General features: G+C 72.2%; 40 protein-coding genes and 1 pseudogene. 13 read left to right on the forward strand and 28 right to left on the reverse strand.

Features of this window, described 5'->3' with window-relative positions; translation table 11 throughout:
* From ACGFYQ_RS10305 to ACGFYQ_RS10320, 4 genes and pseudogenes are all read right to left on the reverse strand, one after another.
* Positions 1-1,322, reverse strand: a pseudogene (locus tag ACGFYQ_RS10305) (hypothetical protein); the annotation flags it as partial.
* A gap of 99 nt (positions 1,323-1,421) precedes the next feature.
* Positions 1,422-1,802 (reverse strand): PPOX class F420-dependent oxidoreductase, encoded by a 381-nt coding sequence (locus ACGFYQ_RS10310; RefSeq protein ID WP_393741975.1) that lies wholly within the window; start codon positions 1,800-1,802, stop codon positions 1,422-1,424.
* A 9-nt stretch (positions 1,803-1,811) separates the two neighbouring features.
* Complete coding sequence (locus ACGFYQ_RS10315; protein ID WP_393741977.1) at positions 1,812-2,033, reverse strand: hypothetical protein; 222 nt, start codon at positions 2,031-2,033, stop codon at positions 1,812-1,814.
* 68 nt (positions 2,034-2,101) lie between these two features.
* Entirely contained in the window at positions 2,102-2,353 is a 252-nt protein-coding gene (locus ACGFYQ_RS10320; protein ID WP_328928552.1) for a helix-turn-helix transcriptional regulator, read from the reverse strand.
* A 64-nt stretch (positions 2,354-2,417) separates the two neighbouring features.
* Between ACGFYQ_RS10320 and map the strand changes: the two genes are divergently transcribed.
* The gene (map, locus tag ACGFYQ_RS10325) at positions 2,418-3,185 is read left to right on the forward strand and encodes a type I methionyl aminopeptidase (protein ID WP_393741980.1); all 768 of its coding nucleotides are present in this window, start codon (positions 2,418-2,420) and stop codon (positions 3,183-3,185) included.
* Between the two features lie 3 nt (positions 3,186-3,188).
* Here the strand turns inward: map and ggt are convergent, their stop codons facing one another.
* Positions 3,189-4,997 carry a gamma-glutamyltransferase gene (gene ggt / locus ACGFYQ_RS10330; protein ID WP_393741982.1) on the reverse strand — a complete coding sequence of 603 codons (1,809 nt, stop codon included), beginning with the start codon at positions 4,995-4,997 and terminating at the stop codon, positions 3,189-3,191.
* Between the two features lie 101 nt (positions 4,998-5,098).
* Here ggt and ACGFYQ_RS10335 point away from each other — a divergent pair, with 101 nt between their 5' ends.
* On the forward strand, positions 5,099-5,827 hold the full coding sequence (locus tag ACGFYQ_RS10335) for a hypothetical protein (protein ID WP_393741984.1): 729 nt from the start codon (positions 5,099-5,101) through the stop codon (positions 5,825-5,827).
* Here ACGFYQ_RS10335 and ACGFYQ_RS10340 read toward each other — a convergent pair.
* The 6 genes from ACGFYQ_RS10340 to ACGFYQ_RS10365 form a co-directional block, all read right to left on the reverse strand.
* Positions 5,787-7,058: a cytochrome P450 gene (locus ACGFYQ_RS10340; protein WP_393741986.1), complete on the reverse strand. Its 1,272-nt coding sequence runs from the start codon at positions 7,056-7,058 to the stop codon at positions 5,787-5,789. The genes ACGFYQ_RS10335 and ACGFYQ_RS10340 overlap by 41 nt on opposite strands.
* 69 nt (positions 7,059-7,127) lie before the next feature.
* On the reverse strand, positions 7,128-7,661 hold the full coding sequence (locus ACGFYQ_RS10345; RefSeq protein ID WP_393741988.1) for a hypothetical protein: 534 nt from the start codon (positions 7,659-7,661) through the stop codon (positions 7,128-7,130).
* Entirely contained in the window at positions 7,658-9,145 is a 1,488-nt protein-coding gene (locus ACGFYQ_RS10350; RefSeq protein ID WP_393741990.1) for an ATP-binding protein, read from the reverse strand. Before ACGFYQ_RS10350 ends, ACGFYQ_RS10345 begins: the two co-directional genes overlap by 4 nt.
* Positions 9,114-9,797 (reverse strand): response regulator, encoded by a 684-nt coding sequence (locus ACGFYQ_RS10355; RefSeq protein ID WP_393741992.1) that lies wholly within the window; start codon positions 9,795-9,797, stop codon positions 9,114-9,116. Before ACGFYQ_RS10355 ends, ACGFYQ_RS10350 begins: the two co-directional genes overlap by 32 nt.
* 39 nt (positions 9,798-9,836) lie before the next feature.
* Entirely contained in the window at positions 9,837-11,507 is a 1,671-nt protein-coding gene (gene murJ, locus ACGFYQ_RS10360; RefSeq protein ID WP_393741994.1) for a murein biosynthesis integral membrane protein MurJ, read from the reverse strand.
* Positions 11,504-12,670, reverse strand: coding sequence for a lipid II:glycine glycyltransferase FemX (locus tag ACGFYQ_RS10365; protein WP_393741996.1), 1,167 nt, complete (start codon positions 12,668-12,670; stop codon positions 11,504-11,506). Before ACGFYQ_RS10365 ends, murJ begins: the two co-directional genes overlap by 4 nt.
* Positions 12,671-12,900: 230 nt before the next feature.
* On the opposite strand from ACGFYQ_RS10365, the gene ACGFYQ_RS10370 reads away from it, so the two are divergent.
* Both ACGFYQ_RS10370 and ACGFYQ_RS10375 read left to right on the forward strand, forming a co-directional pair.
* Positions 12,901-14,094: an Ig-like domain-containing protein gene (locus ACGFYQ_RS10370; protein WP_393741998.1), complete on the forward strand. Its 1,194-nt coding sequence runs from the start codon at positions 12,901-12,903 to the stop codon at positions 14,092-14,094.
* A gap of 131 nt (positions 14,095-14,225) precedes the next feature.
* Positions 14,226-15,812 carry a CocE/NonD family hydrolase gene (locus ACGFYQ_RS10375; protein WP_393742000.1) on the forward strand — a complete coding sequence of 529 codons (1,587 nt, stop codon included), beginning with the start codon at positions 14,226-14,228 and terminating at the stop codon, positions 15,810-15,812.
* A 54-nt stretch (positions 15,813-15,866) separates the two neighbouring features.
* Here ACGFYQ_RS10375 and ACGFYQ_RS10380 read toward each other — a convergent pair whose 3' ends face one another.
* The 9 genes from ACGFYQ_RS10380 to ACGFYQ_RS10420 all read right to left on the reverse strand — a co-directional run bounded on the left by ACGFYQ_RS10380 (position 15,867) and on the right by ACGFYQ_RS10420 (position 23,416).
* On the reverse strand, positions 15,867-16,610 hold the full coding sequence (locus ACGFYQ_RS10380) for an amino acid ABC transporter ATP-binding protein (protein WP_393742003.1): 744 nt from the start codon (positions 16,608-16,610) through the stop codon (positions 15,867-15,869).
* Positions 16,611-16,717: 107 nt separating this feature from the next.
* A complete protein-coding gene (locus tag ACGFYQ_RS10385; protein ID WP_393742005.1) occupies positions 16,718-17,158 on the reverse strand; it encodes a DUF6278 family protein in 441 nt (146 codons plus the stop codon).
* A 135-nt stretch (positions 17,159-17,293) separates the two neighbouring features.
* A complete protein-coding gene (locus ACGFYQ_RS10390; RefSeq protein WP_393742007.1) occupies positions 17,294-18,079 on the reverse strand; it encodes an exodeoxyribonuclease III in 786 nt (261 codons plus the stop codon).
* Positions 18,080-18,109: 30 nt separating this feature from the next.
* The gene (locus ACGFYQ_RS10395) at positions 18,110-18,742 is read right to left on the reverse strand and encodes an MBL fold metallo-hydrolase (protein WP_393742009.1); all 633 of its coding nucleotides are present in this window, start codon (positions 18,740-18,742) and stop codon (positions 18,110-18,112) included.
* A gap of 28 nt (positions 18,743-18,770) precedes the next feature.
* The gene (locus tag ACGFYQ_RS10400) at positions 18,771-19,361 is read right to left on the reverse strand and encodes a hypothetical protein (protein ID WP_393742011.1); all 591 of its coding nucleotides are present in this window, start codon (positions 19,359-19,361) and stop codon (positions 18,771-18,773) included.
* Positions 19,358-20,536, reverse strand: a complete 1,179-nt coding sequence (locus ACGFYQ_RS10405) for an ROK family glucokinase (RefSeq protein WP_393742013.1) — start codon at positions 20,534-20,536, stop codon at positions 19,358-19,360. Before ACGFYQ_RS10405 ends, ACGFYQ_RS10400 begins: the two co-directional genes overlap by 4 nt.
* Positions 20,533-21,435 (reverse strand): ATP-binding cassette domain-containing protein, encoded by a 903-nt coding sequence (locus tag ACGFYQ_RS10410; RefSeq protein ID WP_393742015.1) that lies wholly within the window; start codon positions 21,433-21,435, stop codon positions 20,533-20,535. Before ACGFYQ_RS10410 ends, ACGFYQ_RS10405 begins: the two co-directional genes overlap by 4 nt.
* Positions 21,402-22,439 carry an ABC transporter permease gene (locus tag ACGFYQ_RS10415; RefSeq protein WP_393742017.1) on the reverse strand — a complete coding sequence of 346 codons (1,038 nt, stop codon included), beginning with the start codon at positions 22,437-22,439 and terminating at the stop codon, positions 21,402-21,404. The genes ACGFYQ_RS10410 and ACGFYQ_RS10415 overlap by 34 nt, the downstream gene beginning before the upstream one ends.
* On the reverse strand, positions 22,436-23,416 hold the full coding sequence (locus ACGFYQ_RS10420; protein ID WP_393742019.1) for a sugar ABC transporter substrate-binding protein: 981 nt from the start codon (positions 23,414-23,416) through the stop codon (positions 22,436-22,438). The genes ACGFYQ_RS10415 and ACGFYQ_RS10420 overlap by 4 nt, the downstream gene beginning before the upstream one ends.
* 181 nt (positions 23,417-23,597) lie before the next feature.
* Here ACGFYQ_RS10420 and ACGFYQ_RS10425 point away from each other — a divergent pair, with 181 nt between their 5' ends.
* Positions 23,598-24,602: a Gfo/Idh/MocA family oxidoreductase gene (locus ACGFYQ_RS10425; protein ID WP_393742021.1), complete on the forward strand. Its 1,005-nt coding sequence runs from the start codon at positions 23,598-23,600 to the stop codon at positions 24,600-24,602.
* Positions 24,603-24,662: 60 nt separating this feature from the next.
* Here ACGFYQ_RS10425 and ACGFYQ_RS10430 read toward each other — a convergent pair whose 3' ends face one another.
* The 5 genes from ACGFYQ_RS10430 to allB form a co-directional block, all read right to left on the reverse strand.
* On the reverse strand, positions 24,663-25,850 hold the full coding sequence (locus tag ACGFYQ_RS10430) for a cytochrome P450 (RefSeq protein WP_393742023.1): 1,188 nt from the start codon (positions 25,848-25,850) through the stop codon (positions 24,663-24,665).
* 56 nt (positions 25,851-25,906) lie between these two features.
* On the reverse strand, positions 25,907-26,818 hold the full coding sequence (locus tag ACGFYQ_RS10435; protein ID WP_393742025.1) for a DMT family transporter: 912 nt from the start codon (positions 26,816-26,818) through the stop codon (positions 25,907-25,909).
* Between the two features lie 121 nt (positions 26,819-26,939).
* A complete protein-coding gene (locus ACGFYQ_RS10440; RefSeq protein WP_393742027.1) occupies positions 26,940-27,560 on the reverse strand; it encodes a dihydrofolate reductase family protein in 621 nt (206 codons plus the stop codon).
* 368 nt (positions 27,561-27,928) lie between these two features.
* Positions 27,929-29,047 carry an allantoicase gene (alc, locus tag ACGFYQ_RS10445; RefSeq protein ID WP_393742029.1) on the reverse strand — a complete coding sequence of 373 codons (1,119 nt, stop codon included), beginning with the start codon at positions 29,045-29,047 and terminating at the stop codon, positions 27,929-27,931.
* 2 nt (positions 29,048-29,049) lie between these two features.
* Positions 29,050-30,384: an allantoinase AllB gene (allB, locus tag ACGFYQ_RS10450; protein WP_393742149.1), complete on the reverse strand. Its 1,335-nt coding sequence runs from the start codon at positions 30,382-30,384 to the stop codon at positions 29,050-29,052.
* 337 nt (positions 30,385-30,721) lie between these two features.
* Between allB and ACGFYQ_RS10455 the strand changes: the two genes are divergently transcribed.
* A complete protein-coding gene (locus ACGFYQ_RS10455) occupies positions 30,722-31,525 on the forward strand; it encodes an IclR family transcriptional regulator (RefSeq protein WP_393742031.1) in 804 nt (267 codons plus the stop codon).
* A 107-nt stretch (positions 31,526-31,632) separates the two neighbouring features.
* Here ACGFYQ_RS10455 and ACGFYQ_RS10460 read toward each other — a convergent pair whose 3' ends face one another.
* Complete coding sequence (locus tag ACGFYQ_RS10460; protein ID WP_393742033.1) at positions 31,633-32,325, reverse strand: ABC transporter ATP-binding protein; 693 nt, start codon at positions 32,323-32,325, stop codon at positions 31,633-31,635.
* Positions 32,322-33,410 carry an ABC transporter permease gene (locus tag ACGFYQ_RS10465; protein ID WP_393742035.1) on the reverse strand — a complete coding sequence of 363 codons (1,089 nt, stop codon included), beginning with the start codon at positions 33,408-33,410 and terminating at the stop codon, positions 32,322-32,324. Before ACGFYQ_RS10465 ends, ACGFYQ_RS10460 begins: the two co-directional genes overlap by 4 nt.
* A gap of 134 nt (positions 33,411-33,544) precedes the next feature.
* On the opposite strand from ACGFYQ_RS10465, the gene ACGFYQ_RS10470 reads away from it, so the two are divergent.
* The 3 genes from ACGFYQ_RS10470 to ACGFYQ_RS10480 all read left to right on the forward strand — a co-directional run bounded on the left by ACGFYQ_RS10470 (position 33,545) and on the right by ACGFYQ_RS10480 (position 35,927).
* Positions 33,545-34,744: a sensor histidine kinase gene (locus ACGFYQ_RS10470; protein ID WP_393742037.1), complete on the forward strand. Its 1,200-nt coding sequence runs from the start codon at positions 33,545-33,547 to the stop codon at positions 34,742-34,744.
* Positions 34,744-35,373, forward strand: a complete 630-nt coding sequence (locus tag ACGFYQ_RS10475; protein ID WP_393742039.1) for a response regulator — start codon at positions 34,744-34,746, stop codon at positions 35,371-35,373. The genes ACGFYQ_RS10470 and ACGFYQ_RS10475 overlap by 1 nt, the downstream gene beginning before the upstream one ends.
* 104 nt (positions 35,374-35,477) lie before the next feature.
* Entirely contained in the window at positions 35,478-35,927 is a 450-nt protein-coding gene (locus tag ACGFYQ_RS10480) for a hypothetical protein (protein ID WP_393742041.1), read from the forward strand.
* A gap of 8 nt (positions 35,928-35,935) precedes the next feature.
* Here ACGFYQ_RS10480 and ACGFYQ_RS10485 read toward each other — a convergent pair whose 3' ends face one another.
* Positions 35,936-37,423 carry a PLP-dependent aminotransferase family protein gene (locus tag ACGFYQ_RS10485; RefSeq protein ID WP_393742043.1) on the reverse strand — a complete coding sequence of 496 codons (1,488 nt, stop codon included), beginning with the start codon at positions 37,421-37,423 and terminating at the stop codon, positions 35,936-35,938.
* A gap of 243 nt (positions 37,424-37,666) precedes the next feature.
* Here ACGFYQ_RS10485 and ACGFYQ_RS10490 point away from each other — a divergent pair, with 243 nt between their 5' ends.
* From ACGFYQ_RS10490 to ACGFYQ_RS10505, 4 genes are all read left to right on the forward strand, one after another.
* Positions 37,667-38,302, forward strand: coding sequence for an NTP transferase domain-containing protein (locus ACGFYQ_RS10490; RefSeq protein WP_393742045.1), 636 nt, complete (start codon positions 37,667-37,669; stop codon positions 38,300-38,302).
* A 251-nt stretch (positions 38,303-38,553) separates the two neighbouring features.
* On the forward strand, positions 38,554-40,173 hold the full coding sequence (gene aceB, locus ACGFYQ_RS10495; protein ID WP_393742047.1) for a malate synthase A: 1,620 nt from the start codon (positions 38,554-38,556) through the stop codon (positions 40,171-40,173).
* A 266-nt stretch (positions 40,174-40,439) separates the two neighbouring features.
* On the forward strand, positions 40,440-41,630 hold the full coding sequence (locus ACGFYQ_RS10500; protein ID WP_393742049.1) for a GDSL-type esterase/lipase family protein: 1,191 nt from the start codon (positions 40,440-40,442) through the stop codon (positions 41,628-41,630).
* Positions 41,631-41,680: 50 nt separating this feature from the next.
* The gene (locus ACGFYQ_RS10505) at positions 41,681-42,268 is read left to right on the forward strand and encodes a 3'-5' exoribonuclease domain-containing protein (RefSeq protein ID WP_393742051.1); all 588 of its coding nucleotides are present in this window, start codon (positions 41,681-41,683) and stop codon (positions 42,266-42,268) included.
* The last annotated feature ends 145 nt before the right edge of the window (positions 42,269-42,413 follow it).

Genomic DNA, 42,413 nt, shown 5'->3' on the forward strand with positions numbered 1-42,413 from the left:
TCCGGGCCCGACCCGCCGTACCCAGGCGCGGCGAACTCACCACCCCCGGAAGACACCTCCCCCGACACAGGGCCGACTGCCGAGTGAGCCCAGGGCTCCGGGCCCGACCCGCCGTACCCAGGCGCGGCGAACTCACCACCCCCGGAAGACACCTCCCCCGACACAGGGCCGACTGCCGAGTGAGCCCAGGGCTCGGGGCCGGGCTCGCCTTGCCCTGCCTGTGGCATCGCCGCGTCGCCCTGCTCGCCAGGGCGGGCCAGGGCGGCGGACCGGCGGCGGGCGCCCCGCGGGGCGCGGTGCCCGGGCTGCGGGGCCGGTTCGCCGCGCCCTGCCGGGGGCGCCGCCGCATCGCCCTGCTCGTGGGTACCGCCGGGTGCCGGTTCGGGGTGGTGGCCCGGTCCGCGAGCGGCCGGGGTGTCCGCCGGCGGCGCGCCCGCCGGGCGGCCGAATCGGGCGCCCCGGGGGGCCGGGAGTTCGGGCTCGGGGCGGCCGAAGCGCGCCCCGCGCGGGGCGGGTCCGCCGCCGAGGTCGGTGTCACCGTCCGGGTGGCCCGGCGGTGGGGTGAAAGCCGGGGCTTCGGGGGCCGCCGAGCCCGCGTACCGGGCGCCCCCGGCCCGCCGCGTGCCGCGCAGCCACCGCCCCTCGGCCCGCCCGACCGGCGCCTCGGCCTGGACCACCGGCGCCCCCGACCGACCGACCGGCGCCTCGGACTCGGCCACCGGCGCCGTCGGCCGCGCGACCGGCGCCTCGGCCCCGGCTAACGGCGGGTCCGGCGGGCCGGTCGGCGGGGCGAGGTGGGCCGGGCGTTGCCGGGGGACGGCGGGGAGGGGCTGCGTGGTGTCCGGGCCGGCCGGCCATACCGAGTCGCCGGGGCCGGCCCGCAGGGCTGCCAGGCGGGCCGAGATGTCCTCGTGGCGGGCCGTGGCGCGGGCCGCGTCGTCCTGGGTCCAGGAGAGCTCCCGGGCCAGGGCGTCCGCCTCCGCCGGGTCGGTGGCGGAGCCGAGCCGGGCCGTCAGGCTCCGCAGGGCCGCCCGCGCGTCGGCCCGCTGCGCGGCCGCCGCCGCGTACTGGGTCCGCAGCTCCTCCATCCCGCCCGGGAGCCTGTCCCAGGCGGTGACCGCCGCCGCCCGCAGCCGGGCTGCGTATACGGTCTCCCGCGCCGCGGTCTGCTCGCCCCGCGCCGCCGTCAGGTCCCGCAGGAGCGACTCCACCACGTCCCACGGGGGTATCGCGGCCCCGTCGAGACAGGCCCGCAGCCCGTCCGGATCCCGGCGCAGGAACTCCCCGTACCAGCCTGCCCCGGGATCCAGCCTCTGGGTCAACCCACGTAGATATTCGGCGAGTCGACCGATCGCCGGTGAAGTCGCGGTCTCCATGACCGCATTGGATCCCACCTGTGTTACGGGCGGGCTACGGGCACCTCAAAGCTTGACGGCGATCGCGGTGTGCGGCCGCCGCCCGCGCCGCACCACCATGGCGGGCACGTCCACCGCCCAGAACTGCCACGTGTACTTGCGCGACATGAGCCCCCGCACCCGCCGCAGCCCCGCCTCGTCGAGCAGCCGTGCCTCGCCCTCCCGCACCGGCGCGCCCTCCTCCATGCGCCCGCGCACGTCACAGGCGGCGACGGTGACCCGGCCGTCGTTGCGGATTCGCTTGACCTTCCACGAGTCGCTGCGCGTCCACACGTACAGCTCTCCGCCGTCGGCCACCGCCCACACCGGCGTCGCCACGGGCGTGCCGTCCTTGCGGAAGGTGGTGAGACTGACGTACTTCGCCCTGCCCAGCTCTTCGGCATCCATACGGCGACCCTAAGGGCTGTCCGGACGATCTTCGCGGGCCCCGTGGCCTTCCGGGCCGCGAACGGCCCGCCCGTCCCCGCCGGGCGCGTCTTCGCGGAAGACCGCGTCTCCCGGGTCCTCGGCACGGGCCCCGCCGTCGGGGGCGGCGCAGGCGGCGAGGAGCAGGCCGCCCGCGAGGAGCGCGCCGAGGAGTCCGAAACCGAGTCGCTGGGGTGCGTTCGTGGCTGACACGCCTTCACGCTTGCCCCGCGCTCCGGCGGTTCCATCGCGGATTGGGCCGGACGGCCGCCGGTAGGACCTCAGACGGGCACGAGGGAGCAGCGCCGCATCACGTCGTCCAGGGAGAGGCCGAGGACTTCGGCGAGGGCGGCCACGGTGAAGAAGGCGGGGGTGGGCGCCCGGCCGGTCTCGATCTTGCGGAGGGTCTCGGCCGAGAGCCCGGCTCCGGCCGCGATCTCGACCATGCTGCGCGCGCCGCGCGCCTCGCGCAGCAGCGCGCCCAGGCGCTCGCCGCGCTCGCGCTCTTCCGGAGTCAGGGGGGTACGGACCATGCCCCCATCCTACCCCGCACGCCAATAACTATCCCGTTAAAGTTATACCGGTATAGTTATTGGCATGGTGGAACTGAAGACGGAACAGTCGATCGACGAGATGCGCGCCGCCGGCCGCGTCGTCGCGCACGCCCTGGCGGCCGTAAGGGAGGCCGCGCGGGTCGGTATCTCCCTGCTGGACCTGGACCGGGTGGCCCGCGGCGTGCTCCGCGAGGCGGGCGCGGCCTCGCCCTTCCTGGGGTACCGGCCGGAGTTCGCGCCGGTGCCCTTCCCGGCCGTGATCTGCACGTCGGTCAACGACGCGATCGTGCACGGCATCCCCGGCGCGTACCGGCTGCGCGACGGCGACCTGGTCAGCGTCGACTGCGGGGCCGGGCTCGGCGGCTGGGTCGGGGACGCGGCGGTCAGCTTCACCGTCGGCCGGCCCCGCCCCGCCGACCTGCGGCTCATCGCGACGGCCGAGGCGGCCCTCGCCGCGGGCATCGCGGCAGCCGTGCCCGGCAACAGGATCGGCGACATCGCCCACGCGGTCGGTACGGTCTGCCGCGCCGCCGGATACGGCATCCCCGACGGCTTCGGCGGCCACGGCGTGGGCCGCCACATGCACGAGGACCCGGGCGTACCCAACGAGGGTCCGCCGGGGCGCGGCATGAAGCTGCGCCCCGGCATGGTCCTCGCGATCGAGCCGATGCTGACCGCGGGCGGTACGGACGACTACACCTGCGACGGGGACGGCTGGACCCTGCGCACCGCCGACGGCAGCCGCGCCGCGCACGCGGAGCACACGGTCGCGATCACCTCCGACGGCCCCAGGATCCTCACCGCCGTGTGAGCGTCACGGCTTCCCGTGCGGGTGGACGACCATGGCCGAGCCGCCGCCGCGGCGGCTCGTCTCGGCCGCCGCCAGCCAGCGCCCGTCCGGCAGGCGCTGCACGCCCGTCGCCGCGCCGATCTCCGGGTTCTGCCGGAAGCCCTGACCGATCGCCTCCAGTTCGGCGCGCAGCGGGCTGTTCCACAGGCCCGGCTCCAGCTCGGTGGTGGCCTGGTTGCGCTGGCTGGCCCGCGGCGCGGCGATCGCGTCGACCAGCGGCAGGCCCCGGTCCAGGTGGCCGATCAGGGTCTGCAGGACGGTGGTGATGATGGTGGCGCCGCCCGGGGAACCCACCGCGAGCACCGGCCGCCCGTGCTCCAGCACGATGGTCGGCGACATGGACGAGCGCGGCCGCTTGCCGGGGCCGGGCAGGTTCGGGTCGGGGACACCCGGCGCGGCCGGGGCGAAGGAGAAGTCGGTCAGCTCGTTGTTGAGCAGGAAACCGCGGCCCGGGACGGTGATCGCGCTGCCGCCGGTGGACTCGATGGTCAGGGTGTAGGAAACCACGTTGCCCCAGCGGTCGGCGACCGTCAGGTGGGTGGTGTTCTCCCCCTCGTACGTGGTCGGTGCCGTCTGGCCGGTGGTGGCGCAGGGCACGGGGTCGCGCGGGTCTCCGGGGGCCAGCGGGCTGGTCAGCGCCTGGTCCGGCTTGATCAGGCAGGCGCGCGAGTCGGCGTACCGCTGGGAGAGCAGCTCCCGCGTCGGCACGTTCTCGGCGGCCGGGTCGCCGACCCAGCGGCCGCGGTCGGCGAAGGAGATCCGCGAGGCCTCGATGAAGCGGTGCAGGTACTGCGCCTCGGACAGCTTCGAGAGGTCGGTGCGCTCCAGGATGTTCAGCGCCTCGCCGACGGTGGTGCCGCCGGAGGACGAGGGGGCGATGCCGTAGACGTCCAGGCCCCGGTAGCTCACCTGGGTCGGGGCCTGCCGCTTGGTCCCGTACGCGGTCAGGTCGCCGGCGGTCAGGTCGCCGGGCCGGACGTTGCGGGTGGCCGCGGGGTCCACCGGGGGCTTGCGGACGGCCTGGACGATGTCCTCGGCGATCGGGCCCCGGTAGAGCGCGCCGGTCCCCTTGCGGGCGAGTTCCGCGTACGTGGCGGCCAGGTCCGGGTTCTTGAAGGTGGAGCCGACCACCGGCAGGGCGCCGCCCGGCAGGAAGAGCTTCGCGGTGTCCGGGAAGTCCTTGAACCGGTCCTGGTTGAGCTCGGTCTGGGCGCGGAAGGTGGCGTCCACGGTGAAGCCGTCGCGGGCCAGTTTCTCGGCGGGCTTCAGCAGCTGTCCGAGCGGGCGGCTGCCCCAGGAGTCGAGGGCGCTCTTCCAGGTGGCGGGGGTGCCGGGGACACCGACCCCGCGGCCGCTGGTCTGGCCCTCGGCGAAGGGAATGGGGAAGCCGTTCTCCTGGAACAGCGTGGCGGTGGCCGTCGCGGGGGCGGTCTCGCGGCCGTCGATGGAGTGCACGCGGCGGGATCGGGCGTCGTAGTAGACGAAGTAGCCGCCTCCGCCGATGCCGGACGAGTAGGGCTCGGTGACGCCGAGCGCGGCGGCGGTGGCCACGGCCGCGTCCACGGCGTTGCCGCCGGAGCGCAGTACGGCGATACCGGCCGCGGAGGCGTCTGCGTCGACGCTGGCGACGGCCCCGCCGTAGCCGACGGCGACGGGCACCTTGGCCGGGGTGGTCGCGGCGTCGGCGGTGGAGGGCGGAGCGGCGGCCCCGGTGGACACCAACGCCCCGGCGAGGGCGACGAGCGCTAACTGACGTGCGGCGGGACCACGCATCCGGTACCTCCAGTCGACGGCCTGTCAGACCATGTCGCCGCAGCCTAACTTCACGGCACCCCCCGCGTCATGAAGGCATGGTGACGGCTACCATCCGCCGCATGAACGACGACGTGCGCAACATCGTGCTCGGGGTGATAGCCACCGCGCTCAGCGGCGGGTTCGGCTGGTTCTCCCGGACCTACCTCTGGCGCCGCGCGCTCCGCCGCAAGCAGGCCTTCTTCGGCCTGCCGACCGGATCCGACTGCCTGTTCGTGGTCAACCGGCAGATGGGCGGCACGGATTCGTCGCTGCACCGCAACGACGCTTTCGCGCTGCTGGAGATATCCGCCCTGATCAAGGACTGCGGGGCGAACGTCCAGATCGTCACCCACGACGGCGCCCGCCAGGGCTTCGGCGAACGGGCCGAGTTCTGCGTCGGCGGGCCCGCCTCAAACACCCGTACGACGGCGCACCTGACCTCCATGCTCCCGGGTGTGCAGGTCGACGTCGGCCTCGCCTCGGGTCATCCGGACCGCGGGGCGATCCGCGTCGGCGAGGAGAGGTACCGCTGGGAGAAGGGGATGGTCGAGTACGTGCTGCTGGCGCGGCTGACGACCCGGCACGGCTCCCGGCCCGTCTTCCTGCTCTCCGGGCAGACCGCCAACAGCAACCAGGCCGCCGCCCGCTACCTGGCGAAGCACCATGTGCGGCTGGCCCGCAGGTACGGCCGCGAGTCCTTCTGCCTCCTGCTGAAGGTCATCAACTCCGACGCCTACGGTCCGGATGTGACGGAGCTGGTGGCGGACGTCACCGGGCCGGCCCTGGCACCCGCAGCGGCAGCCGGGTGATCCCGTTGATGAAGTTGGAGACCAGCCGCCGGGGCGGGCCCGCGAGTTCGGGCGGGGGCATGGCCGCGCACCACTCCTCGTAGAAGGTGCGCAGCTGGAGCCGGGCGAAGTGGGCGCCGAGGCAGACGTGCGGGCCGTCCCCGAAGGACACGTGCGGGTTGGGCGTCCGGCCGAGGTCCAGGCGTCCGGGGTCGGTGAAGACGCGCTCGTCGTGGTTGGCGGAGGCGTGGAAGACCACCACCTTGTCCCCGGCCCGGACGCGCCGCCCGGCCAGCTCGGTGTCGACGGCCGCGGTCCGGCGGAAGCTGAGCACCGGCGGGTGCACGCGCAGGAGTTCGTCGACGGCCCGGTCCATCGGGGCCCGGCCCTCGGCGAGCAGGCGGTAGGCCCCCGGGTCGCGGGCCAGCGCGAGCAGGCCGCCGGGCGCCGCGCTGCGCACGGTGTCGTTGCCCGCGACGGTGAGCAGGAAGAAGAACATCTCCAGCTCGGCCGCCTCCAGTCCGGCCTGGGCGAGGGCCGTCATCACGTCGTCGCCGGGGTGCGCGCGCTTGTGGGCGGCCAGTTCGCGGGCGTACGCGAACATCTCGCCGAGCAGCGCCGGGGAACGCGGGTTCAGCGGCTTGCCGTCCGGACCGAGCAGGGGCGCGGGCGCGTCCTCGGGATCCTGGTAGCCGATGATCCGTACGGTCCACTCCAGCAGCAGGGCGCGGTCGGCGGCCGGGACGCCGAGCAGATCGGTGAGGTTCAGCAGCGCGTACTCGTCGGTGACGGTGTGCACGAGGTCGGCGGCGCCCTCCTCGGCCTTGTCCCGCGCGGCGGCGAGCAGCGTCCGGGCGCGGTCCCGTACCCGTCCGGCGAAGGCGTCGACGCGGGCGGGGGTGAAGGCGCGGGAGACGAGCCGCCGCAGCCGGCCGTGGTCGCCGGCGGCCTTGCCCGGGTCCTGGTTGAGCATGGCGCGGCGCAGGAACGGCAGGTCGGCCGGGTCGGGGTCGCGGATCTGGGTGGCGCCCAGCCAGGAGGAGTACGTGCGGTGGTCGCGCAGGACACGAACGACATCGGCGTGCCGGGTGACCGCCCAGAAGCCGGGGCCCGCGGGCCAGCCCTGGATCTCCGGCTCCGCCTGCCAGGCCACGGGGTGGCGGTCGCGCAGGATCCGGTAGCGCTCGTGGGGGATGCCCTCGGCGTAGATGCGGGGGTCGAAGACGTCGGGGACGTCCGCGGCGTGATCCATGGGGCCACGGTGACGGGTGCGCGGCCCCGCCCGCAAGGGGCGCGGCCGGCCACGGGCCGTCCGCACACATCAGCGCCGCGAGTCGCACTCGGCGGACGGGAGGGTGGTGTGGGTGTCCCGCAGGGTAACCGGGCTGAGGACGTCCGGCACGGCGGAGACGCCGACGGTGCACACCAGCTGGTTGCGGGCCAGTTCCGACAGTCCCCCCACGGCGAACGGCAGATGGACCGTGATCCCCGCGCTCTCCGAGTACTCGCTCACCGCCAGCGCCGACTCCTGTCCGGCGGCCAGCCGGGGCAGCGCCGTGGTGAGTCCGGCCTCCTGAGCCGGACCCATGGGGCCGTTCAGCAGCAGCAACACGAGCGCCCTGGGCGCGATGGTGTAGTCGTCGGACATGAACGGGATCGGGACGAGCCGGTCGCCCTCCTTGGAGAGGAAGTAGAGGACGACCCCTTTTTTGCCGCCGGCGATCTTGACGGTAGCGGCATGGCCGCTACCGATCACCCCAGTGCGTTTGATCCCGCATCCGGCGAGCAGCAGGGCGCAGCACGCCAGCGCCGCCGTGGCCGCCGTGGCCCGGGACCTCGCCTTCCGCCCTGTCATACGCGGGCCTCCAGCGGCATGTCGAGGGTGAAGAGGGCTCCCCCGGACGGCCTGTTGCCCGCCCGGAGGGTACCGCCGTGCAGGCGGACGTTCTCCAGGGTGATGGCGAGTCCGAGGCCGCTGCCGGCGGAACGGGTGCGGGCCGCGTCGGCCTTGAAGAAGCGGTCGAAGATGTGCGGCAGCACCTCGGGGGCGATGCCGGGCCCGCTGTCGGCGACGTCGATGAGCAGCCGTTCGCCGTCCTCGCCCGGTGCCGTCCGTACGGTGACGTGTACGGGGGCGCCGCCGTGCCGCAGGGCGTTGCCGACGAGATTGGCGAGGACCACGTCGAAGCGGCGCGGGTCGAGTCGGGCGCGTACCCCGTACGGCAGTTCGGTGACGACGCGCTCATCGTCCCAGTGGCGTCGTTCGAGGGTCTTGCGCACGGCTTCGGCGATGTCCACGTCGTCGAGGTTGAGCTCGGCGGCCCGGGCGTCGAAACGGGAGATCTCCATCAGGTCCTCGACGAGGACGGCGAGTTTGCCGGTCTCGGCGCTCACCAGGCGCAGGGCCTTGGCCGTGTCGGCGTCGAGGTGCGCGGCGTCCTCGTCGAGGACCTCGGTGACGGCGAGCATCCCGGCGAGGGGGGTGCGCAGTTCGTGGGAGACGTCGGAGGCGAAGCGGCGGGCGCGGGTCTCCGCGTCCCGCAGCTCGCTCACCGACTGCTCCAGGGCGCGGGCGGTCTCGTTGAAGGTGCGGGCGAGTCCGGCGAGTTCGTCGGCGCCCCTGACCTCGATGCGGGTGTCGAGGCGGCCGCGGCCCAGCCGCTGGGCGGCCCGGCGCATGTCGCGGACCGGCCGCAGCACGCTGCGGGCGGCCAGCAGCGCGGGGACGATGGCGATGGCCAGCCCCGGGACCGCGCCCTGCTGGGCGGCTTCGACCATGGCCTCGACGGTCTGCTTCTCGGTGGCGAGCGGAACGCAGGCGAAGAAGACGAGCCCGGTGGGTTCGGTGTAGCCGTTGTGCTCGAAGACGGCGGGGACGCCGACCGTGAGGTACGGATTGCCGCGCTGGTCCTCGACGCGCTGGAAGGCGGTGTACTGGCCGCTGAGGACCTTCTCGCGCAGGCCGGCGGTGACCACGGTGGAGGTGGGCGAGGCGGGGTTGGTGGAGGCGCGCAGGCTGCCGTACTCGGCGAAGAGGATCCACGGGTGCGGTTTGCCGCGCTTGCCGAGGTCGATGACGATGCGCTGGAGTTCCTGCTGGCTCAGGGGAAGGCGGATCTCCTGCTGCTCGATCTGGTCCCGCAGGCTGCTGATCGCCGTGTCCTGGGTCTGCTTGAGGATGGCGTTGCGCGCCTGCTGGTAGGTGAGGGCGGCCGTGCTCACCGCGCTGATCGCGGCGACCAGCAGGAAGGCCGCTATCAGCCGGGTACGCAGCCCGAGCGGGGCTATTCGTCGCACCTCGCGCCCCCTACAGGGGACCAAAGCGATAGCCGAAGCCACGCACGGTCTGGATGTAGCGGGGGCTTCCGTCGGGGTCTTCTATCTTGTGGCGCAGCCGGCGGACGCAGGCGTCCACCAGCCGGGCGTCGGCGTGGTAGCTGTGGTCCCAGACGTACTCGAGGAGTTGCTGGCGGGAGAAGACCTGCTCGGGAGAGGCCGACAGGTGCAGCAGGAGCTTGAGCTCGCTGGGGGCGAGGGGGACGCGCTCGCCGTTCTTGGCGACGGTCAGCCCGGAGCGGTCGACGGCCAGCTCGCCGTGCTGCTCGACCTCGGGGCGGCTGCCCGCCGGGGCGCTGAGCCGGCGCAGTACGGCCTTCACCCGGGCCTCTATGACCTCGGTGCGGGCGGGTTTGACGATGTAGTCGTCGGCGCCGGCCTCCAGGCCGATGACTATGTCGAAGTCGTCGCCGCGCGCGGTGAGCATGATGATCGGCACCTCGCTGGTCTCGCGTATCCGGCGGCAGACCTGTACGCCGTTGATCCCCGGCAGCATCAGGTCGAGCAGCACCAGCTCGGGGCGGAAGCTCGCCATCAGGTCGAGTCCCGCCTCGCCGGTCTCGGCGGCGCTCACTTCGTGGCCGCGGCGGCGCAGCCCGAGGCCCACTCCTTCCCGGATGGAAGGGTCGTCCTCGATCAGCAGTACGCGTGGCATCGGGCCAGTATCCCAGGGTGGTTCAGTGCCCTCCTCCGGCTAGCGGCCTATGCGGCGCCGCAGGGAGTCGAGCTGGTCGGTGATCTCCGTCAGGCGCAGCGGCCCGGCGAGGAGGACGACGACGAGCAGCAGGGCGACGGTTCCCGCCCCGACCGCGGCGAAATCCCCGAACCGCTCGGCGGCGCGGGCGGCCGCGTACCCGGCGGCGGCCGCCGGCGCGCAGGCGGCCAGCAGCCGCAGGTGGGTGCGTACGGCGGTGGCGCGGCGTTCGGTACGGGTGCCGTCGCGCGGGCCGAGGCGCCTGGCGAGGGTGCGCGCGGTCACGGCGGCGCCCGCGAGGAAGGCGACGGAGGAGGCGGCGGCCATGCCGGTGACCGCCCAGCGCGGGGACAGCAGGAAGTAGGCGGCGGCCGACAGCCCGGCGTTGAGCGCGGCGATGGTGAGGTTGAGGAAGAAGGGGGTCCGGGTGTCGGAGAGGGCGTAGAAGCCGCGCGAGAGGACGTACTGCGCGGAGAAGGCGATCAGGCCGGGCGCGAAGGCCACCAGCATGCCCGCCATGACCTCGACGTCGGCGGCGTCGGTGAGGCCGTAGCCGAAGACTGCGCCGATCACCCAGGGGGCGAGGGCGGCGAAGAGCGCGGCGGCGGGGACGACGAGGGCGGCGCTGGAGCGCAGCGCGTAGGAGATGTCCTTGCGGACCTCTGTGAGGTCGCCGTCGGAGGCGGCCGAGCTCATCCGGGGCATCAGGGCGGTCACGAGGGAGACGGTGATGATGCCCTGCGGGACGATCCACAGCTGGTAGGCGTTGCTGTAGGCGGTGTAGCCGGCGCCGCCCGCGAGCCCGGCGTCGACGGCGTGCTGTCCGGTGGCGGTGGAGAGCCGGGTGACGACCCAGTAGGCGATCTGGTTGGTCAGGACGAGCATGACCGTCCAGCCCGCGTTGCGCAGCGGGCGGCCGAGGCCGCTGCCGCGCCAGTCGAAGCGGGGGCGCCAGCGGAAGCGGGCGGCGCGCAGCGACGGGACGAGGGCGAGGGCCTGGATGACGATGCCGGCGGTGGTGCCGAGGCCCAGCAGCCGGGTCTCGGCGGCCGTGAGGCCGTTCGTCGCGTCGTGGGAGACGTAGAGGAAGAGCCCGAAGACGCCGATGATCACGACGTTGTTGAGGACCGGGGTCCACATCATCGCGCCGAACCGGCCGCGCGCGTTGAGCACCTGGCCGAGCAGGGTGAAGAGGCCGTAGAAGAGGATCTGCGGCAGGCAGTAGCGGGCCAGGGCCACGGTGGTGCTCGCCTGGGCGCCGCTGTAGTCGGTGTACGCCGTGACGATCAGCGGGGCGGCGAGGACGGCCACCGCGGTCAGCGTGACGAGCGCGAGGGTGCAGGCGGTCAGCAGCCGGTCGGTGTAGGCGGCTCCGCCGTCCCGGTGTTCCTTGGCCGCGCGGACCAGCTCGGGTACGAAGACGGCGTTGAGCGCGCCGCCGATGAGCAGCATGTAGATGATGTTCGGGACCGTGTTGGCGACGGCGTAGCTGTCGCCGAGCAGTTCGGTGCCCAAGGCCGCGACGACGACGGCGGAGCGGACGAAGCCGGTGGCGCGGGAGACGACCGAGCCGACCGCCATGAGCGCACCACTGCGCAGCACCGAGGTCTTCACCGGTGCCGCGCCGCTGCCGGTGTGCTCGGCGGCCTGTCTGGTGTCGGTGGCCGTCACCGGCGGGCCAGGTATGCCTGGAACGCCTTGTAGAGCGCCGTGTTGGCGACTCCGTCCATCGGTATCTCCCACTCTCCGAGCGTCTCGACGACCTGTCCGCCGGTGCCGAGCTTCCAGCGCAGCAGCCCGAAGGAACGTTCGTCGGGGTCGAGGGTGGAGGGTACCCCGCGCATGTCGTACTCGTCGGCCCCGAGGGCATGGGCGTCGCACATCATGCGCCACTGCAGGGCGTTGCTGGGGCGGACGTCGCGCCGGTGGTCGGCGGAGGCACCGGTCTGGTACCAGACGCGCTTTCCGGCGACGATCATCGTGTGGGCGGCGAGTATCTCGCCCTGGTGGATGCCCAGGTAGAGCCGCATCCGGCCGGGTTCCTCGGCGTTGAGGACCTGGTACTGCTGCTCGTAGTACGCGAGGGAGCGGCCGAGCCGGAAGCCGTCGCGTTCCTCGGTGATCCGCAGCAGCCGGTAGAACTCGGGCAGGTCGGCGGCCCCGCCGATGACCGTCTCCACACCGGCCTTGGTGGCCTTGCGCACATTGCGGCGCCACTCCTGGTTCAGGCCCGACCACAGCTCGTCGAGGGTGCGGCCGGCCAGCGGCACCCGGAAGACGTGGCGGGGCTGGGCGTCTCCGTCGTCCTCGCCGCCGCAGCGCTTCCAGCCGCGGGTGCGCAGCCGGTCGGCGAGGGCGGCACCGACCGGGTCCACCTCGGTGGCGAGGACGTCGGATATCTGCCGGCCGGGCCCCGTGGCGGACTTGGCGGTGGCCGCGTCCCAGCGCCGGTAGGCAGGGGTGGGGCCGATGCGGACGGCGAAGGCTCCGGCTGCCCTGAGGTGACGCATGAGCGGGGTGAGCCAGCGGTCGACGTGCGGGTCGGACCAGTCGGCTACGGGGCCCTCGGGGAGGTAGGCGAAATATTTGCGGGTGCCGGGGAATTGGCGGTAGAGAACGAGTCCAGCACCTTCGATCTCACCGCCGGGGTAGTGCCATCCGACCCTTTCCGCGCGCCAAAGGTCCTTTACCGAGGCCCAGGACGGGTACTGGAGAAAGCTGGCCCGGCCGTGCCGGGAAAGGAACGTCTGGTATTCCGGTACGGACAGGGTGCGCACCGTCAGCTCCCGGTCCTGGCCCTGGTGCTGGGTGGGGGTCACGAGCAGTGCACACATGGCTGATCGGCCTTCCGGTGCGTCCGGCGGGGGGACGGGGGATCGGGACGCACAGGACTCTCACAGCTGTCCATGACCGGACTGCGCGGCGATTGTGACCGGACGATGACCGTTCTGCTGCGGTCGATGTCACAACCGAAAGCACGATATTTTCCGCGGATTGCGCAACCTAGAGTCGTGTTGTTCGCATCTACGTTTGCGAACAATCATTACTTTGGGAGGGATTTTCGTTGAGCCGCATACGCCGTACCGCCCTGGCGAGCACCGCACTTCTGGCCGCCGCGCTGACCGCATGCTCGGGCGGCAGCGGGAGCGGGGGCGGTGCGACCGGCAAGGCCGAGATGAAGCCGAAGGCGGACATGGCGGTCTCGGTGAACCTCACGGGCGATCAGGTGAAGGCGGGCGGGCCGGTGACGGTGACCGTCGCCGAGGGCAAGCTGGCCCAGGTGAAGGTGACCGACGCCAAGGGCGCGGAGCTGCCGGGGAAGATAGCCGACGACGGCAGGACCTGGACCTCGGAGCGCAACGCCGCCCCCGGCGCGGAGTACAAGGTCGAGGCACAGAACACCGAGAGCCAGAGCGCCACCACGCAGTTCAAGACCAGCGCCGCCGACAAGGTGAACAAGGTCTCGATCAACGTGCCCAAGGGCAGCACGGTGGGCGTGGCGATGCCCGTGTCGCTCGTCTTCGACAACCCGGTGACGAACAAGGCCGAGGTGGAGAAGCAGCTCAAGGTCACCACCTCCGACAACACCGAGGGCTCCTGGGGCTGGATCAAGGACTACTCCGGCAACGACCGCGTGGACTGGCGGCCCAAGGAGTACTGGAAGGCCGGCACGGACGTGAAGGTCGAGATGAACCTGAACGGCGTGGACTCCGGCAAGGGCGGCGGCCTGTTCGCCCGGGACTACAACACCGAGTTCAAGATCGGCAAGGACCGCCGGATCGAGGTCAGCCTCGACAGCAAGAAGATGTCGGTGACCGAGGACGGCCAGGCACTCAAGCCGATTCCGATCTCGGCCGGCACTCCGGGCGGCAAGAAGGCTTCCTGGTCCGGAAAGATGGTGATCATGACGAAGGAGGGCACCATCCGGATGGACTCCCAGACGGTGGGCCTGGACGACGCCTACGACAAGATGGTCGACTACTCGATGCGGCTGACCTGGTCGGGCATGTACGCGCACGCCGCACCGTGGAACGCCGGCAACTTCGGCCGCGCCAACAGCAGTTCCGGCTGCGTCGGGATGAGCGACGCCGACGCGAAGGACTTCTTCGCCAGGTCCCAGATCGGCGACCCCTTCGAGGTGGTCGGATCCGGTTCCAAGGGCAACGCGGACCTCGGCAACGGCTACGGCGAGTGGAACCTGTCCTGGGACCAGTGGAAGGCCAAGAGCGCCCTGTCCGGCACCCCGCAGAACGGCTGACCGGGAAGTTTCACAGCTGACTTCCGTTCAATTGTTACCACCACGTAACTTACTCACGGGTTACCTTCGGTAAGCCCCTCCCGTTACCGTCGGGTCACTTTGACGACCCCGGCGCACGCGAGGAGCGATTGATGCAACGCACCACCACCGCCGCAGCCGTGGCATCCCTGCTGGCGGCAGCCGCCCTGGGCCTGGCCCCCCACCAGGCCCAGGCGGCTCCCGCACCCGCCGCGGCGGTCACCGCCGACGCCTCGTCGGAGCTGCGCTTCCACGACATCCCCGGATCCGGCGGCATCACCCTCAAGGGCAACGTCTTCACCCCGGCGGGCGCCGAGGCCGGCCGGAAGTACCCGCTGATCGTGCTCCCCACCAGCTGGGGCATGCCGCAGATCGAATACCTCGCCCAGGCCAAGCAGCTCGCCGACTCCGGCTACGTCGTGGTCAGCTACACCTCCCGCGGCTTCTGGCTCTCCGGCGGCCAGATCGAGGTGGCCGGCCCGCCGGACATCGCCGACGTATCGGCCGTCATCGACTGGGCCCTGGCCCACACCGCCGCCGACCCGGACCGCATCGGCCTCGGCGGGGTCTCGTACGGCGCGGGCATCAGCCTGCTGGCCTCCGCGCACGACCCGCGCGTCAAGGCCGTGGTCGCGCTCAGCGGCTGGGCGGACCTGATCGAGTCCATCTACTCCGGCCGCACCCAGCACCTCCAGGCCGCCGGGATGCTCGGCGCCGCCGGCTTCCTCACCGGCCGCCCCGGCCCCGAACTCCAGTCGATCCTCGGCGACTTCCTGGGCTCCCGACTGGACCGGGAGCAGCAGATGATCGAGTGGGGCAAGCAGCGCTCGGCCGCCGAGCAGGTGGACCGGATCAACGCCAACGGCGCCGCGATCATGCTGGGCAATGCCTGGGGCGACACCATCTTCCCGCCCAACCAGTACGCGGAGTTCTTCGAGAAGCTGACCGGCCCCAAGCGGCTGGAGTTCCGCCCGGGCGACCACGCCACCGCCGAGGCCACCGGCCTGCTGGGCCTGCCCAACGACACCTGGACCAACGCCCACCGCTGGTTCGACCGCTATCTCAAGGGCGAGCGCAACGGCGTCGACACCGAGGCCCCCGTGCAGCTGAAGTCCCGCAGCGACGGCGGGTACGAGGGCTACGCCGACTGGAAGTCGGTCGGCGCCGCCGGCACCGAGAAGCTCCCGCTCTCCGACAGCGAGCACCTCTTCGCCAATGTGGACTCCGGTGCCAACGGCGGCGTGATCTTCCTCTCCAGCATCCTCGACCAGCTCGTCAAGGCACCCCCGGCCGCCTCCATCCCGCTGCTCCCCCGCGCCTTCGCCGCCGTCTGGCAGTCCGGGCGCTACGACGAGCCGCGCCGGGTCCGCGGCACGGTCGAGGTGCACACCACCGTCACTCCCACCAAGGGCGACGGCACCTTCGTCGCGTATCTCTACGACGTCGGCCCGCTCGGCATCGGCAAACTGGTCAGCAACGCCCCGTACACCTTCCACGGCCGCACCCCCGGGCAGGCCTTCGGCGTGGACCTGGAACTGTTCTCCACCGCCTACGACGTGCCCGCGGGCCACCGGCTCGCCCTGGTCATCGACACCGTCGACCCGCTCTACATCGAGCACAACCCCACCGGCGCGCAGCTGACCTTCTCCTCGCCGCGCACCGATCCCAGTTACGTCTCGGTGCCGCTGCGCGAGCAGTGATCCGCGGCTGCTGCCGTGCGGGGTGGCCCTGCTGAGGGATCGATCGGGACCCCCTCAGTGCTTGAGGATCTTGGACAGGAAATCCTTGGCGCGGTCGCTCTCGGGGGCGGTGAAGAAGTCCTCCGGGGTCCGGTCCTCGACGATCCTGCCGTCGGCCATGAACACGACGCGGTTGGCGGCGGATCGGGCGAAGCCCATCTCGTGGGTGACCACGACCATGGTCATCCCCTCACGGGCGAGCTGCTGCATGACCTCCAGCACCTCGTTGATCATCTCCGGGTCGAGTGCGGAGGTGGGCTCGTCGAAGAGCAGCGCCTTGGGGTTCATGGCGAGGGCGCGTGCGATGGCCACGCGCTGCTGCTGGCCGCCGGAGAGCTGGGCGGGGAACTTGGGGGCCTGGTCGGCGAGGCCGACGCGCTCCAGGAGTTCCCGGGAGCGCTTGTCCGCCTCGCCCTTCTTGCGGCCGCGGACCTTGATCTGGGCGAGCGAGACGTTGGCGAGGACGGTCTTGTGCGCGAAGAGGTTGAAGGACTGGAAGACCATCCCGACCTCGGCGCGCAGCTGGGCCAGGTCTTTCCCCTCGGCGGGCAGCGGTCTCCCGTCGAGCAGGATGGTGCCGGATTCGATGGTCTCCAGCCGGTTGATCGCCCGGCACAGGGTCGACTTCCCGGAGCCGGAGGGGCCGATGACGACCACGACTTCGCCGCGGCCGACGGTGAGGTTGACGTCCTGGAGGACGTGTAACTGCCCGAAGTGTTTGTTGACGTCCCGCAGCTCGATCAACGGATCGACGACCATGTGCTGCCCTGCCCACTTGTCGGTGTGTCGAGTCCAGGCAAACTAACCAGCCCGGGAAGGGCACTTCCCCTCGACACGCCTAAAGGCGACATAAAGATCGCCTCCGGTCACCCCTCGGAGGCCTCCGCGTACGCCTGGCTGAGCTCGGGGGATCCCGTCATCGCCCAGGACACCCCCGACTCGATCACGTTCAGCTCGCGGCCCGAGGCCAGCCGGATCACCGGCTGGCCGTTGGGCCACACCTGCCAGCCGGCTCCGGGGATGGTGCGGATGATCACCGTCCCGAGGTAGAAGCCCGCGTCGTTCCCGAGCCACGGCACGGCCTCGGGATCCCGCCGCCAGCGGGGCATCAGCTGGTCGAGGGCCTCCAACGAGGCCTGGCTCTCGTCGAGTTCGAGCCCGGCCACCCTCGCCTGGGCGCGCAGCATCTCGCACTCCGAGAACAACTCGGCGACGCCCTCGGGATCATCGGCGAGCGCGGCGGCGAGACCCGCACCCCGTTCCGTTTCGTGCCGGTTCAGCCAGTTGGCCAGGAAAGGGATGTTCATACCGACCAGCGTCGCACCAGGATCCGCCGCTGGCCACAGGGCGCGCGAGGCCGTCTCTTCCGGATCACGCCCGGCCCGCGACGCCTGATCCGAAAGAAGGGGCCGGGATCCGTCGGCCCGGATCGGGACCCGTGCCTACCGGTCGAGATCCAGGTCGACGACGACCGGCGCATGGTCGGACGCGCCCTTGCCCTTGCGCTCCTCGCGGTCGACGTAGGCGTCGGTGACGGCCTTGCTGAAGGGCTCGTTCCCGTACACCAGGTCGATGCGCATGCCCCTGTTCTTGGGGAAGGCGAGCTGGCGGTAGTCCCAGTACGTGTAGGGGCGGTCGTACTTGAGGGGGCGCGGCAGCACGTCGGAGAGCCCGGCGGCCCGCAGCGCCTCCAGGGCGGCGCGCTCGGCCGGGGTGACGTGGGTGAGGCCCTCGAAGACGGCCGGGTCGTAGACGTCCTCGTCGGTCGGGGCCACGTTGAAGTCGCCGAGCACCGCGAAGGGGCGGGGGCCGGCCGCGTCCTCGGCGATGGCCGTGGTCAGGGAGCGGAACCAGTTCAGCTTGTAGCCGTAGTGGTCGTGCGCGACCTCCCGGCCGTTGGGCACGTAGACCGACCAGACGCGCACCCCGCCGCAGGTGGCGGAGATCGCGCGGGGCTCCTGGACCCCCTCGTAGTCGGGCCCGCCGGGCAGCCCCAGGACCACGTCGTCCAGGCCGACCTTGGAGATCAGGGCGACGCCGTTCCACCGGCCGGTGGCGTTGACGGCCGCCTCGTAGCCCAGCTCGCGCAGCTCCGCGTGCGGGAACTGCTCCGCGGAGCACTTGGTCTCCTGGATGCACAGGACATCGGTGCCGGAGCTCTCCAGCCAGGCCAGCAGGCGCGGAAGCCGGGCGGTGATGGAGTTGACGTTGAACGTGGCGATACGCATGCGTCCCAACCTACCGCCCGGCACCGACAGTCACAGATCGGCGGCTTCCCCGGCGGTGAGTCGGCCGTGGTCCGCGCCGCCCAGGCTGTCCAGGGCCCTGTCGTAGATCGGCCGGGCGATGTCGGACAGGTACGCGTCGTGGATGTCGATGGCCCGCCGCGGCTTGACCTCGCGGAGGTAGTCGATCACCTCGGAGACCTTGTTCCACGGGGCGTGCACCGGGAGCATCAGTGTCTCCACCGCCGCGTCGGGCACGGTCAGCGCGTCCCCGGGGTGGAACAGCGAACCGTCCACGAGGTAGCCGACGTTGGTGACCCGCGGGATGTCGGGGTGGATCACGGCGTGCAGCTCGCCGTGCACCTGGACCTCGAATCCGGCGGCGGTGAAGGTGTCGCCGTGCCCGACGGTGTGCACCCGGCCCGGATAGGCGGCGGCCAGCTGCTGCGCCACGCTGCGCAGGGTCCACAGGCCCGCCGCGGGATTGGCGTCGAGGGCGGCCCGCAGCCGGCCCTCCTCGAAGTGGTCGGGGTGCTCGTGCGTGACCAGCAGGGCGTCCGCCCCCAGGCCCGCGTCAGGTTCGCTGAAGGCGCCCGGGTCGATGACGAGCGTGCGCCCGTCCTTCTCCAGCTGGACGCAGGAATGCAGCCGCTTGGTGAGCTTCATGATCCCAGGCTAGGCCCTGTCGACACCTCTACGGAGTCGTCGTCGACACCACGTAGACCCTGGGGTGCTCGGGATCCGTGAGGTCGACCGTGACGTCCCGGGTGGGGCGCGGGTCCGGCTGCTCCAGGGTGATCTCGTACCAGGTGGAGTCCGGGCTCCAGCTCCAGCCCGCGACCTCGGAGTCGTGCGGGGAGATCGCGACCCCGGGGGTCAGCGCGTCCCGGCTGGTGCCGAGGTCGGCCAGGAAGGCGTCCAGGTCGGCGGGGGTGACCGCGAACTGCGTGAAGAGCCGGCTGGTGCGCCAGTTGTTGGTCTCCAGGAACCCGACCCGCCAGGCCTTGGGCGGGATGGGGACCTCGTAGATGCTGCGCTGCACCTTCGAGGGCCAGCCGGGACGCACCGTGGACGCGCCGACCTTGGCGGCCTTGTCGCGGCCGCTCTCGCGGCTCTGCTGGGTGGAGACGGCGAGATAACCCGCGGGTACGCCGACCAGCAGCAGGATGATGATCGCGGTGATCCAGCGGCGCTTGACGACGTGCCCGCGGTCCTCGGCGGTGGGCGGCGGCGTGCCTCCCCCGTCGGGGGCGGACGCCTGGTGGGGCAGGGTGGGCGGGGTCACTGCTCGTTCTGGTCCTTGGAGTCCGTGGGGCCGTTGGCGAGGCGCCGGCCCAGCTGCGCGTAGCGCTCGTAGCGCTCGTAGCGCTCGACGCGGCGGCGCGTGGCGCGGCGGAAGCGGCGGGCGACGAGCCGGGCGAGGTCGGCGGCTCCGACCATACCCGCCTCGGGGCCGAGCTCGGCCTTGGCGATCCGGGCCTCGGGGCGGTAGCCGCGGCCGGTGAGGTGACGCCGGAAGGCGTCCCGGGCGGGGCCGATCAGCAGGTCGTCGGCAGCGCTGACGCCGCCGCCGATGACGAAGCAGGACGGGTCGAGGGCGGCGGCGAGGTTGGCGATGCCGACGCCGAGCCACTGGCCGATGTCCTGGAGCAGCTCGACGCACATGGCGTCGCCCTCGCGGGCCAGCTCGGTGATGAGCGGCCCGGTGATCTCCGAGACGTTGCCGCCGACCCTGGCGATGATGTTGTACGCGACCGGGGAGTCGGCGGCGGCGAGCTCGCGGGCCTCGCGGACCAGTGCGTTGCCGGAGCTGTACTGCTCCCAGCAGCCGCGGTTGCCGCAGGGGCAGCGGTGGCCCCCGGGGACGACCTGCATGTGGCCGAACTCGCCGGCGACCCCGTACCGGCCCCGCTTGACCTGGCCGCCTTCGAGGATGGCCCCGCCGATGCCGGTGCCCAGGGTGATCATGACGAGGTGGTCCTCGCCGCGCCCGGCGCCGAAGCGCCATTCCGCCCACGCCGCGGTGTTGGCATCGTTGTCGACCATGACCGGGACCGCGAGCCGGGACTGGAGGGCGTCGCGCAGCGGCTCGTCTCGCCAGGCCAGGTGGGGTGCGAAGAGGACGCGGGAGCGGTCGGCGTCCACCCAGCCGGCCGCCCCGATGCCCACCGCGTGCACGTCGTGCCGGTCGGAGAGGTCCAGCACCAGCTCGACGATCGTGTCCTCGACGACCTTGGCGCTCTTGGACTTGTCCGGCGTCTCGGCGCGGATCTTCTCCAGGATGACGCCGTCGGCGTCGACGACGCCGGCCATCACCTTGGTGCCGCCGATGTCGATGCCGACGGTCGGGACGCGCGGGGCGGTCAGGTGCGACCGGCGCTCACGGGTCCCGACGGTCCGCAGGACGGTGCCTCGCGCCGACCCCCGGTGGGCGAGCGTGAAGTCCCGGTACGTGCTCATCGAGTCGTGTCGCCCCTGTCGGAGGAAGTGGAACCGGAATCCGGATCGGCTGCACCGGATGTGGCGTCTGGGCCTGATTCTGCCACTCGCTCCAGTTCGTGGCTCAGTTCGTCCAGCTCGGAGCCGCCCGCCATCTGCCGGGTGAGCTCGTCCAGGGTGATCGAGTCGCGGGTGTGGCTGCCCGCCATGGTGCCGCGCTTGAGGAGCACGAACCGGTCGCCGACCAGGTGGGCGTGGTGCGGGTTGTGGGTGATCAGCACCACGCCGAGGCCCGCGTCGCGGGCGGCGGCGACGTACTTGAGGACCACGCCGGACTGCTTGACGCCGAGGGCGGCGGTCGGCTCGTCGAGTACGAGCACCTTCGCGCCGAAGTGCACGGCGCGGGCGATGGCCACGCACTGCCGCTCGCCGCCGGACAGGGTGCCGATGGGCTGGTCGACGTCGCGCAGGTCGATGCCCATGCGCAGCAGCTCGGCGCGGGTGGTCGCGCGCATGAAGTCCACGTCGAGGCGGCGGAGCGGGCCGCGGCCCTTGGTCGGCTCGGAGCCGAGGAAGAAGTTCCGCCAGACCGGCATGAGCGGGACGACGGCGAGGTCCTGGTAGACGGTGGCGATGCCGCGGTCGAGGGCCGCACGCGGGTTGGCGAGCACGGTCTCCTCCCCCTCGATCTCGAAGGAGCCGGCGTCGTGCTGGTGCAGCCCCGCGATGATCTTGATGAGGGTGGACTTGCCGGCGCCGTTGTCGCCGAGGACACAGGTGATCTCACCCGCCGCGACCTCCAGGGAGACCCCTTGGAGGGCGCGGATGTTTCCGTAGTACTTGCTGACCTCGGTCAGCTTCACCAGGGCCGTCGTGCCTTTCGTGGTCACTTGCTCTCCTCCGCCCGCTTGCGGACCCATGCGTTGAGCAGCGTCGCGAGCAGGAGCATCGCGCCGAGGAAGAACTTGAACCAGTCCGGGTTCCACTGGGCGTAGACGATGCCGTTGCTGGTCATGCCGAAGATGAAGGCGCCGACCGCCGAACCGATGGCGGAGCCGTAGCCGCCGGTCATCAGGCAGCCGCCGATGACGGCCGCGATGATGTAGAGGAACTCGTTGCCGACGCCCTCGCCCGACTGGACCACGTCGAACGAGAAGAGGATGTGCTGGCCGGAGATCCAGGCGCACAGGGCGACGCCCATGTAGAGGCCGATACGGGTCTTCACGACGGGGACACCGGTGGCGCGGGCCGCGTCCGCCCCGCCGCCCACCGCGAAGATCCAGTTCCCGGCGCGGGTGCGCAGCAGGATCCAGGTGGCGACGGCGACCAGGGCCAGCCACCACAGGATGGTCACCTTCAGGGTGACCGAGCCGATGTTCCACTGCGAGGCGAAGAGGGCCCGCGCGGAGCTGAAGCCCTCCATGTCGGCGATGCTCTTGGTGGAGACGGACCCGCTGATCAGCTTGGTGAAGCCGAGGTTCAGGCCGGTCAGCATCAGGAAGGTGCCGAGCGTGATGATGAAGCTGGGCAGCTTGGTACGGGTCAGCATGAAGCCGTTGAAGAAGCCGATGGCCAGGGTGACCAGCAGGGACACCAGGACGCCGACCCAGACGTTGGCGGTCATCTGGTAGCTGAACATCGAGGCCACCAGCGCCGAGGTGGTGACCATGACGCCGGCGGAGAGGTCGAACTCACCGCCGATCATCAGCAGGGCCACCGGGACGGCCATGATCCCGATGGTGGAGGCCGAGTACAGCACCGTGCTGAGGCTGGAGGCCTGCAGGAAGCTGGGGGCGGCGAAGGAGAAGAAGACGAAGACGGCGGCCGCGCCGACCACGGCGCCCAGCTCCGGGCGGCCCAGCAGCCGGCGGATCACGGAGGTGTGCGCGAGCCGTTCGTCGACGGCGGGGGCGGCGGTGCTCATCGGCTGCCCCGCTTGATGTACTCCTCCAGCTCGGCCGACTCGGCGGCCGTGACGATCTGCGGTCCGGTGAGCACCGGGCGCCCGCCGCCGAGCACGTCCGCGTTGTAGCGGTAGAGCCAGAGCAGGTCGATCGCCTCGTAGCCCTGGAGGTAGGGCTGCTGGTCGACGGCGAAGCCGAGGGCGCCGGACTTCAGGTCGCGGGCGACGGATTCGTTGAGGTCGAAGGTGTCCACCTCGGCCTTGCTGCCCGCCGCGTCCTTCGCCTTGACGGCGGTGGGGGCGAAGGGCGCGCCGAGCGTGAGGATCGCGTCGACGGAGGGGTCGGCCTGGAGCTTGGCCTGGAGGGCCGCCTGGACGGAGGGCATGTTGGTGCCCTCGACGTACAGGTTCTCCATCGTGCCGCCGAAGGTCTTCTTCGCCCCGGCGCAGCGCTGCTCGTGGCCCACGTTGCCCTGCTCGTGCAGGACGCAGACGGCCTTCTTCCTGCCGCGCTTCGTCAGCTCGGTGCCGACCGCCTCGCCCGCGATCTCCTCGTCCTGGCCGATGTGGGTCAGCGCCCCGTAGGCGGCGGACTGGGCGGAGCCGGAGTTGACCGTGACCACCGGGATGCCGGCCTTGACGGCCTTGGCGATGACGTCCTTGAGGGCTTCCGGCTTGGCGAGGCTCACGATGATCCCGTCGACCTTCTGGTCGATGGCGTTCTGCACGAACTGCGCCTGCTGCTGTGCCTGGTCGTCGTGGGCGTAGACGAAGTTGATGTTGTCCTTCGCCGCGGCCTCCTTGGCGCCCTTCTGGACGATGTCCCAGAAGGTGTCGCCGTCGCCCGCGTGCGTGACCATCGCGAAGGTCCAGCGCGGGGTGGACACGGCCGGCCGGCCTGCCGCGGCGGCCTTCGCCCGCTCCTCGGCGCGCTTGCCGCCCGTGCTGCTGCAGCCCGCGAGCGAGGCTCCCAGTACCGCCGCGAGCACGGCGCCCACGACGCGTACCCCTGTCCGAACCCTAGCCACGTCGCCGCGCCCTTCCCTCGTCCGTCTCGTCCGTCATCATTCGGTCATTCCGGTTCCAGCCGCCCAGTATCCGCCACAGTGGACCATGAAGGGCCATCGGGGCATGCGCGGGCAGATTGACAGGTCCCCCGTACGGGGTCAGGTTGAGTGCATGCGCATCGGGCTCATCGGAACGGGCCGGATCGGCTCGTTCCACGCGGCGGCGCTGGCCCGCCAGGCGGACGCGGGCTCGCTCCTGCTCGCCGACGCCGACCCCGCGCGGGCGGCGCGCCTGGCCGACCGGCTGGGGGCCACCGCCGCGCCCTCCGTGGAGCAGGTCTTCACCTGGGGCGTGGACGCGGTGGTCGTGGCCTGCTCGACCGAGGGCCACGCCGAGCTGGTCGTACGGGCGGTACGCGGCGGCCTGCCGGTGTTCTGCGAGAAGCCGGTGGCCCCGGACCTGGCCCGCACCCTCGCCGCTCTGCGCGAGGTGAAAGCGGGTGGCGGCGTACTCCAGCTGGGCTTCATGCGCCGCTTCGACGCGGGCTACCGCACGGCCCGGGAGCTGGTCCGCTCGGGCGCCCTGGGGCGGCTGCACACCGTACGGACGATGACGGCCGATCCCGCTCCGCCCGCGGCCGCGTACCTGGCGACCTCGGGTGGCCTGTACCGCGACTGCCTGGTGCACGACTTCGACATGGTCCGCTGGGTGACCGGGCACGAGGTGACGGAGGTGTACGCGGCCGGGTCGGACGCGGGGCCGGCGCGGTTCCGGGAGACGGGTGACATCGACACGGCGGCGGCCGTGCTGACCCTGGACGACGGCACGCTCGTCACCTCGACCGGCAGCCGGATCAACGGCGCCGGCTACGACGTGCGGATGGAGCTGGCCGGGGAGCTGGACCAGGTGTCCGCCGGGCTGGACGACCGTACGCCGATCGCCTCCACCGAGCCGCACGGCCCGCCCCCGGCGAGCAAGCCGTGGACGGGCTTCCTGGAGCGCTTCGCCCCGGCGTACGAGGCGGAGCTGGCGGCCTTCGTACGCCTGGTGCGCGGCGAGGGCCCCAACCTCTGCGACGGCCGGGAGGCGCTCGCCGCGTTCCGGGTCGCGGAGGCGTGCGAGCTCTCGCGCCGGGAACGGCGCCGGGTCCGGCTGGAGGAGCTGCCGGATCTGTGAGCGGCTGCGGCTTCCACGGGTTCTGCGGCCTCCGCGGCTCCTGCGGCTTGTCATGTACGGCTACCAGCGCACCGGCAGCCGCTTCACTCCCCGGATCAGGGTGCCCGGGATCCACTCGCGCGGGCCGGCGTCCGGGTCCTCGGCCAGGTCGGGGAAACGTTCCAGCAGGGCACGGATCGCGATGCGCCCCTCCATGCGGGCCAGCGGGGCGCCGAGGCAGAAGTGGATGCCGTGGCCGAAAGCCATGTGGTTCTGGCCGGTGCGGCGGATATCGAAGACGTCGGGCCCGGTGAACCGGGCCGGGTCGCGGTCGGCGCCGGCCAGGGAGACCAGCACGGGCGAGCCGGCCTCGATGAGGGTGCCGCCGATCTCCAGGTCGGCGCGGGCGAAGCGGTAGGTGGCGCTCTCCAGCGGTCCGTCGTAGCGGAGCATCTCCTCCACCGCGCCGTCGATCAGCCCGTCCGGGTCGGCGCGCAGGGCCGCCAGCTGGTCGGGGTGCGCGAGCAGGGCCCGTACGCCGTTGCCGATCAGGTTCACGGTGGTCTCGTGCCCGGCGACCAGCAGCAGGAACGCCATGCCGATGAGCTCCTCCGGGGACAGCTGGTCGCCCTCCTCGTCCCGGGTCCGGATCAGCGCGCTGAGCAGGTCCTCGCCGGGGCGCTCCCGTTTGGCGTCGGTGAGCTCGGCGAGATAGCCGGACATGGCGCGCAGCGCGGCGGTCTCGGACTTGGTGCCGGTCGGCGCGACGATCTCGGTGGACCACTTCCGGAAGGAGCCGCGTTCGAGGTCGGGCACGCCGAGGAGTTCGCAGATGACGGTCATGGGCAGCGGTACGGCGAAGGACGCGATCAGATCGGCGCGGCGGCCGGGACGGGCCGCCATCGCGTCGAGCAGCTCGCCGGTGACCTGCTGGACGCGGGGGCGCAGGGCCTCGACCCGGCGCGAGGTGAACTCACGGGCCACCAGGCGGCGCAGCCGGGTGTGGTGGGGCGGGTCGGAGCGGAGCATGTTGGTGCTGAGGGTGGTGGTGGTGCGGTCGGCGTAGAGGCCGGCGGTCTGCCAGTTCTTCGACACGTCGGGGTGGGCGAGTGCCTGGCGGGCCTCGTCGTGGCCGACGATCAGCCAGACCTCCTCCCCGTCCGCCGTCTTGATGCGGTGGACGGGACCGCTCTCCCTCAACCGCGCGTAGTGCGGGTAGGGGTTCTCGTTGAAGTCGTCGGCGAGGTTGCTGATGTCCAGAACTGGCATGCAGGCCAGCGTAGGGCCGCTGTTCACCTCGGATGGGAGCGGTTTCGGACAATCGTTCAGCCGTCGGCGGCGCGGCGGCCCCACGCGGTGCCGGCGAGCACGAGGGCCGCGCCCGCGAGGCCGAGGGGGCCGAGGTGCTCGCCGCCGATGGCGATGCCGGCGGCGGCCGCCCACAGCGGCTCGGTGCCGAGCAGCAGGCTGACGCGGGAGGGCGAGGTACGGCGGACGGCCCACATCTGCACGAAGAAGGCGAACAGGGTGCAGAAGACGGAGAGGAAGACCAGCCCCGCCCACTCGGCGGCCCCGAAGCCCGCGGCCACGGCCCACGGGCTGTCCCCGGTCCCGGGCACGCCCGCGAGCAGGGCGAAGACGAGGACGGCGCCGCCGAGCTGGACGGTGGTCAGGGAGAGCGAGTCGGCGTCCTGGACGGCCTTGACGCGGGCCATCAGCAGGACGTGCAGGGTCCGGGCGAGGGCGGCGCAGAGCATGAGCAGGTCGCCGAGGCCGGGCGCGGTGAATCCCCCGCCCTGGGTCAGCAGGACCACTCCGGCGATGGAGACTCCGGCTGCGGCGAGGAAGCCGGCGGAGGGCGCCCGCCTCCTCACGGCGGCCTCGGCGAGCGGAGTGAAGATCATGGTCAGGCTGATGATCAGACCGGCGTTGGTGGCCGAGGTGTGGACGACCCCGTAGGTCTCCAGCAGGAAGATCCCGCCGAGTACGAGGCCCAGCACCCCGGCGCCGCGCAGCTGGGCGGGGGTCAGCGCGCGCAGCCGCCGCCGGCCGGCCACGGCCAGCACGGGCAGGACGAACCCGAAGCGGAGCACGAGTACGCCGATCACGGTCTGCGTGGTGGTGATGCCCTTGGCGGCGAGGTAGCTGCCGCCCCAGACGACGGCGACGGCCAGCACGGGCAGGTCGGCGAGCCAGGCCCGGCGGGGGGCGGCGAGTGCGGGCGAGATCACGGTCACGGGGGCGTCTCCAACGGCGGCGAGCGGGTGGAGACTTCGGCGGCTCGCACGGGTGCGGGCTCACCGTACCGGGACCGATCATGACCGGTCGACCCCTTTACGGGCCGGTGGCGGGCCCGGTTCACTCGTCCAGGAACGAGCCGAAGGTGGCGCGGCCCGTCGGCCGGTAGGTGTGGATGGAGATCCCGCTCGACGTCGTACGGGAGCTCGTCAGCTCGCAGGCCGTCGGCAGCCCGCCGGTCGGGAACAGCCGGCGCCCGCCGCCCAGGAACACCGGGAAGACGAGCAGGTTCAGCTCGTCCACGAGGTCCCGGGCCAGCAGCCACTGCGCGAGCTGCCCGCTGCCGTGCACCTGCAGCTCACCGTCGAGCGCGTCCTTGACCCGGACGATCTCGCTCTGCAGGTGCTCCCCGTCGAGCACGGTGGCCGGGCCCCAGGCGGGCTCCTTGAGCGTGGTCGAGGCCACGTACTTCGGCAGCCTGTTCAGGTTGCCCGCGACCGGGTCGGCGGGGTCGTCGTGCTGCGGCCAGTACGACGCGAAGATCTCGTACGTGCGCCGCCCGAGCAGGAACGCCCCGGTCCGGCCGAAGACCTCGGTGACGAACTCCCCCATGCCCTCGTCGGCGTACGGCACCACCCAGCCGCCGTACTCGAACCCGCCGCTGGTGTCCTCCTCCGGCCCGCCGGGGGCCTGCATCACGCCGTCGAGGGTCAGGAAGGTGGTGAGGGTCAGCTTGCCCATGGCTCTGCGCTCCTAGCTCGGTCGTCCGTACGCAGGTTCAGACTCCCCGGCCGCCGCGGACTCATCGGTGCGGCGCGCGAAAACTCCCTGTCCGATTCCCGCCGGCGCCATCTCACGGACTCCCATTTCATTGAACTCGCAACCATTCAGACGCGGCGGGCGCGGCATCACCGCGAACCTCGTGATACGCCGAAGGGGCGCACCGTTGACGGTGCGCCCCTTCGGGCGTGCGCCCGGGGGTGTCGGCCCCCGGGTGCGGGTTCACTCCTGGGGCTCAGCCCCGGACCCTCCCCCAGACTCCGTCCGGGGGGACCCCCACGCCTCAAGCTCCCCCGCACTCCGTGCGGGGGTCCCCAGGCGGGGCTCAATCAGCCGCCCAGTTCCTGGTGGCGGGCGGCGTGCGCGGCCGTGCCGGCCTCCGTCAGCGAGCCGTACAGGCGCAGGCGGGAGAAGCCGCCGTCCGGGAAGATGTCGATCCGGACGTGCGTGCCGACCGCCGGGGCGTCCAGCACGAAGCGGTGGTTGGTGTCGGGCTGCAGGCGGGTGCGCGGCAGGAACTCCGTCCACTCGCCCTCCTCGCCCGTCTTGACCGACAGGGAGGCCCAGCCGGCCGAGTTGCCCTTGAGGTACGCGGTGTCGATCTCGACGGCGCGGATCTCGGACTCGGCGACGAGCTGGTAGCGGATCCAGTCGTTGCCGTTGTCGCGGCGGCGGGCGGTCTCCCAGCCGTCGTCCATCTTGCGGGAGCGGCCCGGGTTGATGGTGTTGGTCGGCGGGGAGTAGAAGCGGTTGGACGCGTCCTGCACCGAGCCGCCGTTCTCCAGCGCGACGACGTCGAAGGTGCCCAGCGTGGCGAGCCACTTCGGGTCCTGTACGACCTCGCCGTACACGCGCAGGCGGGCGATGCCGCCGTCGGGGTGCTGGTTGACGCGCAGGTGCGTGAAGCGCTGCTCGGCGGTGACCTCGAAGCCGTTGGCCGCGTGGCCGCCGACCGGGGTGCGCGGGACCAGGGTGGTCCACTTGACGTCGTCGCCGAGGAGCTCCTCGGGGGTCGGCGCGAGGGCGCCTTCCCAGTTGGTGCCCTCGACGGAGACGGCCTGCGGCATGTTGCCGCGGAAGTGGGCGGTGTCGACGACGATGCCGCGGATCACGCCGGGGGCGCCGAGGCGGACCAGGGCGTAGTCGTGGTCCTCGGGGGTCGGCCAGGGCTGCGTGGCGGAGACGCCACGCCGGCGGCGGGTCTCCCAGCCGTCCATGATCTTGCCCTTGTGACCGAAGTGCTCGGGGTCGAAGTGCGCGGCCTCGGCGATGAGGAGGTTCTCGCGCTGGGCGAAGAACTCGTCGTTGGCGAAGGTGACACCGGCGCCCAGCTCACGGGCGGCGAGGTTCGCGTACTGGGTGAAGGGGAAGTCCGCGGTGCGGTAGTCCGCGTACGGGTCGCCGCCTCCGTACGGGTTCGCGTTGCCGGTGAAGGAAGGAATCGCCACTGTCAGTTCTGCCTTTCGAGGAGGAGGCCCGTAGGCTCGGTCGGGGTGCCGTGGTCGGCGATCTGCGTGCCGCGCAGCCAGGTGGACTTCACGACGCCGTGCAGGGTCTTGCCCGCGTACGCCGTGACCCGGTTGCGGTGGTGCAGTTCCGCGGGGTCCACGGTGAAGGTCTCTTCGGGTGCCAGGACGGCGAAGTCGGCGTCGCGGCCCACCTCGATCGCGCCCTTCTGCGTCAGGCCGGCGAGCGCGGCCGGGGCGGCGGACATCCAGCGGACGACGTCCTCCAGGGTGCGTCCGCGCCTGCGCGCCTCGGTCCAGATCGCCGGGAGTCCCAGCTGCAGCGAGGAGATGCCGCCCCACGCGGTGGCGAAGTCGCTGGTCTTCAGGTCCGCGGTGGAGGGCGAGTGGTCGGAGACGATGCAGTCGATGGTGCCGTCGGCGAGCGCGTCCCACAGGAGGTCCTGGTTGGCGGCCTCGCGGATGGGCGGGCAGCACTTGAACTCGCTGGCCCCGTCCGGGACTTCCTCGGCCGTGAGGGTGAGGTAGTGCGGGCAGGACTCGACGGTGATCTTGACGCCCTCGGCCTTGGCGGCGGCGATCAGCGGCAGCGCGTCGCTCGACGAGAGGTGCAGTACGTGGACCCGCGCGTTCAGCCGCTTCGCCTGGGCGATCAGATTCCCGATCGCGGTGTTCTCGGCGTCGCGCGGGCGGGAGGCGAGGAAGTCGGCGTACTTGGGGCCGGGGACGACCGGGGCCGCGTCCAGGTGGTGCGGGTCCTCGGCGTGCACGATCATCAGGCCGCCGAAGCCGGTGATCTCGGCGAGGGAGGCGGCGAGCTGCTCCTGGTCGAGCTCGGGGAACTCGTCGACGCCGGAGGGCGACAGGAAGCACTTGAAGCCGTAGACGCCGGCGTCGTGCAGCGGGCGCAGGTCCTTGACGTTGTCCGGCAGGGCGCCGCCCCAGAAGCCGATGTCCACGTGCGCCTTGGCGCGGGCGACCTCCTGCTTGACGCGCAGGTTGGCGGCCGTGGTGGTCGGCGGCAGGGAGTTCAGCGGCATGTCGAGGATCGTGGTGATGCCGCCGGCCGCGGCGGCCCGGGTGGCCGTCCAGAAGCCTTCCCACTCGGTGCGGCCCGGGTCGTTCACGTGGACGTGGGTGTCGACCAGGCCGGGGAGCAGGACGTCGTCGCCGAAGTCCTCCAGCCGGGCTCCGGCCGGTACCTCGGCCTCGTACGCCAGCACGGCCGTGATCTTCCCGGCGGCGACGGCCACCGAAGCGGCGCGCGTCCCCTCGGGGGTGATGACGCGCGTCGAGCGCAGTACCAGTTCCACAGCCACGTCGGCCACCGGAACCTCCCCATCTACTTCCACAGAGCGAAATTCAACGTTCTGTTGACGGAGTCTTCACGGCGATCCGGGGCCAGTCAAGAGCGCCCGGACGGACCACTGACACACCTGGACCGCAATTGGATGTTTCCACAGGATGGAATTAAGATTTCGCCATACAGAATGCATCTACCACCACCGGGGGTTGGGAGGGTAACTTCCCGAGGACGTCCGCCACCCGGACAAAACCGCCTCTGACCGGCGGGGACGGCATCGCCCCTGCTCTAGGGCCGACGCCGACCGACCGGTAGGCTGATTCCTTGCCTGCCAGCACCGAAAGGACCGCGCCGTGCCGACGTCCAGCGCCAGCACCACCGACGCTTCCGCCAAGCCCACCGCCGCCAGCGGTGGCGTCCAGTCCCTTGAGCGCGCCTTCGATCTGCTCGAACGCATGGCCGACGCCGGGGGCGAAGTCGGCCTCAGCGAGCTCTCCGCCGCCAGCGGTCTGCCGCTGCCGACCATCCACCGCCTCATGCGCACCCTCGTGGCATGCGGCTACGTACGCCAGCAGCCCAACCGACGTTACTCCCTCGGCCCTCGGCTGATCCGCCTCGGCGAGTCCGCGTCGCGGCTCCTGGGCACCTGGGCCCGCCCCTACCTCGCCCGCCTGGTCGAGGAGACCGGGGAGACGGCGAACATGGCCCTGCTCGACGGGGACGAGATCGTCTACGTCGCCCAGGTGCCGTCCAAGCACTCCATGCGCATGTTCACCGAGGTCGGCCGCCGGGTGCTCCCGCACTCCACCGGTGTGGGCAAGGCGCTCCTCGCCCACACCCCCGCCGACGAGGTCCGGGCCCTGCTGGCCCGCACCGGGATGCCGGCCGCGACCGAGAAGACCATCACCACGCCCGAGGGCTTCCTCGACGCGCTGGAGCAGGTCCGCAAGGTGGGCTACGCGGTCGACGACAACGAGCAGGAGATAGGAGTCCGCTGCCTCGCCGTGTCGGTGCCGAACTCGCCGACCGCCGCCGCGATCTCCATCTCGGGCCCGGCGGGCCGGGTGACCGAGGCGGTGGCCGAGTCCTTCGTACCGATCCTGCAGGGCGTCGCCGCCGAGCTGTCGGTGGCCCTCTCCAACCAGAGCCCCGCCTAGCACCAGCCCAGCCCTGGCAGGCAGCCGTACGAGGCTCCGGCGCCCCTCGCTTCGAGGGGCGCCGGAGCCGTTTCGTACACCGTTCGGGACGCTCGTCGCGACGCCGTTCAGGACGCCGGGACAGGATCCGGGCTCTGCATCAGGCGGCCGTCGGCCATCGTCGCCGTACGGTCCATCCGGTCCAGGTGGGCGTGGTCGTGGGTGACCAGCACGGTGGCCGTCGAGCGCTCGCGGGTCAGGGTGACCAGCAGGTCGAGCACGGCCGCGCCGCGCTCGTGGTCGAGGGCGCTGGTCGGCTCGTCGACCAGCAGGACGGCGGGCTCGTTCATCAGGGCGCGGGCGATGTTGATCCGCTGGCGCTGGCCCCCGGAGAGCTGGTGGGGGCGCTTGTCGGCCTTGTCCGCCAGACCCACCGCGTCCAGCAGCTCCAGCGCGCGCCGGCGCAGCGCCCGCGAGGGGCGGCCCGAGAGGTGCGCCATGACCTGGAGCTGCTCGGCGGCGGTCAGCGAGGCCAGCAGGTTCGGCTGCTGGAAGACGATGCCGATCTTCTCCCGGCGCAGGGCCGACTTCTCGGCCGCGCTCAGCGCCGCGGTGTCCTGGCCCGCGACCACGACCCGGCCGGAGTCCGGGGTGACCAGCGTGGCGGCCACCGCGAGCAGGCTGGACTTGCCGGAGCCGGAGGGGCCGATGACGGCCGTCAGGCTGCCGGCGGGCACCTCCAGGCCGACCGAGTCGAGGGCGGTGAGCCTGCTCTCGCCGTCGGGGTAGGTGAGGGTGACGTCGTGGACGAGCAGGGTCATCGGGCGCTCCCGAGGGCGGTCAGCGGGTCGACGGCGGTGATCCGCCGGATGGACAGGGCCGCGCCCAGCGCGCCGAGCACGATCATGACGGCGGCCGGGACGAGCACGGTGGCGGCGTCGAGCACGAAGGGCACGTTCCCCCCGCTGATCAGCGCGCCGAAACCGGCGGCGAGCGCCGTGCCCAGCCCGGTGCCGATCGCCAGCATGACCACGGCCTGGCCGAGGGCGTCCTTGAGCAGGTACGGGGTCGAGGCACCCAGTGCCTTGAGGACGGCGACGTCCCCGCTGCGCTGGATGGTCCACACCGTGAAGAAGGCGCCTATCACCAGGGCCGAGATGACGAAGAGGAAGCCGCGCATCAGCTGGAGCGAGCCGTTCTCGGCCTGGTAGGAGCCTATGGCGCCCAGGGCCTCGTCCACGGTCCGGGCCTCGGTGCCGGCGGCCTCGTCGCCGGCGGCGAGGCCGGCGGAGCCGGTGGTGTCGAGGGCGACGACGGTGGCGAGGGTGTCCATGGAGGTACCGGGGTTGCCGATGCGCTGCCAGTCGTTCAGGTCCATCCAGACGACCGGGGTGTGGCTGTAGGCGTCGGTGCCGGAGACCGCGGCGACGGACAGTTCGAGCGGGCCGATCGTGAGCTCGGCGCCCGCGGTGAGGCCGCCCAGCTCCTTCGCGGCCTTCTCGGTGAGGACCACCCGGCCCTGGGCGAGGCCGCCGCCGCGCGGGCCGAGCTTCCCCGAGGGCTCCACGCCGAAGACCGACACCGCCGCGGTGCGCGAACCCGAGGCGGCGTTGGTGGTGCGGATGCCGAGCGGCTCCGCCGACGTCACCCCGGGCTGCCCCCGCCAGGCCTGCCAGGCCTTCTCCCGCACCTGGGAGTTGGTGAAGGACACCTTCTGGTCACCGGCGGGCGCCGCGAAGGCCAGATGGGTGGCGGGCAGCCCGGTGACGGCCGAGATGTTCTCCCGGGCCAGGCCGGAGGTGAGCCCGGACAGCAGGCCGACCAGCAGCGTGATCAGCAGTACGACCGAGCCCATGAGGGCGAACCGGCCCTTCGCGAACCGTAGATCTCTCCATGCGACGAACATGTCCCCCACCTTGGTCGTCCGCGTGGACACAAGGCATCGCGCCACGGTAGCGATCCTCGTATCGAAGGACGCATCCGGACATCAAACTTTTGGTTGACCGGGGGCGGTCCGGGCCCACTTACGCTGGTCAGGCCATGGCTGCTCTGAATCCTCCCGTTCCTCCCGCCTCCCGCCCCCTCACCCCCGTGTCGAAAGTGCTGCGGCTGTGCCTGCACGCGCTGCTCCTCGGGCTGCTCGCGCTGGCCGCCGGACGGGCCGTCGCCGACTCCGCGCCCCGGGCAGGCTGGGTCGTCGCCGTCTGCGCGGCCCTGGCGGCCGTGTACGCGGGCGGCGTACGGGCCCCCGCCGTGCACGCGTCACCGCGCGCCGGGGCGGTGTGGCTGGCCGTGCTGGGCGCGGCCTGGGCGGCGCTGCTGGCGGTCTCCCCCGACGGGCTGTGGATCGCCTTCCCGCTGTACTTCCTGGAGCTGCACCTGCTGCGGCTGCGCTGGGGGGTCGCGGCCGTCGCGGTGACCGCCTGCGCGGCCATCGGCGGCTTCCTCGCGCACAGCAGCGCGGTGACGCCCGGGGCCTTCCTCGGGCCGCTGCTGGGCGGAGCCGTGGCGGTGGCGACCGTACTGGGCTACCAGGCGCTGTACCGCGAGAGCGAGCGCCGCCGCGAGCTGATCGAGGAGCTCATCACGACCCGCGCGGAGCTGGCCGCGGCCGAGCGCGGCGCGGGGATCCTGGCCGAACGGGAGCGGCTCGCCCGGGAGATCCACGACACCCTGGCCCAGGGTCTGTCCTCGATCCAGCTGCTGCTGCGGGCCGCCGAGCGGTCGCTTCCCGTGGGCTCGGCGGCCGCGGCGCACATAGCGCGGGCGCGGGAGGCCGCCCAGGAGAACCTCGCCGAGGCGCGTCGCTTCGTACGGGCCCTCACGCCGCCGGATCTGGAGCACGGGTCGCTCGCCGCCGCGCTGGAACGGCTGTGCTCGGGGGCGCCGGGGCCGCGCGTGCGGTTCTCGCTGAGCGGCAGGCCGCGGGTGCTGCCCACTCCGTACGAGGTGGCCCTGCTGCGGATCGCGCAGTCGGCGCTGGCCAATGTGGTGCGCCACGCGCGGGCCGGGCGGGCCGAGATCACGCTCACCTTCATGGACGCCTCGGTCACCCTCGACATCGTGGACGACGGGCAGGGCTTCGACCTCTCCTCCGCCCCGTCGGGCGAGGGCGGCTTCGGCCTGCCCGCGATGCGCTCGCGCGCCGAGACGCTGGGCGGGCTCTTCACCGTGGAGTCCGGCTACGGCCAGGGCACCGCCGTGGCCGTCACCCTGCCGCTGCCCCTGGAGGCCTCCTGATGACCGTCCGGCTGCTGCTCGCGGACGACCACCCCGTGGTCCGGGCCGGACTGCGCGCGGTCCTGGACACCGAACCGGACTTCGCTGTGGTCGCCGAGGCGGCGACCGCCGAGCGGGCGGTGGAACTGGCGGCCACCGAGCCGGTGGACGTGGTCCTGATGGACCTCCAGTTCGGGTCCGGAATGCACGGCTCCGAGGCGACGGCCCTGATCACGGCCCGGCAGGGCGCGCCCCGGGTGCTGGTGCTGACCACGTACGACACGGACGCGGACATCCTCGCGGCGGTGGAGGCGGGCGCCTCGGGCTACCTGCTGAAGGACGCCCCGCCGGAGGAACTGGCCGCGGCGGTACGGACGGCCGCGGCGGGCCAGTCGGCGCTGGCCCCGGCGGTGGCGCTGCGCCTGATGGACCGGATGCGGACCCCGGCGGAGGCACTGACGAAGCGGGAGCTGGAGGTGCTCCAGCTGGTCGCGGACGGACTGTCGAACCAGCAGATCTCCAAGCGGCTCTTCCTCAGCCAGGCCACGGTCAAGTCCCACCTGGTGCACGTCTACGCGAAGCTCGGCGTCGACTCCCGCACCTCCGCGGTCGCGGCCGCCGCCACCCGCCGCCTGATCCGCACGCCGTAGGGGGCCGGCCCCAGGGCGGATACACCGGGCCGCAGGCGGGTGCGCGGCCCGGCCCGGCGGGAGCATCGGGGTGTCGAGCACCCCGACCGCAGAGCGAGCCCCCGATGTACACCGCCGCCGTACCCCGCCAGGTCACGCCCCCCGCCGAGGTCCGTACCGCCTTCGCGCTCTGGCTCACGGCGGTGGCCGCCGGAGCGTTCGAGACCGCGCTCATGCTCGGCCGGGTCCCGGCCGACGAGATCGGCGGCGGCCTCGTGGTCCGCCTCACCGTGTTCACCGCGGCCGTCCTGGTCGCCTTCCGCATGCGCGCGGGTGCGCGCTGGGCGCGGATCACCCTGGCCGTCGGCCTCGGCGTCCTCGGTACCGCCTCGCTGGTCGTGGAGCCCCTGCGGTACCTCCTCGACGGCGGTTCGCTCGCCGGCGCCCTGTCGCACGCGGACACCCTCGACCAGGTCTTCGTCGCGAGCCGGACGGTCCACCTGGCGGCCGTCCTGACGGCGGTGGCCCTGATGTTCCGCCCGGCGGCGAACGCGTACTTCCGCCGACGGCCGTAGCGCCGGGGCTATGCCACCCAGTACGGCCGTTCCACCGCCGGGGTCAGCGGGACGCCGTCGTGGAAGGCCTGCGCCAGGAGCCGTACGCCCTCGTCCAGGCGGTCGGCGGGCAGCGTGTACGGGATCCGGAGCCGGTGTTCGAAGGTCCCCGGGTCCACCCCGAAGCGGGCGCCGCGCCCGATGTGCACACCGGCGGCCGCGGCCCGCTCCCCCAGGGCGGAGCTGACCGGCTCGCCCAGGTCGACCCAGAGCGAGAGCCCGCCGGGCGGCAGCTGCCAGGACCATTCCGGGGTGTACCGCTGGAGGGCCCGCACCAGGGCCTCCCGCTGGAGCCGCAGCTGTGCGAGGCGCGCGGGCAGGGCCCGGTCCAGGCCCTCCATCAGGGGGAGCGCGACCAGCTGGTCGAGTACCGAGCCGGTCATGTCGGCGGAGACCCGTACGGCCGTCAGCTCAGTGATCATCTTCGCGGTGGCCCGGATCCAGCCCACCCGCAGGCCGCCCCAGTGCGTCTTGCTGAGCGAGCCGATGGTGATCACGTGGTCGGCACCGCCGCGCGGGGCGAGCGAGGCCAGGGGCGCGGGCGCGGGCACGTCCAGCGCGATGTCGGAGATCGTCTCGTCCACCACCAGCCAGGTCCCGGTGGCGCGGGTGGCCGCGAGCAGCCGCAGCCGCTGCTCCGGCGGCATCAGCGCGCCCGTCGGGTTGTGGAAGTCGGGGATCACGTACGCCAGCCTCGGCACCAGCTGCCGCAGCGTGGACTCGGCTATCTCCATGTCCCAGCCGGCGTCGGAGACGGCGATGGACCCGGTGCGCAGCCGCGCGTGGCGCAGGGCGTCGAGGGCGTTGGCGTACGTCGGGTTCTCGGTGACGACCCGGTCCCCGGCCCGGCAGAGCAGGCTGACGACCAGCGCGAAGGCCTGCTGGGCACCGGCCGTGACCAGGATCTGTTCGGGGCGGGTGGGCAGCCCGCGGCGGGTGAACCGCTCGGCGATCGCCGTCCGCAGGTCGGGCATGCCGAAGGGGTGGTAGCCGGGCGAGCGGGCGAGCCCCGGCAGCCGGGGCGCGGCCCAGGCGAGGGCCTCGGCGAGGCTGCCGTCCGGGGCGCCCATGGCGGCGATGGCGAGATCGATGCCGGTGTCCCCGTCGGCGCTGTAGCCGCCCGCGCCGACGATCGTGTGCGCGCCGACCGGCCGATGGCCGTCGGGGAGTTCGGTCCAGGTGCCGGAGCCGCGGCGGCTGCGGACGTAGCCGCTCTCGCGCAGCAGGTCGTAGGCGCCGGTGACGGTGGCCCGGCTGGCGCCGACCGCCTCGGCGAGTTCGCGCTCGGCGGGCAGCCGTACGTGCAGGGCGACGCGGCCGTCGAGGATCAGCGTGCGCACGGCGTCGGCGAGCGCGCGGTAGCCGGGGCGGGCCAGCACCTCGGCGGGGAGCAGGGCCGCGAGCTGGCGGCTGCCGATGGTTCTGTCCGCTGTGTGGACCACTCGCCCGTTTGCCATGCCAACCTCCCCTGATTGGCTCTGACGGCCAGGCCAATCGGGGACCAGACTCGCCGTATTGGCCCCCGATTGGCAAGGAGCTTCCGCGATGCTGACCGACCGTGACGAACGAGCCCTGCTGGCTGCCGCCGAGAGCCGGATCTCCCGGCCGTTGCGGATCGGGGCCGCGCTGGCCGCCGTGGGCGGCGCCCTGACCCGTGGAAGGCGGCCGGGCGCGCCGACCCAGGAGCGAGAATCGGTGGCATGTCATCCCACGCGGACCACACCGACCACACCACCGGCCAGACCGCTTCACCGGTGATCGCGGGCCTCCTCCTGGCGGCCGGCGGCGGACGCCGGCTCGGCGGCCGGCCCAAGGCCCTGCTCCCCTACCGCGGCCGCCCGCTGGTCGAGAACGCCGTACGGGTGCTGCGCGAAGCGGGCTGCGGCCCGGTGCACGTGGTGCTCGGCGCCTCGGCGTCGGAGGTCCGCGAGCGCGCGGACCTGGCCGGCTGCGTGGTCGTGGTCAACCCCGACTGGGCGGAGGGCATGGGCTCGTCCCTGCGGGTCGGCCTCGCCTCCCTGGCCGGTACGGGCGCCCGCGCGGCTCTGGTCTCCCTGGTGGACCAGCCGGGCATCGGAGCCGCGGCCGTGGCCCGGGTGCGGGAGGCCTACCGCTCCCCGGCGAGTCTGGTGGCGGCGGCCTACGACGGGGAACGCGGCCACCCGGTGCTGTTCGGCGCGGACCGGTGGGCGGACATCGCGGCGACGGCGACGGGCGACAAGGGCGCGCGGGTGCACCTCACGCGCCACGCCGACGAGCTCATGCTGGTGGAGTGCGCGGACATCGCGGAGGCCTACGACATCGACACCCCGCCCGACCTGGCCCGGCTGCTCTGAGCACGGCGTAACGGCAGTGGCACTGAGGGCCACCGAGAACCGGAATCTGTCGACTCGGAGAATCTCGACATCAACAAACCATTGAACTTCCACCATGAGGAAATTACTATCCACTGGTCAGAAGCGCCCTGAATCCCAGACGGCGCCCGCGACCGTATACCGGAACTCTCCACACCCGACGGCACTGCGTGCCGTCTCGCGCGAGCATTCCCCCGCGGCCGCAAGGCACCGCCGCTGAAGGAGTGACAGTTATGTCCGCACCAGCGCCGTCCCCGCTGGCCATCGTCGCAGCCGAGCCCCTGCCCCGGCAGGACGAAGTCCTCACCGAAGCGGCCCTCGCCTTCGTGGCCGAGCTGCACCGGCGGTTCGCCCCCCGCCGGGCGGAGCTCCTCGCCCGTCGCGGCGAGCGCCGCGCCGAGATCGCCCGGACCTCCACCCTCGACTTCCTCCCGGACACCGCACAGGTCCGCGAGGGAGACTGGAAGGTGGCTCCGGCACCGGCCGCGCTGAACGACCGCCGTGTGGAGATCACCGGTCCGACGGACCGCAAGATGACCATCAACGCCCTGAACTCGGGCGCCAAGGTCTGGCTCGCCGACTTCGAGGACGCCTCCGCTCCCACCTGGGAGAACGTCGTCCTTGGCCAGCTCAACCTCATCGACGCCTACGAGCGCCGCATCGACTTCACCGACACGCGCACGGGCAAGTCGTACGCCCTCAAGGCCGCCGACCAGCTCGCCACCGTCGTGATGCGGCCGCGCGGCTGGCACCTGGAGGAGCGCCACCTGCAGTTCGAGGGCGGCCCGGCCTCCGGCTCGCTCGTGGACTTCGGCCTGTACTTCTTCCACAACGCGAAGCGCCTGATCGACCTCGGCAAGGGCCCGTACTTCTACCTGCCGAAGACGGAGTCGCACCTGGAGGCGCGCCTCTGGAACGACATCTTCGTCTTCGCCCAGGACTACGTCGGCATCCCGCAGGGCACCGTCCGCGCGACGGTCCTCATCGAGACGATCACCGCCGCGTACGAGATGGAGGAGATCCTCTACGAGCTGCGCGACCACGCGGCCGGCCTGAACGCGGGCCGCTGGGACTACCTCTTCTCCATCGTGAAGAACTTCCGTGACGGCGGCGAGAAGTTCGTCCTGCCGGACCGCAACGCGGTGACGATGACGGCGCCCTTCATGCGGGCGTACACCGAACTCCTCGTCCGCACCTGCCACAAGCGCGGCGCGCACGCGATCGGCGGCATGGCGGCCTTCATCCCGTCCCGCAAGGACGCCGAGGTCAACAAGGTCGCGTTCGAGAAGGTCAAGGCCGACAAGGACCGCGAGGCCGGCGACGGTTTCGACGGCTCCTGGGTCGCCCACCCCGACCTGGTCCCGATCGCGATGGCCTCCTTCGACGCGGTGCTCGGCGACAAGCCGAACCAGAAGGACCGCCTGCGCGAGGACGTCTCGGTGGCCCCGGGCGAGCTCATCGCGATCGACTCGCTGGACGCGAAGCCCACGTACGAGGGCCTGCGCAACGCGGTCCAGGTCGGCATCCGCTACATCGAGGCCTGGCTGCGCGGCCTGGGCGCCGTCGGCATCTTCGGCCTGATGGAGGACGCGGCCACCGCCGAGATCTCGCGCTCGCAGATCTGGCAGTGGATCAACGCCGGCGTCGTCTTCGAGAACGGACTGACGGCGACGGCCGAACTGACCCGCGAGATCGCGGCGGACGAACTGGCCGCCATCCGCGCCGAGGTCGGCGAGGAGGCGTTCGCTGCCGGAAAGTGGCAGCAGGCCCACGACCTCCTCCTCCAGGTCTCCCTGGACGCGGACTACGCGGACTTCCTCACCCTCCCCGCGTACGACCAGCTGCTCGGCTGATACCCGCTTCCGGCTGAAACGCACAGCAGTCGGACATCCCCGGCTCCGCCCCCGCCGCCGCCAGGCAGCGGGGGCGGAGCCGTTTTCCGGGCATCGAGCCGAACGACCGATCGGTTGTTACTTGTTCGTAACTTGCCTGTACCTAGCGGTAACAAGTGGGGCCGTGTCACCTTTCCGATGCCACCGGCCGGCGGTACCCCCACTTTTCCAGCCATGCACCGGAGTTGTTCCTGGGCTTCGGCATGGCCTACCGCAGGAGTTCCGCAGTGATCGGATTCCGCAACGTCAGCAAGGACCGGAACCGCCGTCGCGTGCGACGACTGGCTGGGGTCGGGATGGTCCTGCCGCTCGCCGTCAGCGCGCTGGTGGCCGGTGGGGCCGGGACCTCGGCGGCCAGTACCGGGAGCGGGCCCACCGCCGTGGTGTCCATGGGCGACAGTTACATATCCGGCGAGGCCGGGCGCTGGAAGGGCAACAGCCTGACCAACAGCGGAAACCGGAACGGGACCGACCGCGGCTGGGTCACCGGCAGCACCTACGATCCCGGCAAGGTCTACGGGACGACGGCGGGCGGGTGCCACCGCTCCGACTCCGCCGAGGTGCGCAGCGCCGGGGCGATCGCCGCCGTCGCCGTGAACCTGGCCTGTTCCGGGGCCACTTCCGAGAACGTGTTCCGCGCCTCCAACGGCGGGGTGGCCTTCAAGGGCGAGGCCCCGCAGGCCGATCAGCTCGCCGCCGTGGCCGCGAGCCACGACGTCAAGGTCATCGCGCTGTCCGTCGGCGGGAACGACCTCGGCTTCGCCGGCATCATCAAGGACTGCGCGTACGACTTCATCCTCTGGAACTCGTACTGCTACGACGACCAGCAGTACGGCGTGGACCAGAAGATCGACCAGGTCATGGCGAACGTCGGGAAGTCCGTGGACGAGGTGCGAGCCGTGATGCGCGGGGCCGGGTACGCCGACTCCTCCTACCGGATCGTGCTGCAGTCCTACCCGTCGCCGATCCCCCGCGGGGCCGAGAACCGGTACACGCAGAGCGACTGGAGCCGCCTCAACACCGGCGGCTGCCCCTTCTGGAACCGGGACTCGGACTGGGCGCGTGACTCGCTCGTCCCGCAGATCGCGGGCCGCATCAAGGGCGTCGCCGCCGCCAAGGGCGTGCAGTTCCTGGACCTGCGGGACATGCTCCAGGGCCGCGAGGTGTGCGCCAAGGCCAGCAAGCAGGTGAGCTCCACGGTCCCCGCCTCGGCGACGACCAGCGAGTGGGCGCGCTGGATCGACAACAACGAGTCGCAGGGCCTGATCCAGGAGTCCATGCACCCGAACTACTTCGGACAGCTGGCCGTGGGGCGCTGCCTGGCCCTCGCCGTGGCCCAGCCCGCGACCTCCGGCGTCAGCTGCAAGAACACCGCCGGGGCCGATCAGAGCGGGATGTACCTGACCACCGCGCCGTAACGGCGAAAAACCGGATGATCGAATGGGTCCGGGCTGCCATGCTCTCGGGCATGGCAGCCCGTACCGCACGACCCAGTCTCTACATCTCCGTCGACATCGAGGCCGACGGGCCCATTCCCGGGCCGTACTCGATGATCAGTTTCGGGGCCGCGGTCGCCGGGCGGCAGGACGGCGGTTCGTATACCGCCGCGAATCCCGAAGAGCTCACCTTCTACCGCGAGTTGCGGCCGATCAGCGACGCGTTCGTACCCGAGGCCCTCGCCGTGAGCGGGCTGGACCGGGACCGGCTGGCCCGCGAGGGCGCCGATCCGGACACGGCCATGGCGGAGTTCCGTACGTGGGTGCGCGAGGTCTCCGCCGGCGCGCAGCCCGTGATGTGCGGCTATCCGGCCTCCTTCGACTGGACCTTCCTGTACTGGTACTTGATGCGGTTCGGCGGCGACAGCCCCTTCGGCCATTCCGGGTGCCTGGACATGAAGACCCTCTACGCGACGAAGGCGCGCGTACCACTGCGGGCCGCCGTCAAGGGGCGGATGCCGAAGCAGCTGCTCTCCCGCCGCCGGCACACCCACCACGCGCTGGACGACGCGATCGAGCAGGCCGAGTTGATGAGCAACCTGATGCTCTGGCAGCCCTGACCACGCATGCGGCGGTGGGGGGGGGCCCCCCCCCCCCGGGGGGGGGGGCCCCCCCCCCCCCGCCCCGCGCGGGGGGGGGGGCCCCCGCCGGGGGGGGGGGGGGCCCCCCCCCCCGGCCCCCCCCCGGGGGGGGGGGCCCGGGGCG

The organism is Streptomyces sp. NPDC048258 (genome assembly GCF_043201995.1).
In the GTDB taxonomy this organism is placed as follows: Bacteria; Actinomycetota; Actinomycetes; order Streptomycetales; family Streptomycetaceae; genus Streptomyces.

Bases quoted from the DNA above. Each gene is read 5' to 3' on its own strand.
- ACGFYQ_RS10380 (WP_393742003.1), bottom strand. From the start codon at position 16,610: ATGGTCGTCGATCCGTTGATCGAGCTGCGGGACGTCAACAAACACTTC.
- ACGFYQ_RS10355 (WP_393741992.1), bottom strand. From the start codon at position 9,797: ATGCCACGCGTACTGCTGATCGAGGACGACCCTTCCATCCGGGAAGGA.
- ACGFYQ_RS10440 (WP_393742027.1), bottom strand. From the start codon at position 27,560: ATGGGCAAGCTGACCCTCACCACCTTCCTGACCCTCGACGGCGTGATG.
- ACGFYQ_RS10335 (WP_393741984.1), top strand. From the start codon at position 5,099: ATGAACGACGACGTGCGCAACATCGTGCTCGGGGTGATAGCCACCGCG.
- ggt (WP_393741982.1), bottom strand. From the start codon at position 4,997: ATGCGTGGTCCCGCCGCACGTCAGTTAGCGCTCGTCGCCCTCGCCGGG.
- ACGFYQ_RS10310 (WP_393741975.1), bottom strand. From the start codon at position 1,802: ATGGATGCCGAAGAGCTGGGCAGGGCGAAGTACGTCAGTCTCACCACC.
- map (WP_393741980.1), top strand. From the start codon at position 2,418: ATGGTGGAACTGAAGACGGAACAGTCGATCGACGAGATGCGCGCCGCC.
- ACGFYQ_RS10320 (WP_328928552.1), bottom strand. From the start codon at position 2,353: ATGGTCCGTACCCCCCTGACTCCGGAAGAGCGCGAGCGCGGCGAGCGC.
- ACGFYQ_RS10470 (WP_393742037.1), top strand. From the start codon at position 33,545: ATGGCTGCTCTGAATCCTCCCGTTCCTCCCGCCTCCCGCCCCCTCACC.
- ACGFYQ_RS10390 (WP_393742007.1), bottom strand. From the start codon at position 18,079: ATGCGTATCGCCACGTTCAACGTCAACTCCATCACCGCCCGGCTTCCG.
- ACGFYQ_RS10475 (WP_393742039.1), top strand. From the start codon at position 34,744: ATGACCGTCCGGCTGCTGCTCGCGGACGACCACCCCGTGGTCCGGGCC.
- ACGFYQ_RS10460 (WP_393742033.1), bottom strand. From the start codon at position 32,325: ATGACCCTGCTCGTCCACGACGTCACCCTCACCTACCCCGACGGCGAG.
- ACGFYQ_RS10385 (WP_393742005.1), bottom strand. From the start codon at position 17,158: ATGAACATCCCTTTCCTGGCCAACTGGCTGAACCGGCACGAAACGGAA.
- ACGFYQ_RS10465 (WP_393742035.1), bottom strand. From the start codon at position 33,410: ATGTTCGTCGCATGGAGAGATCTACGGTTCGCGAAGGGCCGGTTCGCC.
- ACGFYQ_RS10425 (WP_393742021.1), top strand. From the start codon at position 23,598: ATGCGCATCGGGCTCATCGGAACGGGCCGGATCGGCTCGTTCCACGCG.
- ACGFYQ_RS10395 (WP_393742009.1), bottom strand. From the start codon at position 18,742: ATGAAGCTCACCAAGCGGCTGCATTCCTGCGTCCAGCTGGAGAAGGAC.
- ACGFYQ_RS10415 (WP_393742017.1), bottom strand. From the start codon at position 22,439: ATGAGCACCGCCGCCCCCGCCGTCGACGAACGGCTCGCGCACACCTCC.
- aceB (WP_393742047.1), top strand. From the start codon at position 38,554: ATGTCCGCACCAGCGCCGTCCCCGCTGGCCATCGTCGCAGCCGAGCCC.
- ACGFYQ_RS10345 (WP_393741988.1), bottom strand. From the start codon at position 7,661: ATGACAGGGCGGAAGGCGAGGTCCCGGGCCACGGCGGCCACGGCGGCG.
- ACGFYQ_RS10365 (WP_393741996.1), bottom strand. From the start codon at position 12,670: ATGTGTGCACTGCTCGTGACCCCCACCCAGCACCAGGGCCAGGACCGG.
- ACGFYQ_RS10340 (WP_393741986.1), bottom strand. From the start codon at position 7,058: ATGGATCACGCCGCGGACGTCCCCGACGTCTTCGACCCCCGCATCTAC.
- ACGFYQ_RS10430 (WP_393742023.1), bottom strand. From the start codon at position 25,850: ATGCCAGTTCTGGACATCAGCAACCTCGCCGACGACTTCAACGAGAAC.
- ACGFYQ_RS10505 (WP_393742051.1), top strand. From the start codon at position 41,681: ATGGCAGCCCGTACCGCACGACCCAGTCTCTACATCTCCGTCGACATC.
- ACGFYQ_RS10480 (WP_393742041.1), top strand. From the start codon at position 35,478: ATGTACACCGCCGCCGTACCCCGCCAGGTCACGCCCCCCGCCGAGGTC.
- ACGFYQ_RS10410 (WP_393742015.1), bottom strand. From the start codon at position 21,435: ATGGGTCCGCAAGCGGGCGGAGGAGAGCAAGTGACCACGAAAGGCACG.
- ACGFYQ_RS10490 (WP_393742045.1), top strand. From the start codon at position 37,667: ATGTCATCCCACGCGGACCACACCGACCACACCACCGGCCAGACCGCT.
- ACGFYQ_RS10375 (WP_393742000.1), top strand. From the start codon at position 14,226: ATGCAACGCACCACCACCGCCGCAGCCGTGGCATCCCTGCTGGCGGCA.
- ACGFYQ_RS10405 (WP_393742013.1), bottom strand. From the start codon at position 20,536: ATGAGCACGTACCGGGACTTCACGCTCGCCCACCGGGGGTCGGCGCGA.
- ACGFYQ_RS10485 (WP_393742043.1), bottom strand. From the start codon at position 37,423: ATGGCAAACGGGCGAGTGGTCCACACAGCGGACAGAACCATCGGCAGC.